The organism is Mycolicibacterium diernhoferi (assembly GCF_019456655.1).
GTDB classification, from domain to species: Bacteria; Actinomycetota; Actinomycetes; order Mycobacteriales; family Mycobacteriaceae; genus Mycobacterium; species Mycobacterium diernhoferi.
Window position 1 is genome coordinate 342,661 of sequence record NZ_CP080332.1, and the last position, 56,529, is coordinate 399,189.

A 56,529-nucleotide genomic window follows, 5' to 3' on the forward strand; every position below is an offset into this window, starting at 1 on the left:
CCGATGCGTGCCGACGCGCGGCGCAACCGCGCGGCGATCCTGCGGGCCGCCCGCGCGGCGTTCGAGGCCGACGGGATCTTTGCCCCGCTCGACGGGATCGCGACCGCGGCCGAAGTGGGCAACGCGACGCTCTACCGCAACTTCCCGACCCGGGAGGATCTGCTCTCCGCCGTCATCGAGGACAGCGTGCGCGACCTGCTCGAGCAGTCGCAGACCTACGCGCGTGAACTCACCGCACCGGAGGCGTTGCGGGAGTGGCTCTTTCGGGTCACCTGGGGGCTGCGGATCTGGCACGACCTGCCGACCTGCATCGCCACCGCGCACGCGCACGAGAACCCCGAATCGCCGGTGCAGACCGTGCTGACCCGGCTGATCGAGCGTACCGAGCACTTCCTGGCACCGGTTCGGGCGGGAGGTGCGGCCGAGGTGGGAGCGGAGGAAGTCTTCCAACTCGTCACGGCGATGTCCTGGGCAGTGGACCGCTATGGCGACGACCCACCCCGCGCCCGGGCGCGGGTCCGGTTGGCGACCGCGGGTGTCTTCCTCCCGGCGCACGCCCGGTAGGACGGTTGGGTCCCGGCGCGCCGGTTCATACCGGCCCGCTCCGGGTATCCCGCGCCGATGTGGAAGGTGCACCGGGACATCGACGCGGACCCGGAGACGGTGTGGCAGATCCTCACTGATCTGGACGCGTGGCCGCGCTGGGGTCCGACCGTGTCCCGGGCCCAACTCGACGGCACCGCGATCCTGCTGGGCGCGACCGGGCGGGTCTGGACGCCGGTCGCGGTGCCGCTGCCGTTCGTGATCACCGAGCTCGATCCCGGCCGGACCTGGGGCTGGGATGTCGCCGGGATACCGGCCACCCGGCACGGGGTGGCGCCCCGCGGGAACGGCTGCCGGGTGTGGATGAGTGCCCCGGTGTGGGCGCCGGCGTACCTGCCGATACTCGCGGTGGCGCTGCGGCGCATCGAATCGATGGCCCGTGCCGCCGCGAATGCCGGACCTGGCCGTCCCTGACCGGCCCCCGGCTCGCCCGGGGTCGGCGGACGTGCGCGGTCGGGCCGACGCGCTGCTGTCGGGCACCCTCGCCTTCGTCATCAGTGTCCTCGGCGCGGGCCGCCCGTCGCTCTGGGTCGACGAGGCCGCCACGGTGTCGGCAACCGACCGTCCGCTCGCGGAGCTGTGGAGGCTGCTGCACAGCGTCGATGCCGTGCACGGGTTGTACTACCTGTTGCTGCATGGCTGGTCGGCGCTGACGCCGCCCGGGGAACTGTGGCTGCGGCTGCCCAGCGCGGTGCTGGTGGGGGTGGCGGCGGCCGGGGTGGTCGTCCTGGGACGGCAGCTGTCGACGCGGTCGGTGAGCCTCGCCGCGGCGGTGGTGTTCGCGCTGTTGCCGCGCACCACCTGGGCGGGCATCGAGGCCCGGCCGTATGCGCTGACCATGGCCTGTGCCGTGTGGTTGACGGTGCTGCTGATCGTCGCCGTCCGGCGCGGGTCCGTCGGACTGTGGGCCGCATACGGATTGGGGCTCATCGCATCGGTCGGCGTGAACGTGATGGTGCTGCTGATCCTGGTGCCGCACGCCGTCGTGGTGATCGGTGCGGCGCCGACCCGCCGGGCCCGGACGGCGTGGATGGCGACCGTCGCGGCGGCGGCGCCCGCCGTGGTGGCGCTGGTGGTGGTGCTCACCAGCCAGCAGGGGCAGGTCAGCTGGATCTGGCCGGTCGGCCCGGCGACCGCCGGGCAGATCTTCGCCGAGCAGTACTTCCCGTCGGTGTACTCGGACAGCGTGCGCGCCGTCGGGCCCGGCCGGCAGCAGTTCACCGCCGAGCAACTGGCGGTGGCCATGCGGGCATGGATGCGCGTTGTGCCGCTGATCAGCCTGGTCATCGTGCTGGCGGTGGTCGCCGGGTGGAAGCGGCATCGCGGGACCGCGGTAATCCCCACCGGTGCACGACTGTTGGTTGCGGTGTCGGCGACCTGGATCCTGGCACCGACCGTGCTGCTGGTCGGGTTCTCGGCGTTCGTCCGGCCGCTCTACCAACCGCACTACCTCGCGTTCAGTACGCCCGCGCTGGCCCTGCTGATCGGTCTCGGTGTCGTGGTGGTGGGGCGCGACCACCGCCGGATCGGCGTCATCCTGGCACTGCTGGCCGTGGCGGCGGCACCGAACTACCTCGCCCAGCGAGGCCCGTACGCCAAGTACGGGTCCGATTACAGCCAGGTCGCCGGGGTACTCGCCGCGCACTCCGCCCCCGGGGAGTGTCTGTCCGTCGTCGGTGCGGACAGCGGGTCGACGGCCGACGGCCTGGCGGGCGCCCGCCTGATCCACCGCGACCGGCTGGTCGACATCGGAACGGATGAATCGGCCCGGCAACGGGATTCGCTGTTCGGTTCCCGGCTTCCAGACCACGAGCGACCGATCGGCGACTGTGCGGTGGTGTGGGTCGTCACCGTCACCGCCACCGCCGACGGCCGACCGGCAACGCCCGGATTCCGGGTGCAGCAGCAATGGCAGGTCAACCAGAGCACGGTGGCCAAGGAGGTCCGCGTCCGATGATGCTGGACAGGATCGCGGGCTGGGCGCTACGGGCGCCCAAACGGGTGGCCGGCATCGCCGCACTCGTGGCGGTGGCCGCGGCGATCGTCGGGGTGCCCGTCGCCGCGCATCTGACCGCCGGGGGATTTCAGGACCCGGCCGCCGAATCGGCGCGGGCCAACCGGACCCTGACCGAGGTCTTCGGCAAGAGCGAGGTCCAGCTGGTGCTGGTGGTGGGCCGCGCCGACGGGCGGACCACCGCGCCCGTGGAAGCCGCCGGGCGCCAGATGGTGGGCCTGCTTGAGCGCAGCCCCGAAGTCATCGGCGTGATCTCGCCGTGGACATCACCGCCGCAGATCGCCCGGGCGCTCGACGGGCCGGACGGGTCCGGTCTGGTCATCGCCGACCTGCGTGGCGGGGAGAGCCGAGCGCCCGGATACGGCAAGGAACTCGTCGCGGCCATCGACACCGAGATCCTTCCGCAGTTCCCCGGGGTGCGAGTGCAGGCGGGCGGATCGGCGATGGTCTTCGCGCAGATCACCGACCAGACGTTGCGTGACGTGCTGATCATGGAGTCCATCGCGGTGCCGCTCAGCCTGCTGGTCCTGGTGTGGGTGTTCGGCGGGCTGCTGGCCTCCACCCTGCCCTTGATCGTCGCGGCCGCCGCCATCGCCGGGACACTGGCGGTGCTGCGCGGCATCACGCTGTGGACCGATGTGTCGATCTTCGCGTTGAGTCTCGCGACAGCACTGGGATTCGCGCTCGCCGTCGACTACACGCTGCTGATCCTGAGCCGGTACCGCGACGAACGTGCCGACGGCGTCGACCGCGATCAGGCGGTCCGTGCCACGATGCGCACGGCGGGCCGCACCATCGTGTTCTCGGCGTTCATCGTCACCCTGTCGATGGCCACCATGGTGCTGTTTCCCATCCCGTTCCTGCGGTCGTTCGCCTACGCGGGGGTGGCGACGGTGTCGCTGTGTGCGCTGACGGCACTGATCCTCACACCGGCGGGCATCATCCTGTTCGGCGAGCGCCTGGCGATCCGACCCGGTCGGAATGGCAAACCCGAAGTGCAACAGGGATTCTGGTATCGAAGTACCGCGTTCGTCATCCGCCACGCGCTGGTCCTCGGGCTGGGCGGATTCGCGGTCCTGGTACTGGTGGGCGCGCCCTTCCTGGACGCCCGGTGGGGTAACCCCGACGACCGGGCCCTGCCCCGCTCGGCGTCGGCCCACCAGGTCGGCGACATCCTGCGCGCGCAGTTCCCGGGCCGCTCCGGGACCGAGAGCATCGTGGTGGTACCCGACGCGCAGGGCCTCACTCCGGCGGACTGGAATCGATACTCCGCGGCGGCGTCCCGGGTCGGCGGTGTGCTGGGGGTGTCCGGTCCGACCGGGACATTCGCCCAGGGCCGCATGATCGGGCCACCGGCCGGCGGCACCGAGACCCGTTCCGGCAGCGCCTACCTGACCGTCACCGGTGCGGCGGCCCTCTTCTCGGAAGCGTCCGAGACCCAGCTGCAGAGTCTGCGGGCACTGCCCGGGCCGGGCGGGCGTGCGGTGGACATCACCGGCGCCGCCGCGGTGAACAGCGACGGTGTGCAGGCGATCGGCGCCCGGTTGCCGGTGGTGCTCGGCCTCATGGCGGTGGTCATCTTCGTGGTGCTGTTCGCCCTGACCGGCAGTGTCGTGTTGCCGCTGAAGGCGTTGGTGCTCAACACCCTGTCGCTGTCCGCGGCGTTCGGCGCGCTGGTGTGGATCTTCCAGGACGGCCATCTCGGGGCGTTCGGGACCACACCGACCGGCACCCTGGTGGCCACCATCCCGGTGCTGTTGTTCTGTATCGCCTTCGGGCTGTCGATGGACTACGAGGTGTTCCTGCTGGCCCGCATCCGGGAGTTCTGGCTGGAGCAACGCGATCAGGACCGCAGCATCACCTTGGGGCTCGCGCACACCGGGCGGGTGGTCACCGCGGCGGCGTTGATCATGTCCATCTCCTTCGCCGGACTGATCGCCGCGCAGGTGTCCTTCATGCGGATGTTCGGCGTCGGACTCGTCCTGGCCGTGCTGGTCGACGCCACTCTGGTGCGCATGGTGATGCTGCCCGCATTCATGCACCTGCTGGGGCGGTGGAACTGGTGGGCGCCGCAGTTCCTGCGACGACCGGAGAAATCTCTGCGTCCCTGAACCCATCCGGCCCGCAGCCGGTTCCGAATCCCCTCATACATCGACGACGCAGGAGGAGGGCTACGCCGTGGCGGTGATCCTGGCCTACACATCACCGGCCCTGGGGCACCTGTACCCGTTCTGCGCACTGCTGCGGGAGCTGGCGGGCCGCGGGCATCAGGTGCATGTCCGCACCCTGGCCGACGGCGTGCAACTCTGCCGCGACCTCGGCTTCGAGGCCGGCGCGGTGGACGCCCGGATCGAGTCGCTGCACAACGAAGACAGCGTCGGCGGCGTGCTCCGGGCGGCGGGTGAGACCGTCCGGGCGCTGGCCGCATGTGCCGCGGTCGAGGTCGGCGACATCGAGCGGGCGGTGCGTCAGGTTGGTCCCGACCTGGTCATCGTGGATTCCAACTGCTGGGGAGCGATCTCCTTCGCCGAGGCGGAAAACCTTGCCTTCGTGGTGTTCTCGGCATTCACCCCGTATCTGCGGTCACCGGGCTCCCCGCCGTTCGGCCCCGGCGCCCGGCCGTGGCCCGGACCGCTGGGGCGCGTCCGGGACTGGGGCGTCGGGCTGGTCACCGGTGCGGTCTTCGACCGTCCGTTCCGGCGCGGTATGCGAGCGGTGCGGGCCGGTCTCGGACTGCCGGACGTGCGGTCGGCCGACGACCTGCTGCGGCGGGCCCCGGCCGTGCTGGTCGCCACCGGTAAACCGTTCGAATACCCGCACACCGACTGGGGTCCGTCGGTCGCGATGATCGGCCCGGCCCCGTTCGACCCGCGGCCCGCGCAGATTCCGGCCTGGCTGCACGACATCGAGGATCCGGTCGTGCTGGTGACCACCTCCTCGGTGCCGCAGGCCGATGACCGACTGATCCGCACCGCGGTCGAAGCGCTGGCGGGGCAGGGCCTGCATCTGGTGGCGACGTCGCCGGCGCGGACCGTGCCGGCCGCCGGCCACGGCCCGGGGGTGACGCTGACCGAATTCGTACCGCATTCGCTGGTGCTCGAACGCGCGGTCTGCGTCGTCACCCACGGTGGGATGGGCGTCACCCAGAAGGCGTTGAGCCGGGGCATCCCGGTGTGTGCCGTGCCGTTCGGCCGCGATCAGTTCGAGGTGGCGCGGCGGGTGGAGATGGCCCGCTGCGGGGTTCGTCTGCCCGCCAAACAGTTGTCGCCGACGACATTGCGGGCCGCGGTCGCCGACGCCATGTCCATGGTCGACGGGGCCGCGACCGTCGCCCGCGGGTTTGCGGCGACCGGGGGTGTGCGGCGGGGCGCAGACATCGTGGAAAGCATGCTGGGGCAGCGTGGTTCAGGGGAACGTGTAGCCGCCGCCGGGGAACCGGGCTGCCCCGGTCCAGATCGCGGATCGGATCAGCCGAGATCGAACGTCGTCGTCTCGGCGACCGACCGGCGTTGCCCGGGCGGCAGCGGGGCGCCGACCGTGGACGGGCCGATCCGCACCAACACCTGCGGATAGGCCTCCCCGTCGAAAACCTCACACGCCAGCGCCAACCGGTTGCGCGCGTCACGCAGCGGCTCGGTCAGGGGACAGGTGGCAAGGCCCAGCGCGGCCGCCGACAAGGTCAGACCGCTGAGCGCCTCGCCGGCCCGCAGCCGGGTCAGGTCGGTGTCGGTATCGGTCGCCAGTACGAGCATGACGGCGTCGTCCCCCGGATGCCCGGAGGGGCTGTCCCCGTAACCGAGCCCGAATTCGGTGTCACCGGCCCGCGCCCACCGGCCGGCCGGCACCACGGCGAGCTGCACACCGAGCCGCTGCGCCCGGATCACGAACAGCTCGATGGTTCCCGCCGGCAGCGCGCCGCGGTACGGCCGCCGGTCGGCCCGGCGCCGGGAGATCGCGCCGGCCAGCTCCACGCTGCCCGCCCCGGGCGGATGCTTCTCCAGCTCGAACGCCGCCAGCACGCCGTCGTCCGGGAAACGGACGATGCGGCTCGACCACCCGGCCGCCGCGAAGGCGACCGCGCAGTGGTGCAGGACCGCCCCGCAGCTCAGCAGTACGTCGCGCCGGTCGGAGTCGGTGTCACCGCGGCTGCGGGTCCAGTCGGCGAACAGTTGCACACCGCGATCGTCGACCAACCACCGCCACGGCTGGATGTTGCCCGCCGACGGTGCGCGCGCAGCGAGGTCCAGCACGCTCTCCAGCTCGGCGGCGTCGGGGAACGCGGTGGGCATGTCTCGCACCTCCTGTGCTGCTGGTGACGGTCTTCCGCAGAGCTAGTGTGCGTCAGCGTGATTGATCGCGGCCACCTTCGCCGAGATCCAGTCCACATAGGCCAGCCCGATGGCCGACGCGATGAACGCCATATGGATGATGGTCTGCCACTTCAGCGTTTCGGGCTCGAGATTGTCGGCATTGATGAACGACTTGAGCAGGTGGATCGACGAGATGCCGATGATCGACATCGCCAACTTGACCTTCAGCACGTTCGGGTTGACGTGGCTGAGCCATTCCGGCTTGTCCGGGTGGCTGTCCATCCGGATCCGCGATACGAAGGTCTCGTAACCGCCGATGATCACCATGATCAGCAGGTTCGCGATCATCACCACGTCGACGAGGCCGAGCACGATGAGCATCACCGCGGCCTCGTTCAGGTGGTTGAAATCCTTGACGAGATGGATCAGTTCCTTCCAGAACACGATCACGTACACCACCTGGGCGACGATGAGCCCCAGGTACAGCGGAGCCTGCAGCCAGCGGCTGATGAAGATCGCCGAGCCGATGAAGCCGGTGAAGGACTGGAATGGCGGCTGAGCCGGTGGGGCCGCGGCGTTGTTTTCGGTTGTGGTCATCTTCCGCGTCTCAGCTGCACACCGCGCCGACAGCGGCCGACCCCACCAGCTTGGTGTACTTGGCCAGCACACCGGTCTTGTAGACCGGGGGCAGCGGCTCGAAACCCGCCTTGCGGGATTCGAATTCGGCCTCGTCCACCAACAGGTCCAGTGTCCCGTTGGCGACGTCGAGGCGAATCCGGTCGCCGTCGCGGACGAACGCGATCGGGCCGCCGTCCACCGCCTCGGGGGCGATGTGCCCGACGCACAGGCCGGTGGTGCCGCCGGAGAACCGGCCGTCGGTCATCAACAGCACGTCCTTGCCCAGCCCGGCGCCCTTGATGGCGCCGGTGATGGCCAGCATCTCGCGCATGCCCGGGCCGCCCTTGGGGCCCTCGTAGCGGATGACGACGACGTCGCCGTGGGTGATGGTGCCGTCCTCCAGCGCATCCAGCGCCGCCCGCTCACGCTCGAAAACCCGTGCGGTGCCCTCGAAGACATCCGAGTCGAAGCCGGCGGACTTGACCACCGCACCCTCCGGGGCGAGCGAACCGTGCAGGATGGTGATCCCGCCGGTCGGGTGGATCGGGTTGTTCATCGCCCGCAGCACCTTGCCGTCCGGGTCCGGCGGCTCGATGTGGGCCAGGTTCTCGGCCATCGTCTCACCGGTGACGGTCAGGCAATCGCCGTGCAGCAGACCGGCATCCAGCAGCGCACGCATGACCACCGGCACGCCACCGATCTCGTCGACATGCTTCATGACGTAGGCGCCGAACGGCTTCACATCGGCGAGGTGGGGGACCTTCTTGCCGACCCGGGTGAAATCGGCCAGCGTCAGCTCCACGCCGGCCTCCCAGGCGATGGCCAGCAGGTGCAGCACCGCGTTGGTGGAGCCACCGAACGCCATCACCACCGCGATGGCGTTCTCGAAGGCCTCCTTGGTCAGGATGTCGCGGGCGGTGATCCCGCGGCGCAGCATCTCGACCACGGCCGCACCGGAGCGACGGGCGTACTCATCGCGGCGCTTGTCGATCGCGACCGGAGACGCGCTGCCCGGCAACGACATCCCCAACGCCTCGGCCGCCGAGGCCATGGTGTTGGCGGTGTACATGCCGCCGCAGGCGCCCTCGCCGGGGCAGATGGCCCGTTCGATGATGTCGACATCCTCGCGGGACATCAACCCGCGGGCGCACGCGCCGACCGCCTCGAAGGCGTCGATGATGGTGACTTCCTTCTCGGTCCCGTCGGTGAGCTTGGCGGTGCCCGGCATGATCGAGCCGTTGTAGAGGAAGACGCTTGCCAGGTTCAGCCGCGCGGCGGCCATCAGCATGCCCGGGATGGACTTGTCGCAGCCGGCCAGCAGGACCGACCCGTCCATGCGCTCGGCCTGCATGACGGTCTCCACGCTGTCGGCGATGACCTCACGGGAGACCAGGGAGAAGTGCATACCCTCGTGTCCCATCGAGATGCCGTCGGACACCGAGATGGTGCCGAACTCCAGCGGGTAACCCCCGGCCTCGTGCACGCCGGCCTTGACGGCCTGAGCCAGGCGCTGCAGCGACATGTTGCAGGGGGTGATCTCGTTCCAGGACGAGCCGACACCGATCTGCGGTTTGGCCCAGTCGTCATCGCCCATTCCGACCGCGCGCAGCATGCCGCGGGCCGCGGTCTTCTCCAGGCCGTCGGTGACGTCGCGACTGCGGGGTTTGATGTCCACCCCGGGGCGAGTTTCAGATGGTGAGGGCATGTGAGAAGTATGCCTCCCGGGCCTGGTCCCGACCCAAACCATTCCTGGATACCCCCTTGGGGTACCGGTAACGTGTGGGGCATGACTCGGACCGGACAGATGGCCCTGATCGCCGTTGTGGCGGTGGCCGCACTGATCGCGGGGTGCGGTGGCCGGGACGGCGGGCCGGCTTCCACCTCGGCCGGGGAATCCGGCGCATCGGCCGCGGCCGACCTCCCGCCGGGGGTCAACGCCACCGACCGTGCCTTCGCCTACGGGTTGCTCGCGCAGCGTCCCCAGGTCGACCACCTGGTCGAACTGGCCCGCACCAACTCCGGCAACCCGGCGGTGGTCGCGGCGGCCGAGGCGCTGGCCCGCAGCGAGCGGCAGCAGAGTGACACCGTGAACGCGCTACTGGTGCAGTGGAGCGATGGTGAGGAGGGCGGGCAGGGCCCGCCTCCGGAGGGCCCGACGTTGTTCGACCGCGGCGCCGTCGAGCGTCTCGGGTCGCTGACCGGCCCGGAGTTCGACACACTGTGGCTGCAGGCCATGCTCAACCACCACCAGGCGGTGATGATCATGGCCTCCTCCGAGATCAAGGATGGCGAGGACGTCAACGCCAAGACCCTGGCCCGGGCGGTCCTGGAGACCCGGCAGGCCGAGGTGGAGCAGATGCAGCAGTTGTTGGGAGGCGGACAGCGATGAGTGACGACACGCACGCGGCCGAGCACGGCTATTCGCCGCAGAAGGAGAACTACGCCAAACGCCTGCGGCGCATCGAGGGGCAGGTCCGCGGGATCGCCAAGATGATCGATGACGACAAGTACTGCATCGACATCCTGACCCAGATCAGCGCGGTGAACAGTGCTCTGCAGTCCGTCGCGCTGGGCCTGCTCGACGAGCACCTGGGCCATTGCGTCACCCAGGCCGTCGCCGAGGGCGGTGACCGGGCGGACGCCAAACTCGCCGAGGCCTCGGCCGCCATCGCCCGGCTGGTGCGGTCCTGAGAGTTGTCACAGGTGTAACGATTGCCACCCTCGTGGCGATCAAACACCCAGGTCAGTGACGCAGGTCGGACGGTCGCGAGGGGTCCTTCCGGCCTCGTCACGGGTTAGCTGGTGACAGCCCTGTGACACACTGGTCAGCAGATATGCCAGTGGAGGTGACATATGTCGCAGCGGACGAGGAACAGACTCGCCAGCGCGATCATGGCGGCCGGATTGGTCGTCGGATTCGGATTCGGCAGCCCGGCTGCCCAGGCAGAACCGCCGGTGCCGCCACCGGCGCCGGCGAACCCGCTCGGATCATCCTCGGAGACCGAACGTGATCCGTTCGCCCCGGTCGGTGGTTACGGCGCCCAACCGCTACCGATCCCCGAGGGGACCCCGGCCGGGCAGAACCCCAACCCGTTCATCGGGTTGCCGCCGTTCGTCCCGCCCACCTTCAACCCGGTGAACGGTTCGATCGCGGGGGCCGCCAAGCCGATCTACATCAACTTCGCCCGGCCCATCGCCAACCGGCAGATGGCGCAGGACGCGGTGCACATCACGTCGAACCCGCCGGTCCCCGGCCGGTTCTACTGGGTCACCGACACCCAGCTGCGCTGGCGGCCCCAGGACTTCTGGCCGGCCGGCACGGTGGTGAACATCGACGCCGCGGGCACCAAGTCGAGCTTCACCGTGCCCGAGCAGTTGGTCGCGACGATCGACGATGCCACCAAGACGATGACGGTGGTGCGTGACGGCGAAGTCGAGAAGGAATTCCCGGTCTCGATGGGCAAAGCCGGCAACGACACCAAGAACGGCACCTACTACGTGCTGGAGAAGTTCGCCGACATGGTGATGGACTCGTCGACCTACGGTGTCCCGGTGGAGTCGGAGGACGGGTACAAGACGCAGGTGAAGGATGCCGTCCGCATCGACAACAGTGGCATCTTCGTGCACGGTGCGCCCTGGTCGGTCGGTGCGCAGGGTAGTTCGAATGTCAGCCACGGCTGCATCAACCTCGCACCCGCGGACGCGAAGTGGTTCTTCGACAACTTCGGCAGCGGCGACGCGGTCGTCATCAAGAACACCGACGGTGGCTGGTACGACCAGCCCGACGGTGCGTCGGACTGGCAGATGTTCTAGTTCCCAACAACGATTTCGGCGCGCTCACCTTCGCTTAGCGAACGTGAGCGCGCCGAAATCGTTTACGGGTCTAGTTCCAGATGCGCACGCGCTGCGCCGGTTCCAGGTACAGCGCGTCGTCGTCATCGACCTCGAACGCCTCGTAGAACGCGTCCAGGTTACGGATGACGCCGTTGCAGCGGAACTCCGGCGGCGAGTGCGGGTCGGTGGCGAGGCGCCGGATCGCCTCGGCGTCACGGGATTTGGTGCGCCACACCTGAGCCCAGCCGAACAGCACCCGCTGCACACCGGTCAGACCGTCGATGACGGGTGCTTCTTTTCCGTTCAGGGAGAGTTCGTAGGCCAGCAGGGCGATGGACAGCCCGCCGAGGTCGCCGATGTTCTCCCCGACGGTGAACGCCCCGTTCACGTGGTGCGAGGAGTCCAGATTGCGCGGGGTGAAGGACTCGTACTGCTCGATCAAGGCCGCGGTGCGATGGCCGAACTCGGTGCGGTCGGCATCGGTCCACCAGTTCACCAGGTTTCCGTCGCCGTCGTACTTGGCGCCCTGATCGTCGAATCCGTGCCCGATCTCGTGCCCGATCACCGCCCCGATGCCCCCGTAGTTGGCGGCGTCGTCGGCGCCGGCATCGAAGAACGGCGGCTGCAGAATGGCGGCCGGGAAGACGATCTCGTTCATGCCCGGGTTGTAGTAGGCGTTGACGGTCTGCGGGGTCATGAACCATTCGTCATGGTCCACCGGCCCGCCGAGCTTGGCCAGATCGCGGTCGTACTCCAGCGCGTACCCACGCTGGTAGTTGCCGTACAGGTCGGTGCGGTCGATGGTCAGCGCCGAGTAGTCGCGCCAGCGGGCCGGATAGCCGATCTTGGGGGTGAACTTGTCCAGCTTCTCCAGTGCGCGCTCGCGGGTTTCCGGCGTCATCCACGGCAGGTTGGTGATGCTGACGCGATAGGCCTTTCGCAGATTGGCCACCAGCTCGTCCATCCGGGACTTGGCCTCCGGCGGGAAATGGCGCTCCACATAGAGCTTTCCGACCGCATCACCCATCAGGCTCTCGACCAGTCCGACGCCGCGCTTCCAGCGGTCGCGGATCGCCTCGGTGCCGCTGAGCGTCTTTCCGTAGAACGCGAAGTTCTCGGCGATCAGGTCGTCGGTGAGCAGCGAGGCGCGTGAACTGATGACGCGCCAGCTCAGCCACTGCTTCCAGTCCTCCAGCGGCTCGGAGGCCCACAGCGCGGCGAACGCGGTCAGATAGTCGGGCTGGCGCACCACGACCTCGTCCGGTGCGGCCCCGAGTGCGCCCACCCAACCCGACCAGTCGAATCCTGGTGCCTCGGTGGCCAACTCGGTGAAGGCGCGCAGGTTGTAGGTGAGGTCGGCGTCGCGGCGCTTCACCACATCCCAGTGCGCGGCCGCCAGCTTGGTCTCCAGCGCCACGATGCGCTCGGCTGTCGCGGTGTGGTCACCTTCGCCCCCGTATACCAGGCCCAGCATCCGCGCGATGTGGCCCGGATAGGCCGCCAGGATCTCGGCGTGCGAGGCCTCGCGGTAGTAGGACTCGTCGGGCAGGCCGAGCCCGGACTGCGACATGTGCAGCAGGTAGCGGGTGGAGTCCTTGGAGTCGGTGTCGACGTACACCCCGGTGCCGCCGCCGATCCCGGTGCGCTGCAGCCGGCCCAGCACGACGGCCAGGGCCTCGCGGTCGGGCGCCTCGGCGATGGTGGCCAGTTCGGCCAGCAGCGGCGCCACCCCCACGCGGGCGACGGTGTCGGTGTCCATGAAGCTGGCGTACAGGTCTCCGATGCGGGCCGCATCAGTTGAGCCTGAGCTGCGCTGTTCATCGGTGCCGGCCGGGGCGTTCTTCGCGGCGGCCTCGGTGATGATGTCGCGGACCTGTTCCTCGGCACGGTCGGCCAGGGTGCGGAACGCACCGTCGGTGGCCCGGTCGGCCGGGATCTCGTATTCGTCCAGCCAGCGGCCGTTGACGTGGCCGAACAGATCGTCCTGGGGACGCACCGAGGAGTCCACGTAGCTCAGGTCGATGCCGGATCGGATGTCTTCACTCAAAGAGATATCTGACGTCACTCTCACATCCTGCCAGAGGCTCGCGGTGCGGCACCGGTAGCCTCACGGCCATGCCTGATGAGCAAACCCGGGGGCTGTCGGTCTACGGCGTCGCCGCGATGGTGTTCGGCGTGGTCGGGGTGGCCGCCGCGGTGCTGGCGACGATGATCTGGTCGGGGCACCGCAGTGCGGTGGCCGAGCGGGTGCACCAGACCGAGGTGTTGCAGGCGGCGGCGGACTGGACCGGTCTGCTGATCAATCTGAACTCCGACACCGCGGCGCAGAACCTGCAGCAACTGCGCGACGGCACCATCGGTCAGCTCAACGTCGAATTCGACAACACGGTCGAACCGTTCACCGATCTGGTGGCCAAACTGGACTCCAAGACCGTCGGTCAGGTCGAATCGGTGTCCATCGAGACGCTGCAGCACCGGCCCGGTGACCCGCCGGGTGCCGCCGAGCCCGAGCAGCCCGAACTGGCGACCGTCGCCTCGCGCACCGACACCGTGCTGGTGGTCGCCACCTCGGTGAGCCAGAACGCCGGTGCCGAGCCGACCACGGTGCGCTGGAACCTGCGCCTGGACATCTCGGATGTCGACGGCAAACTCCTGATCTCGCAGCTGGAGGCGATCCGATGAGGAACCGGTTGCGCGTCCTCGGGGTGGACATCCTGGCGCCGCTGGCGGCGATCGGGGGCCTGCTGCTGATCGGCGCGGTGCTGGACTGGCCGCGCTGGTGGGTGGCGGTCTGCACGGCGCTGTGCCTGCTGATCGTGCAGGGCGTCATCGTCAACGTGGTGCTGTTCCGCCGCGACGGGGTGACCGTCGGGACCGACGACGACGGGCCGCTGCTGCGCTTCGGGGTGGTCGCCCTGGCCGTGGTGGCGCTGGTGGGTGCGGTGTTCGTCGGTTACACCCGGTGGACCATCCCGGACCGGGAGCTGATCGCCGACAGTGCCGAGGTGGTCGGCATCGCCAGCAGCGTCTCCGAGGCGTCCGCGACGTTCTCGCCGAGCAGCCCCGATGCGGCGATCGACCGCGCCACCGCCCTGATGTCCCCGCGCCGCGCCGAGGCCTACCGCAACGAATTCGCCGCGGTGGCAAAGGATTTGACCAGCCGCAAGATCTCCGGCCAGGCGCAGACGCTGTCGGCCGGGGTGGAGGCCATCGGTCCGTCGGTGGCCAGCGTCGCCGTGGTGATGCGCGGCACCCAGCACGCACCGGGTAAGCCGGCCGATGTGGCGGTGCTGGCGTTGCGGGTGACGCTGGAGAAAGAGGGCGGCAAGTGGCTGGTGGCCGACGTGACACCGATCAACGCGCGCTGAGCATCCGCGGCGGTTGCGTGGAAGACGGCGAGCGCGGCTAGCCGGAGTTGGCGGCGCGCTGGGCGCGGATGCGGGCGAACCGGTCCGACAGCCGCCGCATCCGGATCATCATCGAGGCCGACGGGGTGGCGGCGCCGTCCAGGAAGTCGGTGAACTCCTCGACCGACACCCCGATCCGGGATGCGAATTCGGGGGTGCCCAGTCCCGAGCGCTCCAGCAGCTGGCGCACATGGCGGGCCACCTCGGCACGCTCATTGGCCTCCAGGTGCTGACGCGCCTTCTCCAGGACCTCGGTCAGTGCCGCCGAGACGCCGTAGGGCTGCTCGGTGGCGAGCACCTCCTCGACCTGGCGGGCGGTCCGGCCGAACGGATCGCGCTTGATGGCGGCCACGATGCGCTGCCACACCTCGAGATCGTCGTTGTCCAACGCGGCGCGGATCGCCGACGTGGGCCAGAACTCGACCGGACGGTCGTCGGTGCCTCCCTCGCCTCCGGGAATCTTCCCGTCGCTTCGCTCGCCCTGGCTGGCCGACGAGGGCTTGGCCGACAACGTCACCTCGTCTCCTCCAACATCGCTACGGCCACCGACAGACACCGCTGACGGACGGTGGCCCAGTCGGCATCGGTCTGATCCGACTCTTCCGGTTCGTCCGACGGACGCGGATCGGCCAGGCGTCGAACCAGCTGCGTGGCCACCCAGTGCGCCCGCGGGCCGTGTCCACAGTAGTACCGGTCCATCTTGGTCAGGACCTCAGCGGCGGTTTGAGTTTCCATGGAATCCACCAGCCGGGCGAACTCGGTGTAGTCCCGCGTGCTGTTGCGGCACATCAGCAGATAGCTCTTCAACCGCAGCGTTTCGGCACCGGTCGGGACGAGCAGCCGGTCCCCGGTCGGCAACTGGACGGTGGTGGCCTCCATCGGGCCGCGGCGTTGCACCGGCAGCCGTTCCGAATCGGAGGCGGTGGCCAGCGCGTCGAGAGCGACGTCGAGCCGGCCGCGCCACATGGTGATGGGATGCACCGGCCGGGCCAGGGTCGGGATCCGGCCGCTGAACCGGCGCCCGCCCACCACCTCGGGGTCGGGGGCACATCCACTGAACGCCAGCGGGTCGGGCACCACCACGGTCTGCGGGGCAAGGCTTTTCAGCCTGGCGGCGGTCTTGACCACCATCCGCAGGTCCCCGCTCGGTGCGGCGGCCGCCGTCTCGGGGACCATCACCAGGTCGGTGATGTCGACCTTGGGCAGCGGCTTCTCGAAGTCCACCGACGGCAGGATCCGGTCCAGCCACCGCGGCAGCCACCAGTTCCACTCGTCGAACATCGCCATCAGCGCGGGCACCAGGACCAGCCGCACGATGGTCGCGTCGACGGCGATGGCCGTGGCACAGGCCACCCCGATCTGGGCGACCAGTGGCATGCCGGCGAAGGCGAAGCCGATGAACACCGCGATCATGATCAGCGCCGCGCTGGTGATGGTGCGGGCGCTGGTGGACACCCCGTAGGTGACGGCGTCACGGGTGTTGTTGGTGATCAGATACCGTTCCCGGATTCTGGTCAGCAGGAAGATCTCGTAGTCCATCGAGAGGCCGAACGTCATCGCCAGCACCAGCGGGGGCACCGTGCTGTCCAGCGATTCCAGCGGCGCGAAGCCCAGATCCTCCAGCCAGCCCCACTGGAACACCACCACCAGGCTGCCGTAGGCGGCCGCCACCGACAGCACCGTCATCAGCACGCCCTTGAGGGCGAGGAACACCGACCGGATGGCGATCAGCAGCATCACGAACGCGATGACCGAGACGAAGAGGAACACCAGCGGCTGGACATCGGAGACCTGATCGTCGAAATCCTTGATCAGCGCGGTCGGGCCGCCGACGTCGATGCGTACATCGCTGTCCACACCGGGTAGCTCGGCGCGCAGCCAGTCGACGGCCTCGCGAGCCCGGAAATCCTCGGGGTCCACCGAGAGCACCGCCGACATCAGCGCGCTGTCGTTGTCCTTGGCGAATGCCGGCGGGGTCACCGTCGCGACATTGGGGGCCTGCGACATCCGCATCGAGATGCGGTCCAGCGTGGCGCGCGACGTCGGGCTGTCGGCGTCGCCGTCGGGGAAGGTCACCAGCACCCGGACCGGCCCGAGCACGCCCGGCCCGAGCGCCTCGGCGGCCGCGTTCACCCCGCCCCGGATCTCATGGGTGGGATCGAACTGGCGCAGCATGCTGTTGCCGAGCGTCATCGCGAACGCCGGCGCGGCCATGGTGAGCAGGACGGCGGCGGCCAGCGACGCCGACAGCCACGGCCGCCGCATGACGCCGCCGATCCAGCGGGTCCAGAACCGGGACTGGGTGGTGTCGGGGCGGCGCGACCAGTGCAGCAACCGGGAGCGCTTGGCCGCCGAACGGCCGAAGGTGGCCAGCACCGCCGGGGTCAGCGTCGTCGAGGTGAGCACCGCGATGGCCACCGCCAGGATGGCGCCGGTGGCCATGGACTGCAGGATCGGGGTGTTGATGAGGTAGATGCCGGTCACCGAGGCGATCACGGTCATGCCGGACAGCACCACGGCCAGCCCGGAGGTCGCCATCGCCGCGTCGATGGCCTGGGCGGAGTCCCGCCCGGCCCGGAGTTCCTCGCGGTAGCGCATCAGGATGAACAGCGAGTAGTCCACGGCCAGCGCGATCCCGAACATCGACACCGTGGAGGTGGCGAACACGCTCATGGTGGTGACCGAGGACAACAGGAAGACCACGCCCATCGTCACCACCACGGTGCACAACCCGAGCAGCAGCGGCATCGCCGCCGCGGCCAGCGAACCGAACACCGCGAGCAGGATGATCAGCACAACCGGCAGGTTCCACTTCTCGGCCTGCGCGATGTCGTGTTTGGTGGCGTATTGCGCGGCGGCCCCGAGCGCGCCCTGCCCGATGACGTGCAGGCGGACCTTGCCGTCCTCGGTGGCGCCGGCGGTGTCCCCGTCGATACCCACCTTCTCGCGCAACTGGTTGGCGATGTCCACGGCGCCGCTGTTGTTGAAGTCCATCTGCAGCTGGACCACATAGGGGCGGTCCGGGGCGGGCGGGGGCTGCTGCGGATTGGGGATCTCTTTGACGCTGGGCACCTCGGAGGCGATGAGTTTCAGCTGCGCGACGGCGGCGTTCATATCCTCGAACGACGCGTCCGCGCGGGGCACCGCCACCAACGCCAGCGGCGAGGCTCCCTGGTCGGGGAACTGCTCCTCGAGCTGCTGCTGCACCCGCAGCGACTGCGACCCCTCGACCTCGAACCCACCGCCGGTGAGCTGGTCGGACTGGTGCATCGCCAGATAAACGGAGGGCACCAGAAGCAGAACCCAGGCCACAAACACCGCCCAGCGATATCTGCGCAGGTTGCTGCTCAAGCGCATCATGAACTGCTGGATGGCGCCCCTCGCATTTCTCCCCGCTGGCCGGTAAGCGAGAGCGTACCGCAGCAGCCTGTGAGCTGTCGGGCGCCGATTTCAGTTGTGACCAGCCCGAAATGTTGGCCGTGGCCGCGGCGGCCCCGGCCCGCACCCCGGACCACCTGCAAGTTTGCTACGAAGGTGGCTACCCGGTGGGTCAGATGGCATGATGGCGCTGGTTCAGTACTGGGTCGGGGATTCGAGCACTGACGATCGCGACTGTTCGCGAGCCGGTTGAACGTGCATTGCCCGAAGGAGCACCCATGACCGTCATCACTGCCAGCGCGCGTCGCGGACTTCTCGCCGCATTCGCTGGAGCTGCCGTCGGCGGGGCCGCACTTCTCGGCGCCGCCGGTGTACACGCGCCCGCCGCCGACGCGGCGCCGGACCCGTGCGCCGCCAGCCAGATCGCCAAGACGGTCGGATCGGTGTCCACCTCGATCGGCGCCTACCTCGACGCGCACCCGGAGACCAACCAGGCGCTGACCGATATCGCCGGCCAGCCGGCCGGGCCGCAGTCGCTGGTCGCGACGAAGACCTACCTGGACACCAATCCCGAGGCGGCCGACGATCTGCAGCGCCTGCAGGCGCCGCTGGTCCGGTTGTCCACCCAGTGCAAGCTGCCGGTGAGCCTGCCCCAGCTGCTCGGCGTCATGCAGGGCGCCCAGACGCCGGGCGGGCTGGACGCCCTGGTGACCGCCGGGGCCGAGGGTGCCGCCGAGGCGGTGTCCTCGGCCGGGACGCCGAATCCGGCCGGCGCCGGTGGCACCGGGCCGCTGCCCGGTCCCGCCGCCACCCGATAGGGGTGCGAACCGCCGCTGAAGTCATAACTCAGCGCGCGGCGCGGAAACAGCCATAATCCAGGGGTGCGCACCACAATCGAGCATTCCTCGCCGGAGAGCACCGGCCGGACGGTCCTGATGGTCGACGACGACCCGGACGTGCGGACCTCGGTGGCGCGCGGGCTGCGGCATTCCGGTTTCGACGTCCGGGTCGCCTCCAACGGCAAAGAGGCGCTGCGGCTGCTCTCGAACGAGGCACACGATGCGCTGGTGCTCGACGTGCAGATGCCCGAACTGGACGGCGTCGCCGTGGTGACCGCGCTGCGGGCGCTGGGCAACGAGATCCCGATCTGTGTGCTCTCGGCCCGCGACACCGTCAACGACCGGATCGCCGGGCTGGAGGCCGGCGCCGACGACTACCTGACCAAACCGTTCGACCTCGGTGAACTCGTGGCCCGGTTACATGCCCTGCTACGCCGGTCCAGCCACTCCGAGCAGACCTCCGACGTCATGATCGTGGGCCCGCTGACCATCGACACCGCGCGCCGGCTGGTCTACGTCGATGGGGAGCGCGCCGAGCTGACCAAGCGCGAATTCGATCTGCTGGCGGTGCTTGCCGAGAACGCCGGTGTGGTGCTGACCCGGCAGCGCCTGCTCGAGCTCGTCTGGGGCTACGACTTCGACGTGGACACCAACGTCGCCGACGTCTTCATCTCCTACCTGCGGCGCAAACTGGAGCGCCAAGACCGGCCGCGCGTCATCCACACCGTCCGCGGTATCGGGTACGTGTTGCGGGAGGAGGCGTAGTGCGGAGGGTGAGCCGGTGCGGCTGTCCCAACTGATCGGCCGGTCGGCCTCGCTGCGCACCCGGGTCGCCGTCGCCTCGGCGATCGCGGCGGCCGCGGTGGTGGCCGCCTTCACCGTGCTGACCACGGTCGTGCTGGTCAACAACGATGCCGCCCAACTGGACCGGCGCCTGGACGCGATCGTCGAGGCCAGCATGTTTCCCGAGCAGCTGTCCGATCCGCGCCGCGGCGTGCTGACCACCGGGCGGTCCCGGTCCACCGGCCAGGTGATGTTCCAGCGCGGTTTCCAGCTGCCCGCGCTGCCGCCTGGCACCGAGACCGTCGAGGTCAACGGCGTGGAGTACCGGGTGCGCACCATCCCGATGGATCAGCAGGGCGGCGGGGTGCTGCTGTCTATCGGTATCCGGGCGGACAGCATCCTGCTGAGCCAGGCCAGGATTCCGATCTATCTGGCGGTCGGTGTGCTGACGGTGCTGGTGGCCGGCGGGTTGGGCTGGCTGCTGGCCGGCCCGGCGGTGCGCCCGCTGCGCCGGCTCACCGAGCAGACCAAACTGCTGGGCAAGGGCGCCAAACCGGGTGCGCAGGTGCCCGCGGTGACCGGTGCCCGGGAAGCCGAGGAACTGTCGGATGCGATGGCCGGGATGCTCAGCCGGCTGGTGACCGCGCAGCAGGCGACCACCCGGTCCCTGCAGGCCGCCCAGGATTTCGCCGCCAACGCCGCGCACGAACTGCGGACCCCGCTGACCGCCATGCGCGCCGATCTGGACACCTTGCGCATTCACGACCTGCCGACCGAGGAACGCGACGAGGTGGTGGCCGACCTGCTGCGCGCCCAGCGCCGGGTGGAGGCCATCATCACCGCGCTGGGCCAGCTCGCCTCCGGTCAGCTGGCCCAGGCCGAGGACCGCGAACTGATCGACATCACCGATCTCCTGGACCGGGTGGCCCGGGAGAACGCGCGCACCGACCCGCCGCTGGACATCACCGTGGAGGCCGACGACGACCTCGGCATGGTGTGGGGTTGGCCCGGCGGGCTGCGGCTGGCGGTGGACAACCTGGTGCGCAACGCCGTCGCGCACGGTGCGGCCGGGCGGATCGTGTTGTCGGGCACCCGAAGCGCGGACGGGCGTCTGCTCATCGTGGTCGACGACGACGGGCGCGGGCTGCCCGCCGAGGAGCGCACCGTGGTGCTCGGCCGGTTCGCCCGGGGCAGCACGGCCGCACCGGGTGGTTCCGGGCTGGGTCTGGCGCTGGTCACCCAGCAGGCGGCCCTGCACGGTGGCCGCCTGCAACTGTCGGACAGTCCGCTGGGCGGCCTGCGGGCCACCCTCACCATCTCCGACCGCGCCCCGGATCAGGCCGATCCGGGCCAGGAACCGGATGAGGTCAGCGTCGCGCCAGAACCATCGCGATGGCGCGCCAGCCGAGCAGCAAGACGGCGGTCGTGATCGAGGCCACCACGATGAAACTGGGCGCGGTGCCCGCAGAAGTGGCCTTGCGCAACAACATTCCGACGGCCACGGTGACCACCCAGACGATCAGTCCGGTCGGGTAGAGGCTGGTGGGCCGCTGCCAGGCGCGGGCCGCCAGCCAGCCGGCCAGGGTCCCGGTGAGGAACGGCCAGGCCGTCTCGGCGATACCGGCCACGGTGAGGCCCTCGGCGTGACTGCGCCGGCCGATGGTGCAGAACACGATGACGCAGACCAGGTCGGCGGCCAGGGCTGCCGCCGTCCGGCGAGTCGGATTACTCTGCGGCATAACTCATCACATCCATCACCAGTGGGCTCAGGTCGGTCTCGGTACGCGGGGTGGTCCCGGGTGCCACGTGTACCGTACCGCCGGTCAGCAGCGTGACCAGATCCGCCGGCGAGGACAGTCGGCCGTCCACCGTGAACGAGTCGAACAGGAACGGCAGACCGTCGGCGGCCAGCGGGTCGGGTGTGCTCATCACGTGGAAGTGCAGGTGCGGAGCATCGGTGTTCCCGGTGTTGCCGAGGTGGCCGATCACCTGGCCGGTGCTCAGCTGATCACCCGGCTTCACCTGTGCCGAGCCGGTCTTGAGATGCGCGTAGAACGCGTAGTTGCCGTCACCGATGTCCTGCACGACATGGTTGCCGCCGTACTCCGGCAGGGTCAGTCCGGTGGCGTCTGTGGTCGGGGTCTGCTCGGGCAGGCCGTCGAGCACCGAGACCACCGGCCCGTCCGCCACCGCCAGGACGTCCGCGCCGTAGAACGGGTAACTGGCCAGCTGGGTGGCGTCGCCCTTGTACAGCGCGCCGTCGGCATCGATCTGCAGGTAGTCGATGGCGAAGCGTTCCGCGGCCCACAACTCGCCGCTGATCGGGTTGAGTGCCATCCGGTGCGAGGTCATCTCGTTGCAGCAACTGTTGGCCGCCAACCAGTTCGGTCCGCGCAGCGGGGGAGAGATGACCACCGGCTTGCGGGTGGACACGGCGACCGGGGCGACCTCCTCGGCCATCTCGGCAGGCAGCAGCGGAGGCATCGGCCGGCTCAGCTTGACCGCGACGGTGTGCGAAAGACGCTGGGGCACATCCGGTTGGTCCAGAGCGAGATCGATCCAGACGACTCCGCTCTGGGCCGGGCCGAACGAGGCGGACGGTTCGCCCATGGCGCCGAGCAGTCGGGTGCGGTTGCGCAGGTCCTCGCCGCTCAACGTCAGCAACTCCCGGTCGCCGGCGTTGACGGTGACCGACTCCAGATCGATGACCTGGCCCATGGCGTTGGTCAGGTACAGCTCATAGGCCAGGTGGGTTCGGCCGTCGGTGGCCGGCACCGGCACCGGCCGGCTGAGCGCTCTTGCGAGAATCGGTGTGGGCTCGATCGGCAGGGCGTCGGTGGTCGCGCTGGGAACCGCTGTCGCTGACGGGCTGGAATCGGTTGGCGGCGAAGATGGTTCGGTGTTGTTCGAACATCCCGTCAGCAGAGCCCATGCGCCGAGCAGGGCGGTGGCGCGGCGCATCGTGAGTTTCACTCGGGCTCCTCGGATTTCGGTTCGGTGGCGTCGGGGTCGACGTCCATCTCGGTGCGGAACATGAAGAAGAACACCACCCAGCCGATCGCCGAGATGAAGATCCAGCTGACCATCCGGTAGATGAGCATGGCGGAGATCGCCGAGGCGAGCGTCATCCCGCTGGACACCAGGCCGGGCACCAGCACCGCCTCGACCACCAGCAGTCCGCCCGGCATCAGCGGGATGGACCCGACCGCGCGGGCGGCGGCATAGGCCACCGTCAGCGCGGCCAGCGACGGGTGACCCCCGGCCGCGTACGCGGCGAATGCCAGGCAGGCGACGTCGGCGACCCAATTGAACAGCGACCAGCTGAACGCGTTGCCCAGGGCGCGGCGGCTCAGTTTCACCGACTCCAGCTGATGCAGCATCTCCCGCCACTTGTCCAGCCAGGTATCGGCGGGCTTGTTGCGCAGCGAGTTGAACCAGGACAGCAGCCGCACGCCGATACCGTCGAGCTGCTGCGGGTTGGAGGCCACCGACTGGGCCAGCACCAGCAACAGGAAGAAACCCCCGAGCGTGAAGATCAGCGACAGCGGGTTCTTACTGGCGCCCAGCAGGAAAGCTCCGCCCAGCCCGAGCAGCGCCAGCCCGACGGCCTGCAGCACGCCCGACATCACCAGCTGCCAGGACGCCACCACCGGGGAGGCACCCCAGATGCGCTGTTGGCGGTAGACGAACGTGGCCGACAGCACCGGGCCACCGGGCAGCGTGGTGGACAGCGCGTTGCCGGCGTAGAACGCGGCCTCCGAGCGCCACTGCCGCACGGTGACCCCGGCCGAGCGCAGCAGGGTGCGCTGGATCTGCGCGAAACTGTGCATCGAGGCCATCGCGGCCACCACGGCGGCCAGCACCCACCACCAGTTCGCCGACAGCAGGCTGGTCCACGCCTTGGCCAGTTGGTCCCAGACCAGCGCGAGCTCGACGGTCAGCACCACCACCGCGACCACGATGACCGCCCACCGCACCCACCAGTACTTGCCCCGCGGGCGCGCATCCTGGCCAGGGGCGTCGCTCATCGGCGCGTCGTGCGACACGCTGTAAGAGTAGCGGCGTGCCCTTCGGGTATCCGCCGGTTCCCGCGGCGCGCCGCGTGCCGGTCGTACGGTAGGCCCATGTCGATAGATTCGGTCGCCGACCAGTCGGTGCATCCGCTCGTCCGCAAGGGCGCGGCCTGGGCCTGGCGGCTGTTGGTCCTGGGCGTGGCGGTGGTGTTCCTGCTGTGGGTGATCAGCCACTTCCTGCTGATCGTGGTGCCGGTGGCGCTGGCGGCCATGTTCGCGGCGCTGTTGCTGCCCGCGGTGGATGCGCTGGCCGCACGACGGGTGCCGCGCGGAGGTGCGGTGGCGATCGTGCTGCTCGGCGCCATCGCCGGGGTCGGCGGCATCCTGAGCTTCGTCGTCAGCCAATTCATCACGGGCGCACCGGCTCTCGTCGAACAGGTCACGGCGAGCGTGGACGGGGTGCGGAACTGGTTGATCCAGGGTCCGTTACACCTGAGCAAGGAGCAGATCGACCACGCCGGTGACGCGTTGATCACCACCCTGCAGGAGAACCAGGCCAAGGTCACCAGTGGCGCGCTGTCCACGGCCGCCACCGTCACCGAGATCCTCACCGGTGCACTGCTGGTGCTGTTCACGCTGATCTTCCTGCTGCAGGGCGGGCGGGCCATCTTCCGCTACGTCACGAAGATCTTCCCCTCCTCGGTGCGCGACCGCGTGCGCGACGCCGGGCGGGCCGGCTTCCACTCGCTGACCGGCTACGTGCGGGCCACCTGCCTGGTGGCGCTGGTCGACGCGGTCGGCATCGGAACCGGCCTGGCCATCATGGGTGTGCCGTTGGCGCTGCCGTTGGCCTCCCTGGTGTTCCTGGGCGCCTTCATCCCACTGATCGGTGCGGTGCTCACCGGAGGAGTGGCCGTCATCGTGGCGCTGATCGCCAAGGGCTGGGTCTACGCGCTGATCACCCTCGGCCTGATCCTGGCCGTGCAGCAGCTGGAATCCCATGTGCTGCAACCGCTGGTGATGGGCCGGGCGGTGGCCGTGCACCCGCTGGCGGTGGTGCTCGCCATCGCCAGCGGCGGCTTGCTCGCGGGGATCGTCGGCGCCCTGCTCGCGGTGCCGGTCCTGGCCGTACTCAACAGCGCGATGCGGGTGCTGCTGGCACCTGACCCGCAGGCGGAGCAGGAACAGGTGGCAGCAGAACTGGAGCCCGAAGGCCTTACAGGCGACCCTCCCGGCGCAGCAGATCCGCCGCGCTGACACCGGTGCCGCGGCGGGGCGGCGCATCGCCGGTGTCGCGGGTATCGATCTTCTCGGTCGACTCCGGGTCACCCGGAGCGCGCTGCGCCGGAATGGCGGTCGTGGGCTCGCTGCCCGGCTCCGGGATGGCCCGGGTGGGTTCGGCCGACGGCCGCACCGGCGGCGCCGGATTGGCGGACGGGATCGCGGTGGTGGGGGTGTTGCCGCGCAGTTCACCCAGCCACGACTCGATTTCGCGACGTTCCCGGCCGGGTGCCGGGTCGACCCGCGGGGCACGCTCGGTCGGGGCCGCGTTGACGGCGTTGATCGCCGTCGTCTTCGCCGAATCCGGTTGTGCCGCAAAGCGCGTGGTGGGTGCCTCCGGTGCCGGGCTGGGCGGTGCGGTGGGGAGGCGGGTGGTACCGGCAGCCGACGGGCCCGACGGGCGGACCGGTGGCAGCGGGCCCCGTGCACCCGGGGCCGGGTGGCCCGGATCGTGCTGGGCGGGCGGGTGAGCGGGGCCGCCGGCGCCGACCAGGGCCGCCTGATCGGCGACCTCGTGCTCGGGTTCACGCTGCGCGGGCCACTTGCGCTCGTCGGGTAGATCGGTCTCGCCCAGGCCGATGCGTTCCTGTATCCGCCGCATCCACCGCGGCGCCCACCAACAGTCGTCGCCGAGCAGCTTCATGATGGCCGGCACCAGGAACATGCGGACCACGGTCGCATCCAGCAGCAGCGCGATGAGCAGACCGAAGGCCAGGTACTTCATCATCACCAGGTCGGAGAACACGAACGCACCCGCCACGACGGCCAGCACCAGGGCGGCGCCGGTGATGAGGCGGCCGGTGGTCGCGGTGCCGATGCGGATCGCCTCCGTGGTGGACATGCCGCGTTCTCGCGCCTCCACCATGCGGGACACCAGGAACACCTCGTAGTCGGTGGACAGACCCCAGATCACCGCGATGATCAGGCCGATCATCGGTGCCATCAGCGGCTGTGGGGTGTAGTTCATCAGCCCGGACCCGTGACCGTCGACGAACATCCAGGTGAGGATGCCCATCGTGGATCCGAGCGTCAGCGCGCTCATCAGCGTCGCCTTGATGGGCAGCACGATCGAGCCGAACGCCAGGAACATCAGGATCGTCGTGGTGACCACCAGCACCACCGCCATCAGCGGCAGCTTGGCGAACAGGCTGTGGATACTGTCCTGCTCCAGCGCCGGGGTGCCGCCGACCGCGATCTCCAGACCGCGCGGGGGCTGGATGGAGCGCAGCTCGTCCATCTTCTGGGACGCGTCGTTGCGGTTGACCAGGCCGTTCTGCAGGACCCGCACCGACGGGTCCTTGGTCCCGGTGTCCTGAGCGGAGCGCTCCTGCCACATCTTGCTCGGATCGTTGTCCGGGTCGATGAAGCCCGAGACGGTCATCGCCTTCGCGCGGACCTCGGCCAACTGCTGGTCGGTGATCGGCTCACCGTCGGTGCGTTCGATCACCAGCGTCAGCGGCTCGGTGCGGAATCCGGGGAAGCTCCGGTCGAAGTCCTCCTGTGCCGAACGGACGCTGTTGTCCGGGGGCAGGTACTTCTCGCTGATGCCGCCGAGGGACAGCTGTCCGAGGGGGATGACCAGCAGGATCATCACGATCAGGATCGGCGCGGTGAACGCGATCGGCCGCTTCATCACGACGTTGACCAGCTTGCCCCAGAAGCCCTTCTCGACCTCGGCGCGGGTCTTGGTCTTCTGGGTCTTCTCCGCCAGCCACTCCACCCACCAGACGATGGGGCCACGAGCGAGCGGGACGTAGCGGGCCAGGGCCAGCCCACCGGAGACCACGGCCACGAAGATCACCACGCCGAGCAGCACCCAGTACAGGCCGCCGCCCAGAGAATCCTTGTTGGCGATGGTGAGGTAGGCCATCCAGCCGAGCAGACCGACGTAGCCCAGGACCAAGCCGATGACCGTCAGGGGTAGCCCCTGCTCGCCGGTCTGCTTGATCTGTTTGCGGGCGCGGTGGCCGAGGAAGATACCCACCGGCGGCACCAGCACACCGGCCGGGATCGAGGCGATGGCCAGCGTGTTGGTGCGCGGATTCGCGGGATCGGAGGCGACCTGGTTCTGCACGAATTTCAGCAGCCAGCTGACGCCGAGGGCGTCCACCCGGGGTCCGAGGATGGCCAGTGCGGCCGGCAGCACGGTGACCGACAGGATCGCCGCGAGCATGACCGACGCGATGATCGCGTAGGTGATCGACTTCAGGAAGCCCTGCGGGAACAGCAGCAGCGGAACCGAGGACGCCACCAGGATCACCGCGGAGAACATCACGGTGCGGCCCGAGGTCATCACGGTGCGGCGCACGGCCGCCTCGGTGTCGTAGCCCTCGGCCAACTCCTCGCGGAACCGGCTCACCATGAACAGGCCGTAGTCGATGGCGATGCCGAGGCCCATCAGCGTCACGACGGGCTGGGCGAAGAAGTGCACCGGCATGATCTCGGCGAGCAGCCGCATGATGCCGAGCGCGCCGGCGATGGTCAGGCCGCCGATGATGCCGGGCAGGGCGGCGGCCACGACGCCACCGAAGACGAAGAACAGCACGACGCAGACCAGCGGGATGGCGGCCACCTCGGCGCGCTTCTGGTCCTCGCCGATGGTGCCGGTCAGCTCGCTGGCCAGCGGCTGCAGCCCGGCCAGCTGGATCGCGCCGCCGTTGATCTGCGACAGCTGGGGTTCGACGGCCTGGTAGTTCTTCAGGATCTCGTCGTCGTTCTCGCCCTTGAGCGGGATGCTGACGAAGGTCTTGGACAGGTCGTCGGTCTTCATCTGCTGCACGGTCTCGGCCGCGGCGTCGGGCGCGCGGAGCCAGCCGACCCAGCTGACGATCTGATCCTCGTTGTCGGCGACCAGATCGTTGAGTTCCCCGGTGACCTTCTTCATCCACTCCGGGTCGTCGACCTTCTTGCCGTCCGGCGGCGTGAGGATCGCGACCACGTGACTGGTGCGGTCACGGCCGTACACCTCGTCGCCGAGCAGCGACGCGCGTACCGATTCACTGGTTTCGTCATAGAAACCGCTCTGGGTGACGTGGGAACCCAAACTGGCCCCGTATACGCCGCCACCAAGGCACAGTGCGACCATGACCCCGATCACTATGTATCGGAATTGGTACACCGTTCGACCCCACCAGGCGAACACGTCAGCTCCTTATTTGTTCTTGATGATCTGATTCACGCTGCGCGCGCATGTCACTTCAGTTGTCAGACGCGCGAGGTCAGCAGCGCGGACAACGGCCGGAACGGCTGCAGCCAAGCGCCCTGCTCGGGCAGCGAATCAAGGCCGATTCGCGGTAGCGGCTCCCGGAAGACACCAGGGATGTCCTCCAGGTCGACGAACTCCAAGCTATCCGACGCTAACGCCCAACTGGCATGTTCGCGAAATCCGAGCACCTGCACCGGAACACCCTCGTGGGCGATCTCTTCCAGCGGTGCCCGGAACGCCTGACCGTCCGCGGACGCCACCACCACACCGGCCAGGCCCTCACTGCGGCGCAGCGCGATGTGGTCGAGCATGTCGCTGTCGACATCGCTGTCCTCGTCCACCTTCGGCTTGGCGAAGACCGCAAAGCCCACGTTACGCAACGCTTCCACCCAGGGCCGGACGACATCCGCGCTACCTGGGGCGATGTTGGTGAAAACGGTGGCTTCGGGCTCGAGCGAGACCGCCGCGGACGGTGACGAGTCGCGTTGGCTGGACAGTTCGGCGGTCCGGTTGAGCAGCCAGCGGCCCAGCGCGTCGAAACGGGGGCGGTGTGCGGCGGTGGGCCGGCCGCCCAGGATGGACCCCAGCCCCATGTCGAGGTTGGGTGCGTCCCAGACCAGCAGCACCCGTTGGGTGGCGGGCGCCGCGGAGACCGTCGGATCAGGGACGTCTATGGTTTCGGGTTCGATCTCGACACTCAACAGGGCCCTCTTCTCTTCGCGCGGGCGCTCATCGACGCTCCCAGAGGAGTTCGGTGACGATGGGACCGGCCAGCGCCTTGCGTTCGTACTTCGTCTCGGGTCTGGCCACCGATATCGGAAGCTGCTGGTCGGTGTCGACGCGACGCAACCGCGGTTCGGCGTCGCCGACCTCGGCGATGTGCTCGGCGTATCCCTGGTGGTCGGTCGCCGCGTGCAGGATGCCGCCGGGCTTGAGCCGGTCGGCGATCAGGGCCATCGTCTCGGTCTGGAACAGCCGGCGCTTGTGGTGGCGGGCCTTGGGCCACGGGTCCGGGAAGAACACCCGCACCCCGGTCAGCGACGCCGACGGCAGCGAATGTTCCAGGACGTCGACACCGTCCCCGCGGACCAGCCGGATGTTCGGGATGCCGTCGCGGTCGATCACACCGAGCAACTGGCCGAGCCCCTTCTTGTAGACCTCGACGGCGATCACGTCGAGATCGGGCTCGGACTGCGCCATCGCCGAGGTGGAGACCCCGGTGCCGCAGCCGATCTCCAGGATCAGCGGGGCCTGCCGGCCGAACCACCGCTCAGGGTCCAGCACGACCGGATGGCCCTCGGCGTTGCGGGCCTCGGTGCCGATCTGCGGCCACAGCCGCTCCCAGGTCTGCTGTTGACCACCGGACAAGGTGGAGCGCCGCGACCGGAAGCTGGTGATCCTCCGCGCATGGTGGGTCGGCGGGGTCTCCGCACCGGTTGCTGCGCCCTGTTCCGGGGTGCCGGCCTCCCCGGCTTCCTCGCGCTGGGCATACATCGGTCCATCGTCGCTCATCCAGTCAGATGTACCCGCATCGCGGCCCAGATTGATACCCAACAGTTGTCTTGGCGGCCTTATGTCCCAAAACACTGTTCGTCGGGGTGTCCGGGCGGTGTCACGATTTGATGTGAGCAGTGGTGACAGTGCAACGGGTGTGAGGGGGCTCCGAGATGAGTGTGGACGACTTCCTCACCGAATTGTCCGGGTACGCCGAGAGTGCTCGGCAACCCGCGCTGAGCCCGATCATCGAGGGTCTGCGTCGCCCGATCGCCGTCCGCATCGTGGGCCGCCCCGGGGTGGGCGGCCGCACCGTGGCGGCCGCGCTGCGGGCGGCGGGTGTCCCGGTGGTGGTCACCCGGCCGGACGTGGATGTGCTCGTCATCGCCGAAACCGCGAAACCCGAGGACTGCCGAACGGTCGCCGAGACGACCCGGCCGCTGCTCACCGTCCTGAACAAGGCCGACCTGCTCGGCGCCGCGGCGGCCGACCGGGCCGCCCGGGTGCGCCGGCTGACCGGGGCGCCGACGGTCCCGATGTCGGCGCTGCACGCCGTCGCCGACCTGGATGCGGCGCAGACCGCGTCGCTGCGGGTGCTGGCCGCCGACCCCGCGGACCTGAGCAGTGTCGAGGCGTTCTGCGCGGGCCCGCACGTGCTGGGCGCCGGCACCCGGGCCGGGCTGCTGGCCGCGCTGGACCTGTCCGGGATCGCGGAGCTGACCTCGGCGATCCTGTCGGGCGAGGACGAGCCGGCCTTGACCACCCGGCTGCGCCGGTGCAGCAACGTCGAGGAGGTGTGCAGCGGCCTGCGTGCGGTGTCGGCGGCCCTGCGATACCGGCGGCTGCGGCACGCGCTGTCCGGCGTGCGGGCGTTGGCCGCCCGGACCGGGGATCAACGGCTGGCCGCCGTGGCGACCGGAGACACCGCGGTGCTCGCCGCGATGGCCGCGGCGACCGAGGTGCTGGAGGCGGACGGTCTGGATGTGCGTTCGGGGGAGCCGCTGCAACGCGCCGTGCGGTGGCAGCGCTACAGCCGGGGGCCGGTCAACGCCCTGCATCGCCGGTGCGGGGCCGATGTTTCGCGGGGCGCGCTGCGATCGATGTCCCCCGGCCGGGACCGGGGGTGACCTCCGGCGCGGGGCGGCCGATCCTCGAGACCACCGACCCCGCGGCGCTGGACGCGCAACTGTCCTCGCTGGCGGCTGGTCTGGGGCCGCCGCCCGCGGAGCCGGGGGAGGTGGTGCTGGTCGTCGGGCCCTGGCTGGCCGGGGTGTCCACCCTGACCGCGGCGCTGCGCGAACGGATGCCGGAACGACGGTTCCTGGAGGCCGCCGGACTCGCCCCCGGGATCGCGCCGGTGGCGGTGATCTTCGCGGTGTCGGCGGTGGCCCCGCTCGCCGAGTCGGACTGCACCCTGCTCGACGATGCCGCACGGTGCACCGACCTGGTGATCGGCGTGCTCACCAAGATCGACGTGCACCGCGACTGGCGCGCGGTGCTGGCCGCCGACGCCGAGCTTGTCGGGTCACGCACCGCACGGTTGCGGGACATGCCATGGGTGGGGGTGGCCGCCGGTCCGGCCGGAGCCGCGGCACAGCTGGGCAATCTGGTGGCGGTGCTGCGGCAGGGGCTCGACGGGGACACGCTGAGGTATCGAAATCGGTTGCGGGCGTGGGAATCCCATCTCGTCGAGCAGGTCGGCGCGGCTGCCGCGGCGGCCGTCGACCACACGTCGGTGGCGTTACACCGCCGACGTGACGACCTGCTCGGTGCGGCGCGGCTGTCGCGTGCCGAGCGCGGCATCGCACTGCGCAGCCGAATCCAGCAGGCCCGGGTGCAGCTGGGCTACTTCGCCCGCAACCGCTGCTCCTCGGTGCGCACCGAACTGGCCGAGGACGTCGCCGAATGGGGTGGCCTGTTGCCGTGGGACCGCGGCCGGCTGCGGGCCGAGGCCTTCCGGTCCTCCGTGTACGGCCGGGCCGCCGAGGTCGTCGAGGAGGTCGACACCGGCATCAGCGAGCACCTCCGCGACATCGCCACCGAGTTGGGGCTGGTCGCAGCGGCGGTGCCGCCGCCGGCGTCGCTACCCGATCTGGGCGCCCCGGGGTCGACCGCGCGGCGGCTGGAGACCCAGCTGATGATGCTGCTGGGCGCGGGCTTCGGGCTCGGGGTCGCGCTGGCCGCCGGCCGGTTGCTGGCGGGACTGGCGCCGGGGTCGGCGGCGGTCGGGGCGATCGGCGGTGCGCTGCTGGGGGTGTTGCTCACCGTGTGGGTGGTGGGGATCCGGGACCTGCTGCAGGACCGGGCGCTGCTCGATCGATGGGTCGGCGGCGCCGCCGCCACGCTGCGCGAACACACCGAGGCGCTGGTCGCGACCCGGGTGCTGGCCGCCGAGCTGGACCTCACCGGCCAGGTCGCCGTGGCCGATGAGCGGCTGGCCGGGCGGACGGCGCATCAGGTGGACGCGATCGACGCGGAACTGCGGGACCGCGCGTTCGCGGCGGCGCGGGCACACAAATCCGCGGAGAACCGACTGGCGGCGCTGCGGGCGGCGTTGAACGCCGTCCGCGCCGCATTTAATAATCAGACGAATCCAGTTACCAATCAGTAGGCTTTTTCTGAACGGCTTTCTGAATCGTTCCTGTGAGTGATCGGACATTATCCCGATTCCCCAACCCAATGTGACCCGCGTTAACCTCTTATTAGGGACGATCGTGACCAGCCGGTTATCGGCGCGCTCACGGAAACTACGCAGGAGACTTTGATGACCTCAGCGACCATTCCCGGTCTGGAAACCGCACCGACGACGCATCAGGGGCTGCTTGCCTGGGTCCGCGAGGTCGCGGAGCTGACACAGCCCGACCGGGTCGCGTGGGCCGATGGTTCCGAGGAGGAGTACGAGCGCCTCGCCGCGCAACTGGTCGAGGCCGGTACGTTCCAGAAACTGAATGACGAGAAGCAGCCGAACTCCTATTTGGCGCTGTCCGATCCGTCCGACGTGGCGCGCGTCGAGTCCCGGACCTACATCTGCTCCGAGCGTGAGGTCGACGCCGGCCCCACCAACAACTGGATGGACCCCGCCGAGATGCGCGGGATCATGACCGACCTGTACCGCGGCAGCATGCGCGGCCGCACCCTGTGGGTGGTGCCGTTCTGCATGGGCCCGCTGGACGCCGAGGACCCGAAACTGGGCGTCGAGCTCACCGACTCGGAGTACGTCGTCGTCTCCATGCGCACCATGACCCGGATGGGCCAGGCCGCGCTGGACAAGATCGGCGAGGACGGCTTCTTCGTCAAGGCGCTGCACTCGATCGGTGCGCCGCTGGAGCCCGGACAAAAAGATGTGCCGTGGCCGTGCAACGACACCAAGTACATCACCCACTTCCCGGAGACCCGCGAAATCTGGAGCTACGGCTCGGGTTACGGCGGCAACGCGCTGCTGGGCAAGAAGTGCTACTCGCTGCGCATCGCCTCGGCCATGGCCCACGACGAGGGCTGGCTCGCCGAGCACATGCTGATCGTCAAGCTGATCTCCCCGGAGAACAAGGCCTACTTCATCGCCGCGGCCTTCCCGTCGGCCTGCGGTAAGACCAACCTCGCCATGCTGCAGCCCACCATCCCCGGCTGGCGCGCCGAGACCGTCGGCGACGACATCGCCTGGATGCGGTTCGGCAAGGACGGCCAGCTCTACGCGGTGAACCCGGAGTTCGGTTTCTTCGGCGTCGCGCCGGGCACCAACTGGGATTCCAACCCCAACGCCATGAAGACCATCGCCGGTGGCAACACCGTGTTCACCAACGTCGCCAAGACCGACGACGGCGACGTGTGGTGGGAAGGCCTGGAGGGCGAGCCCGACCACCTGATCGACTGGAAGGGTCAGGACTGGGTCCTGCGCGAGACGGAAACCAAGGCCGCGCACCCGAACTCGCGTTACTGCACCCCGATCTCGCAGTGCCCGACGCTGGCGCCGGAATGGGACGACCCGCAGGGTGTGCCGATCTCGGCGATCCTGTTCGGCGGCCGCCGCAAGACCACCGTCCCGCTGATCACCGAGGCTCGCGACTGGCAGCACGGCGTGTTCATCGGCGCCACCCTGGGCTCCGAGCAGACCGCCGCCGCCGAAGGCAAGGTCGGCACCGTGCGCCGCGACCCGATGGCCATGCTGCCGTTCCTCGGCTACAACGTCGGTGACTACTTCCAGCACTGGATCAACATCGGCAAGCAGGCCGACGAGTCCAAGCTGCCGAAGGTGTTCTTCGTCAACTGGTTCCGCCGCGGCGACGACGGCCGGTTCCTGTGGCCCGGATTCGGCGAGAACAGCCGCGTGCTGAAGTGGGCCATCGAGCGCATCGAGCACAAGGCCGACGGCCGCAGCACCCCGATCGGCATCGTCCCGACCGCCGCCGATCTGGACCTGCAGGGCCTGAACGTGGACCCGGCCGACGTCGACGAGGCGCTGGCCGTGAACGCCGATGAGTGGCGTGCCGAGCTCCCGCTGATCGAGGAGTGGTTCGAGTTCGTCGGCGAGAAGCTGCCGACCGGCATCAAGGACGAGTTCGACGCCCTCAAGACGCGCCTGGCCGAAGAGGCCTGACCCTCGCGACAGACACCGATGGCCCCGAAATCCCCGGATTTCGGGGCCATCGGTGTTCTCCCGCCAACGGGCGGTACCCCGGCTCGGCAACCAAACCGGTGGAGCCTTCGCTCCGAATAACCGGTAAACGGCCGACGGGAGTTGCTGGCAATGTTTCCTACCGTGCTCGACGAGGTGCTGGACCGCACGATCGTCGGCGGATACACCCGACTGGGTTCTGCGGTGCGCCGGCGATTCTGGTCGCCACCTGCCCCCGATGCCCTGACCGGGTCCACCATCCTGGTGACCGGCGCCAACTCGGGAATCGGTAAGGCCATCGCCGCCGGTGTCGCGGGCCTGGGCGCCACCGTGTTGATGGCGGTGCGGGACCGGGCCCGCGGGGAAGCGGCGCGGGCGGACATCCTCGACGCGGTGCCGGGTGCATGTGTGCAGATCGAACGCTCCGACGTGTCGGATCTGGCCGACGTGCGCGCGTTCGCCGCCGACCTGTTGCCCCGGGTGCCCGCGTTGGACGCGGTCATCCACAACGCCGGGGTCATGCCGCCGCAGCGCACCACAACCGAAGAGGGACACGAACTTTCGCTGGCCACCCACGTGCTGGGGCCGGTGCTGCTGACCGAACTGCTGCTGCCGGCGCTGGATGCGGCAACAGATCCCCGGGTGGTGCTGATGTCCTCGGGCGGCATGTACACCCAGGGGTTGCCCGTCGGCGACATCGAGTACCGGACCGGGGAGTACCGCGGCGCGATCGCCTACGCCCGCAGTAAACGGATCCAGGTCGCGCTGACACCGCTGCTGGCGCACCGTTGGGCCGTGCAGTCGGTGACGGTCGCCGCGATGCACCCGGGATGGGCCGATACGCCCGGAGTCGCGACCTCGCTGCCGGGGTTCCGGCGACTGACCGGACCGCTGCTGCGCACCGCAGCGGACGCCGCCGACACCGCCGTGTGGCTGACGGCGGTCTCGCCGACGCCGCCGTCGGGCAGGTTCTGGCATGACCGGGCCGTCCGGCCGGTGCACTACCTGCCGAGCACCCGATACAGCGAGGCCGAACTGCAGACGGTGTGGCAGTACTGCCTGGCCGCCGTCGGGTTGGTGTGAACTCAGATCTTCGCGAGTTCGCGCTGCAGGCCTTCCACACCCTTGTCCATCAGACTGTTGACCGGGATGCGCAGCAGCGGTTCGCCCAGTCGCAGCCAGCCCTGGAACGCGAATTCGATGCGGTAGGTGACCAGCGAGCCGCCCTCGTGCGGGCGGACGGTGATGGTGTCATGCGCGACAAGCGAATCATTCTCTCCGCGAAGCTGAATGGATCGCCCGGGCGTCACCCCGATCACCTCGTACTCGAGGTCGCTGGTGCGTCCGGCGAAGCGTGAGGTGTTCGCGTAACGGGTGCCGACACCGCCGTCCCCGGTGATGCGCGTGGTGCGTACCGTGCCGGGTTCCCACTGCTCGGTGGTGGTGAAGTCGGCGAGATAGGCGAACACGTCCGCCGGTGTCGCCGGCGTGACGACCTCGCGCTCCATCTCGATCATCTGCTCTCCTCCTTGATGAGCTGACGGGTCTCGTCTCCGGGACCGTCGAAGGCCTTGGCCCGTTGTTCGCCCGCTTCGCTGCCGGAGAACAGACCGGGTTCGTCGGCCCCGAGTTCGAGCTCCTCAGGCATAAGTGCTTCCGGGTCGGGGTCGGATGGGTGCGTCATGGCACGCCGGGATGGCTACCCGGCGTGCCCGCGCATCAATCCCGTCCCGCGGAAAAGTTCGTCACAACCCCGGGTGCGCTACCGCCCGGGCAGCGCCCTGACCGCCTTGGCGAACCGCAGAAACCGGCTGCCGGCGTGCACGTCCTTGTAATGCAGGACGACGGTCACCCGTCGCGTCCCGGGCGCGCACGGCAGGGTGGCGTGATAGGAGCGGTAACCCCAGAACAGGTAGGCGTTCCCCGGCGTCATCGCCACGACCTCGGTGTCCACGCCCCAGCGCGCCCGCCGCTGGAACCGGCGCCGGTAGCCATCGCTCTGCCGGATGAACTTCTCCAGCACGTTGGTCAGCACCCACCTGCGGTAAGGGCGGTGATTCGGGAAGAGCACCAGTTCGCCGGACCGGCCGGGAGCGGCGTCGGGCACGTCGACCGGAAGGACGACGGTCAGCACGCTGGCGTCGTAGTGCAGCCACAGGGGACGCCGGTGGGGGGCTGGGCCGCTGACGGCCCGCAGCGCGCAGTCGAACTGCCGGTCGGCCGGATCGGCGTCCGGGCAGGCCAACCGGGCGATCGATTCGGCCAGTTCCCCGAGCGCGGGGTCGGATGTGAGTTCGCGGATGAATCCCAGCTGTGCGGCGCCGGCGCCTTCGATCATGATGTCGTGCCGGTCGGCCGGCAGAGTGGCGGCGTAACTGCGCACCCGGTCGATCCACCCCTCGTCCACCGCATCGGGTAGGCACGCACATCCGGCGACGTCGATCTCGGCGACAAGATCGGGCACCGATCCGGCGAACCCGGTGGAGGGGCGGGCGCTGATGCGGGGTGCGGCGTCGATGTCCATGCACATTCCTGGTCGAAGAGTCGTCCGTCGGTTGAGGCAAGTTAACACCATGATTAGCCAAGATCGCTACAGCAATGTCCATAACCCTGGTAGATACGACGTTGAACTGTACAAAACATGCGCTACATCAATTGGTGGCGACGACTATGCCCATAGCCAGCGACGGGCGCTGCGGTGAAATGTTCAACCGGGCGCGAGGTCCGTCCGGGCAAACAGTTGACGGATGTCAAGTTTTTCGCGGCTTGGCTGCCGGGACAGCGGTGCGGCATCGTAAAGTCGCATTCATGCAGATCCGTGAAACGGCCATTGCCACCCCTGACAAGCCCGCCGTCGTCGTCCACCCCAGCGGCGCGGTGGTGACCTTCGGTGAGATGGAGGCGCGGGCCAATCAGCTGGCGCACTACTTCCGCAACAACGGCTTGGTCGAGGGCGACGTCGTCGCGATCCTGATCGAGAACAACGAGCACTTCCACACCGTGTCCTACGCGGCGCGACGGTCCGGCCTGTACTACGTGCCGATCAACACCCACCTCACCGCCGCCGAGGCCGCCTACATCGTCGACAACAGCGAGGCCAAGGCCATCGTCGGCACCGCGGCGCTCAAGGATCTCTGCGCCGGGCTGGCCGAGCATCTGCCCAACGGGCTGCCGCAGATCCTGCTGTACATCACCGGCGGGCAGGAGCGCAGCGACTCGGGGGATGACGCTGAGCTGGAGGGCTGGGCCAAGTACCCGGACGTCGTCGCGGACCTGCCGACCACCCCGATTGCCGACGAACTCGACGGCGACCTGCTGCAGTACTCCTCGGGTACCACCGGACGCCCCAAGGGCATCAAGCGCGAGCTGCCGCACCTGCCGCCCTCGGAGGTGCCCGGCATGATGGCCATGCTCGTCGAGTACTGGATGGGCCCGGACGCCGTCTACCTCAGCCCCGCCCCGCTGTACCACACCGCGCCGTCGGTGTGGTCGATGCAGGCGCTGGCCGGCGGACTCACCGTCGTGGTGCTGGAGAAGTTCGATCCCGAGGTCGCCCTGGAGGCCATCCAGAAGCACCGGGTCACCCATGGCCAGTTCGTCCCGGTGATGTTCACCCGGATGCTGAAACTCCCCGAGGCCGCGCGCACCGCGTACGACGTGTCCAGCCTCAAGCGGGTCATGCACGCGGCCGCGCCGTGTCCGGTGGAAATCAAGATGCAGATGATCGACTGGTGGGGCCCGATCGTCGACGAGTACTACGCCTCCTCCGAGGCCATCGGTGCGACGCTGATCAGCGCCGAGGAGTGGCTGACCCATCCGGGCTCGGTGGGCAAGGCAATGACCGGCGTGGTGCACATCCTGGACGAGGACGGCAACGAGCTGCCGCCGAACCAGGCCGGTGAGGTGTTCTTCGAGGGCGGCCAGGACTTCGAGTACCTCAACGACGACGAGAAGACCGCCAAGTCGCGAAATACCAAGGGCTGGAAGACCGTCGGCGACATCGGGTATGTGGACGAGGAAGGCTACCTGTACCTGACCGACCGTCGGCACCACATGATCATCTCCGGCGGGGTCAACATCTACCCGCAGGAGGCCGAGAACATTCTGGTAACCCATCCGAAGGTGATGGACGCCGCGGTGTTCGGCATCCCCGACGAGGAGATGGGGCAGAAGGTCAAGGGCGTGGTGCAGACCGTAGATCCGGCCGATGCCACCGACGAGTTCGCCGATGAGCTGCTGACCTGGCTGCGCGACAAGCTGTCGCACTACAAGTGCCCGCGCTCGATCTCCTTCGAGGCGCAGCTACCTCGCACCGACACCGGCAAGCTCTTCAAGCAGGAGCTGATCAAGAAGTACTCGTGACACTCCTCGACCTGCCCGGCGGGATCATCGTCGGCATCGGAACCCCGGTCGAGCGTGCGACGTTCACGCTGACCGAAACCGCATGCGGCGACCGCCGGGCGGTCACCGTCACCTCGGTCGAGGAAACCGTGGCGCGGCTGGAACAGCGCTGCGCGATCTGGCCGCAGTCCGCCGCGGTGTGCGATGACGTGCTGCGCGCATTCGAGCCTGCGGCAACGACATTCAGTGGGGTGATCACCGAGTCGCTGGCCTATTCGACGCTGCAGTCCGGCCCCGAGTTCGCCCGATGGCTGGCCGAACGCGGTCCGGCCACCGTGCCGCCTCTGCCGGATCCGGTGCAGGTCCACCGCGACGGGGACACCCTGCATGTGAGATTCAACCGCGTCCAGCGGCACAACGCGTTCTCGACGGATGCCCGGGCGGCGCTGTTGGAGGCCCTCGAGATCGCCCGGCTGGACCCGTCGGTGGACGAGGTTGTCCTCGGTGGGAACGGCCGATCCTTCTGCAGCGGAGGAGATCTCGCCGAATTCGGATCATTCGTCGACCCGTCCGGCGCTCATCTGGCGCGTACCCGGCACAGTCCCGCGCTGGTGCTCGACGAGCTGACCGCCCGGTTGGGGCCGCGTTGTCGGGCCCACGTGCACGGCCAGGTGCTGGGCAGCGGTCTGGAGATGGCCGCGTACTGCGGCCGGGTGAGTTGTGATCCGGCCGCGGTTCTGGGGCTGCCCGAACTCGCGCTGGGGCTGATCCCCGGCGCCGGCGGCACGGTGAGCATCACCCGGCGGATCGGCCGTTGGCGCACCGCATATCTCGTGCTGTCCGGCCAGACCATCGATGCCACGACGGCGCTGTCCTGGGGGCTGGTGGACGAAATCGTCAGCGCTGGCGGGCCGGTCTGACGATCACCTCGTTGACGTCGACCTCGGGTGATTCGTCGAGGGCGTAGCTGACGGCCCGGGCGATGGCGTCCGGCGGGATCGAGTCGGCGCGGTAGGTGCGCATCGCCTCGGCGGCGGCCGGATCGGTGATCGATTCGGCCAGTTCGGATTCCACGACGCCGGGGGAGATGGTCGTCACCCGGATCCCGGGATCCAGCTCCTGGCGCAACCCCTCGGTGATGGCCCAGGCGGCGTATTTGGTCGCGCAGTACACCGCGCCCGTCGGTACCACCTGGTGCGCGCCGATCGAGGCGACGGTGACGAAATGTCCGGTGCCCTGTCGCTGGAAGTGCGGCAGGGCCGCCGCGATCCCGTGCAGCAACCCGCGGACGTTGACGTCGATCATGGCGTCCCATTCGTCGACCAGGAGCGCGTCCATCCGGGACAGCGGCATCACCCCGGCGTTGTTGACGATCGCATCGATGCGGCCGTGCGTCGATACCGCCCAGTCGGCGAACGAGGCGAACTCGGCACGGTCGGTCACGTCGAGGGTGCGGACGTCGATGAAGGCGTCGGCCAGTGCGGCGAGCCGGTCTGCCCGGCGGGCCCCGGCGACGACCTGGTGGCCGTGCGCGGCCAACCGGGTGGCGACTGCCGCACCGATCCCGCTGGTGGCGCCGGTGACGAGGACGATCTTCTGTTCGGTCATGACACCAGCGTGGGGGCCCGCCCGGGCGGGCTGCCAGGGTGCGCTGCACCCAGGCGGCCGGCCACGGCTGCACCTACTGTGGCGGTATGGCCGGCGAATTGGGGCAGTATCTGCGCAGCAGGCGACCGGGCCCTGGTCAGTCCCGGGGACGCGGGTCTGATCAGCATCGGGCAGCGCCGGGTCCCCGGTCTGCGGCGCGAGGAAGTGGCTCAGCTGGCAGGGGTCAGCGTGGACTACTACGTCCGGCTGGAACAGGGCCGGGAACGCTCCCCGTCTGCGCAGGTGTGCGACGCACTCGCGGCGGCCCTGTGCATCGACGAGGAGGGGCGTGCGCACCTGTTCCGGATGGCGGGGCTGGCGCCGCGTGCGCGCCGGACCGGAGCCACCGACCGGGTGGATCCGGCACTGCTGCAGTTGATGGCCGCGTGGCCGGACAACCCGGCGGTGGTCTACAACCGGGCCTACGACGTGCTGGCCGCCAATCCCATCGCCGAGGCGCTGTTCGGTGATTTCGGCGCCCGCGGAAACCTGCTGGCGCTGGTGTTCTCCGAGCCGCGGGCTCGCCAGTTCTATGTCGACTGGCCGTCGATCGCCGCGAACTCGGTCGCCGGATTGCGCCGCAACCACGGCGAAGCGCCGGGTGACCCACGGGTCACGGCGATCCTCACCGAACTGCTGAACACCAGCGCGGAGTTCGCCGAGCTCTGGGGACAGCACGACGTGCGCGGAAAGTCATTGGCCGTCAAGACCTTCCGGCATCCGGATGTCGGTGAGCTGACGCTGAGCATGCAAACCTTCGCGGTCCGGTCCACGCCCGGTCAGGAGCTCGTGGTGTATCAGGCCGAGCCGGGATCGCCGAGCGCGGATGCGGTGCGACTGCTGGGCAGCCTGGCAGCCACCCGCTGACACTACATGTGCGCAACTGCGCACATGTAGTGCATACTGGCCGGGTGTCCGGAACCGTCGCTGTCGCCGCGTTGCGTCAGCCGGTGTTCCGCCGCCTGTTCGCGGCGCAGGTGGTGGCACTGGCCGGGACCGGGTTGCTCACGGTCGCACTGGGTCTGCTGGCCTTCGACCTCGCCGGCAGCGCGGCCGGCGCGGTGCTGGGCACCGTCCTGGCGATCAAGATGCTGGCCTACGTCTTCATCGCGCCGTTGATGTCGACCCTCACGGATCGCCTACCGCGCAGGACCGTTCTGATCGGGGCCGACCTGACCCGAGCCGGGGTCGCGGTCCTGCTTCCGTTCATCGGCGAAATCTGGCAGATCCTGGTGCTGGTGTTCATCCTGCAGGCGGCATCGGCGACGTTCACCCCGGCCTTTCAGTCGGTGATACCCGCCGTGCTGCCCGATGAACGGACCTACACCCGGGGTCTGGCGTTGTCCCGGCTGGCCTATGACCTCGAGGCGATGGCCAGCCCGGTGCTGGCGGCCGCCCTGCTGACGGTCATGTCCTACAACAGTCTGTTCGTCGGGACCGTCGCCGGGTTCATCGCCTCGGCGCTGCTGGTCCGCGGCACGCAGATACCTTCCGTCGGCACCGACCGCTCGCCCTGGCGCCGGCGGCTGTGGTCGGGGATGCGGGTGATGCTGACCGACAACGACTTACGGGCCCTGACTGCGATGAACCTGACGGTCGCCGCGGCGACCGGGCTGGTGATGGTGAACACCGTCGTCTATGTCCGGGGCATGCTGGGCGGGGGCGATGTCGCGGTCGCGATGGTCCTGGCCTGCTACGGCGCCGGGTCGATGGCGGCGGCCCTGACGGTGCCGAGGCTGCTCGAGCGATTCGCAGACCGCGTGATCATGCTGGCCGGGGCGAGCGCCGCAGCGGCCGGCCTGCTCGTGGTCGTGGCCGCCCTCGTGGTGTTCCCGCTGAGTTGGAGCACGCTGGTGGGGACCTGGGTGCTGCTGGGTGCGGCGACCTCCCTGGTCAACACCCCGGCCGGACGGCTGCTGCGCACGGCCAGCACCGACGCCAACCGGACCGCGGTGTTCACCGCCCAGTTCTCGCTCTCCCACGCCGGGTTCCTGCTGACCTATCCGGTCGCCGGTTGGGTCGGTGCGACCGTCAACCAGGGGCTTGCCGCGGCGATTCTCGCTATCCTCTCTTCATTCGCGGCGATCGCTGCGGCATGGATCGTGGTGCGGGGGGCCGGTGACAAGGCAAGACGACCGACCCCAGCCCGCACCCAGCCTCGTTCACGACAGCTCACCCGACCGTGACCGGCTGGACGCGGCCAGCGAGACGTTCCGCATGCTGGCCGACCCGATCCGGCTGCACCTGCTCTGGCTGCTGACCCAGGGGGAAGCCGATGTCAGCACGCTGGCCGAAGCGACCGGCGGCTCCCGCACCTCGGTCAGCCAGCACCTGGCGAAATTGCGGTTCGCCCGACTGGTGGACACCCGCAGAGACGGCCGCCGGGTCGTCTACCGACTGCGCGACGGCCACCTGGGCCGACTCGTCCAGGAGGGGCTCAACCACGCCGATCATCGGGTGACCGGCGAGCCACCGCACGCGTGAAACTAAAGTCTGGCGATGTGACCAGACCCGGCGGGCCCTTCTTCGACGACCTGCAGGTGGGCGACGTGTTCGACACCGCTCCCGCGATGACCCTGACCTCCGGCGCCGCCGCGACGCACCAGAGCATCATCGGTGACCGGCTGCGGTTGGCGCTCGACACCGAACTGTCCCGGGCCGTCACCGGTACCGACGGCCCGCTCGCACACCCCGCCCTGGTGTGCGATGTGGCGATCGGCCAGTCGACGCTGGTCACCCAGCGGGTCAAGGCCAACCTGTTCTACCGGGGACTGAGCTTTCACCGCTTCCCGGTCATCGGGGACACCCTGGCCACCCGCACCGAGGTGGTCGGGCTGCGACAGAACTCGGCCAAACCGGGTCGGGCCGCCACCGGTCTTGCGGCGCTGCGGATGACCACGGTCGACCAGGCCGGCCGGGCGGTGCTGGACTTCTACCGGTGTGCCATGCTGCCGCTGTCCGGCGACGATGTGCAGACCGGGCACGCCGACGATCTGGCCGCGATCGGCGCCGACCAGCAGCCCCCCGCGGACCCGACCGCCGGCTGGGACGCGGCGGCATACACCGGGGCGCGATTCGATCCCGCGCTGGTCGGGACCGTACTGCACAGCACCGCCGATGTGGTGTCCAACGCCCCCGAATTGGCCCGGCTGTCGCTGAACATCGCCGCCACCCACCACGACCGGCGGGTCGGCGGACAACGGCTGGTCTACGGCGGGCACACCATCGGCCTGGCGTTGGCGCAGGCCGGCCGACTGCTGCCGAACCTGGCCACGGTGCTGGGCTGGCAGTCCTGCGACCACACCGGTCCGGTGCACGAGGACGACACGCTCTACAGCGAGTTGCACATCGAGGCCGCCGAACCCGCGGCCGCCGGCACCCGGCTGCGGCTGCGGTCGCTGGTGTACGCCGCCCAACCGGATCAGGCCGCGGACCAGGATCGCCCGGTGCTGGATTGGCGCTTCACCGCGCTGCATTTCTGATCCCGGGCAAGATGGCCCTGTGAGCAGTCCTGCGAGCGCGGTCGGTGTCCCGGACGCCGTGAGCGTGCGCGCCCAGGCGGTGGCCGACGGCTTCACCGCGCGCACCGGGGTGCCCGTCGACGCGTCCACGCTGCTCACCGGCCGGTCGGCGATGCTGGGGCTGAGCCCTCGGGGCCGGATCTCGGCCGGGGGAGCGACCCGGTTGATGCGGGCCGCCGACACCTGGTGCGCCGTCACCCTCTCGCGACCCGACGATATCGCCGCGGTGCCGGCGGTGATCGAGGCCGACACGATCACCGACGATCCGTGGCCGCACCTGCAGCGTTGGGTGGGCGCGCGACCGGCCGCCGCGGTGGTGGAAAGGGCAGGGCTGCTGGGCATTCCGGCCGCCGCGCTCGCCGAGACGAGCGCGAGCCCGCCGGTGACCCGGGTGCTGGGGCCGCGGGCACAGCACGCCGGCCGCCTGCTGGTGGCCGATATGTCCTCGATGTGGGCGGGCCCGCTGTGCGGGCAGCTGTTGCACCGCGCGGGCGCCACGGTGATCAAGGTGGAGAGCGGCCGGCGCCCGGATGGCACCCGCCGGGGGCCGGCGGCCTTCTACGACTGGATGAATCGCGGAAAGCTCTCGTATGCCGTGGAATTCGACGATCACGAAGCGATGCTCCGGCTGCTTTCGGTGGCCGACGTGGTGATCGAAGGGTCGCGGCCGGCCGCGCTGACCCGGCGCGGACTCGGGCCTGCGGATATCCCCCCGCGCGCAGGCCGGGTCTGGGTGCGCATCACCGGCTACGGCACCCACGGCGACGCGGGGACCCGGGTGGCCTTCGGTGATGACGCCGCCGTGGCCGGCGGACTGGTCGAATACCACTCCGATGGGCCGGTTTTCGTCGGCGATGCGATCGCCGATCCACTGACCGGTTTACACGCCGCGGCGGCGGTGGCCGACGCGCTGGCGCGCGGCGGCGGGGAGCTCATCGAGCTGTCGATGGCGGCCACGGCCGCCGGCTATGCGGGGTTTTCCGGCGGCGCAGTGCCCGAACCCAGCGAGCCGGAACCGGGACCACCGGCGTCGCCACTCGGTGCCGACGCCGCCGCGGTACAGGCATTGCTCGACGAAAGGCACACGTTCTCATGTTGATCCGACGGGCGATGCTGCTCGACGGCCGGTCGGTGGATATCCGGACCGGCGCCCAGATCACCGAGGTGGCATCCGATCTGGAACCCCAACCAGAGGAGTCGGTGCTGGACGCGGCGGGCGGCACTGTCATCCCGGGCCTGCACGATCACCACGTGCACGTGCACTCCGCCGCGGCGGCCGCGGACTCGCTGCGGGTCGGTGTCGCGGAGGTCGGTGACCGTGACGATCTCGCGCGGGCGCTGGCCGGGGCACAGGTCGGTGCGGACGGCTGGATCCGTGCGGTGGGCTATCACGAGTCGGTGGCCGGACCGCTGGATCGGCACCGGCTGGACACGCTGGCGCCGTCGGTGCCGGTACGGATCCAGCATCGCAGCGGAATCCTGTGGACCCTGAACTCGGCGGGCCTGGCAGCTGTCGGGCTGGCCGACCACCCGGACGGCAGGCTGCGCAGCGCCGACCGGACCTGGTCGGATGCGCTGGCGCGCCGTGCCACCGCGCTCGACGAGCTCAGTAACCGGCTGTCGGGCTACGGTGTCACCGGATTGACCGATGCCACACCGAATCTCGACATCGCTGACATCGTGAAGCTGGAAGAGGCGCACCGGCAAGGTGGTCTGCAGCAGCGGGTGCACCACCTGGCACCCGGTAAGCGCATCCTGCACGACGAGAGCCTCGATCTCGACGAGCTCATCGACTGGACGGTGCGCCGGCACCGCGACAACGCGCCGGTGGCGGTGCACTGTGTGACCGCGGCTCAGCTGGTGATCACGATTGCCGCGCTGCGCGCGGCGGGCACTCATCCCGACGATCGGATCGAGCACGCCGCGGTGGTCCCCGACGATTGCGTCGCCGAGATCGCCGCCCTCGGCGTCACGGTGGTGACCCAGCCGAACTTCGTCGCCGAGCGCGGCGACCAGTACCTGACCGACGTCCCGGCCGACGAACACCCTCAGTTGTGGCGGCTGGCGTCGCTGCTCGACGCCGGCATACCGGTGGCTCTGTCGACCGACATGCCGTTCGGCGAGGGGGACCCGTGGGCCGCGATGCGCGCGGCGGTCCATCGCCGCACACCGGGCGGCGCCGTGCTGGGGGCGGCCGAGCGTGTGGATGCACGGACCGCGCTCGACCTGTTCCTGGGCACCGCGACACAGCCCGCGGTCCCACGCACCGTGGCCGAGGGACAGCCCGGTGACCTGTGTGTACTCGAGGTGACGCCGGAACGGTTGCTGCGCGACCTGGACGGCCGCGCCGTCGTGGCCACCGTCATCGACGGGCAGGTCGCCTACCGCAGGACCGCTTAGTCCGGGGGTTCGGACCCGGGCTCCGGCTTGTCCACATCCGGCGTCCTGGCATCGACGTCGGATTCGTCGGCGACCCTGCTACGGGAGTCATCGCCCGAGTCGTCATCATCGACATACACGCCCTTACCGCGAGGCATCGGCTCCCCTTTCTGAAGTTGTGACCGACTACCGCGCCGTCTACCCGCAGTGCTGACGTGCGAAACATGAGGCTTGTGGTCGCTGAGCCGATAACAATCAGGTCACAGTGCAGATCACGATCATCTAAGGATTTGCCGACCGGCTTAAGAATCGGGCGCGAATCTTCAGAGGATCGGCATGCCGGCCGCCCGAATCGGACCCGAATGCGACACACCTCACCCGTCAGGGCTGTAACGCTGCCATCGTGTTCCGATGCCTCGCCGCCGGCGGTCCGCGGCACGAACGAGGCACGCGTACCGTGAATTTCGGGTCTGGGAAGTAAGCCGGTGATGTCTAGGACAAGGCTCACAACAGTACGAAATCGAAGGACACCATTCTCATCATGAAAACCAACATCAAGAACATTCGTCGGGCTTCGGCAGGTGTGTTGCTCGGTGCGGCCTCGGCCGCGCTGATCGCGGCGCCGAGCGCGTCGGCCACCCCGAACTGCAACCCCGATGCGGTCGCGGGCACCGTCAGTTCGGTGACCGGCGCGGCCGGCGCGTACCTCAACGCCCACCCGGGTGCCAACCAGGTGCTGCAGGCCGCCCGCACGCAGCCGCGCGCCGAGGCCGCGGCCGACATCCGGGCGTACTTCACCGCCAACTCGCAGGAGTACTACGAGCTGCGCGGCATTCTGGCGCCCATCGGGGAAACCCAGCAGCAGTGCAACGTCAGCCTGCTGTCACCCGAATTGGCTTCCGCCTACTCGGAGTTCATGGCCGGCTAGCAGTATCCGGGCGCCCGTCGTCCGCGTGCCCATCGCGCGCGGGCGACGGGACCGGCCCGGCGGTGAACACCCGCCGCAGCATGGCGCACTGACTATCGAAAAACGACCGCGCCACAGCGGATTTGGGCAGTGTCCGGTCGAAGCCATGGAACGCGCCCGCTATCACCTCCACCTCGCACGGCACGCCGGCGGCGCGTAGCCGTTCGGCATAGGCGAGGTCCTCGTCGTGGAACAGATCCAGGTCGCCCACCCCGATCCAGGCGGTGGGCAGGCCGCTAAGGTCCTCGCGGCGGGCCGGCACCGCCTCCTGCCGATCCGCATCACCCAGGTACGCAGACCAGCCGAAGCCGTTGCTGTCCTGCGTCCACAACCGGTGCCCCGGATGATCCAGATCCGGGCCCACGGTGCGGTCGTCGAGCATCGGATAGACCAACAGTTGTGCCGCGACGGGAATCTCCGCGCGATCGCGGGCCAGCAGTGCGAGCGCGGCGGCCAGTCCGCCACCGGCACTCGCCCCGCCGATCGCCACCCGCGCCGGATCCACCGACGGCAGGCCGGCCAGCCAGCCCAACGCCGCGTAACAGTCCTCCAGTCCGGACGGATAGGGGTGCTGCGGCGCGAGCCGGTAGTCGACCGAGGCCACCGTCACCCCGAGCGTGGCGGCGAACCGCCGGCACAGCGCATCGTCCTGAGCGGCGCTGCCGAGGACGTAACCGCCGCCGTGGATCCACAACAGGGCCGGTGCCGGGGTGTCCACGCCGGTCGGCCGGTAGAGCCGCACACCCACACCGGAACCCAGGGTGAGGACCTCGATGCCCGGCGGGGCCTTCCGGCGATCCATCACGGTGGTCATCCGCTGCATCAGAACGAGATTGACCGGGGAGACGATCTTGCGGGGAAGGAACCGGGCGATGCGGGAGAGGTCGGGGTGGAACGCGGTGGCGTTGTTCGGCACGGCTGCAGTATCGCCCAACCGGCAGGGTTACCGGATGCTTTTCGGGGGCGCAGCGCCCCGCCCGTCAGGAGTGACGCAGGTCACAATCTGGAGACGGTGAACAGATCCTTGAGAATGTCTGCTTAGGAATTGTGCTCCGCGGGTAGGCTCGCGCCATGACGGCACGACCGGACACCCGGTACCCCGGACCGACGCTGATGAGTCGCGCACGCTGGCTGCTGGAGGCAAACCACGCCGACCGGATGCTGGCGCTCTCGGTGGCCTCCGCCTCGCTGCCGGTGATCGGCAAGCAGCTCGAACCTCTCGGTGGGCTCGCCGCGATGGGAGTCTGGGGTTTTCGGCAGTTTCCCGAACTGTTCGCCTCGACGGCGAAGTCCTGGTTCGCGCCCGGTAACGGGGCTGTCCGGAAGGCCGAGCGCGCGCAGACCACGGATGTGGCAAAGGACGGGCTGCGTGGTGTGGTGCCCGCGGCCGAACTCGCCGGAGAGTGGCCGGCACCGGAACAGGTGCCGCCGTTGTGGAACACCATGGATTACCGCCGCAACGTGCACCGGACGTCGGTGCGCTACGGCGACCATCCGTTGCAGTTGCTGGACGTGTGGCGGCCGGCCGAGCTCCCGCGCGAGCCCGCCCCCGTGCTGCTGTTCGTGCCCGGCGGCGCATGGGTGCACGGCAGCCGGATCCTGCAGGGTTACGCGATGCTGTCCCATCTGGCCGAGCAGGGCTGGGTATGTCTGTCCATCGACTACCGCGTCGCGCCGCATCACCGGTGGCCGCGGCACATGACCGATGTGAAGGCGGCGATCGCCTGGGCGCGGGCCAATGTCGACAAGTTCGGCGGCGACCGCAATTTCGTGGCCCTGGCCGGCTGCTCGGCGGGTGGGCACCTGGCGGCCCTGGCCGGCCTGACCCCGAATGACCCGGAGTTGCAGGGCGATCTGCCCGAGGACGCGGACACCTCGGTGGACGCGGTGGTCGGCATCTACGGCCGTTACGACTGGGAAGACCGTTCGACCGTCGAGCGGGACCGGTTCGTCGACTTCCTGGAGCGCGTCGTCGTGGGCCGAAAGATCGACCGTCACCCGGAGATCTTCCGGCAGGCTTCCCCGATCGCCCGGGTGCACCGGGACGCGCCGCCGTTCCTGGTCATCCACGGCAGCGGGGACACTGTCATCCCGGTCGCACAGGCCCGTAGTTTCGTGGAGCGCCTGGAATCCGGTTCGGCCGGCCCGGTCAGCTATATCGAGTTCCCCGGGGCGGGACACGGCTTCGACATGACCGATGGTGCGCGTACCGGCGCGATGGCGAAGGCAATCGGATTGTTCCTCAACCAGATCCATCGAAACTCCTCGGTGGGCAAAGCCAAAGCGGTTATATAGACTCCTCCAACCACGGGAGGATTGGCCGGTGAAGAGGCTCAGCGGTTGGGATGCGTTTCTGCTGTACACGGAAGCGCCCAACGTGCACATGCACACCTTGAAGATTGCAGTCATCGACCTGCACGGGCTCGGCGACCGCACCTTCGGAATCGAGGAATTCCGAAATGTCCTGCACGGCAGGCTCCACAACCTAGATCCGTTCCGCTACCAACTGGTGGACATCCCATTCAAGTTCCACCACCCGATGTGGCGGGAGAACTGCGATGTCGACCTGGAGTACCACATCCGGCCGTGGCGGGTCGCCGCACCGGGCGGTCGCCGCGAACTCGACGAGGCCGTCGGCGAGATCGCCGGCACCCCGCTGGACCGCAGTCGCCCGCTGTGGGAGATGTACCTCGTCGAGGGTTTGGCCGACGACAAGATCGCCGTCGTCGGCAAGATCCACCACGCTCTGGCCGACGGGGTCGCCTCGGCGAATCTGCTGGCGCGCGGGATGGATCTGCAGGACGGACCGCAGCGCGACCGGGATTCCTATGCCACCGATCCCGCCCCCTCGCGCCCGGAGTTGGTGCGCACGGCATTCTGGGACCATCTACGCCAGATCGGCCGGGTTCCCGGACTGATGAAATACACGGCCGACGGCATGGGACGGGTGCGCCGCAGCACCCGTAAGTTCGGCCCCGAACTGACCCGCCCGTTCACTCCGCCGCCGAGCTTCATGAACCATGTGCTCACCCCGGAACGCCGGTTCGCGACGGCCTCACTCGCGCTGGCCGATGTGAAGACCACCGGGAAACAGTTGGGCGCCACCATCAATGACATGGTGCTGGCCATGTCCTCGGGTGCCCTGCGCAAGCTGCAGCTGCAGTACGAGGGGACGGCGGATCATCCGCTGCTCGCCTCGGTGCCGATGAGCTTCGACTTCTCCCCGGACCGGATTTCCGGCAACCGGTTCACCGGTGTGCTGATGGCGCTGCCGGTGGACGTGGACGATCCGCTGGAGCGGGTGAAGCGGGCCAGCGCCGCGGCATCGCTGGCCAAGGAGAGCAATCAGCTGATCGGGCCGGAACTGGTGGCCCGGTGGGCGTCTTACATACCGCCGGCCGCCGTCGAGGCGTTGTTCCGCCGGCTGTCGGACAAGGACGGCCAGAACAAGGTGCTCAATCTGAACATCTCCAATGTGCCCGGGCCGCGTGAGCAGGGCAGGGTCGGCGGCGCCACGGTGACCGAGATCTACTCGGTGGGGCCGCTGACCGCGGCCAGCGGCCTGAACATCACGGTCTGGAGCTACGTGGACCAACTCAACATCTCGGTGCTGTCCGACACCCATACGGTCGAGGACCCGCACGAGGTGACCGATGCGATGGTTTCCGAGCTGTGTGAGATCCGCCGTGCGGCAGGAATTTCGGAGGACCTCACGGTTCTGGAAACCGCCCGGGCGTGACAGGGTCCCCCCTGGTCGACCGGCATGCGTCAGAATGTCGTCCATGAGACTCGTGGGCGCGGTGGCAGCGGCGGTCGTGGTGGCCGGCTGCTCGTACGGCCCTGCTCCGAAGAACCCGTCCTCGACGAGTGCGGCGGCGACGGCCACCAGCGTGGCCGAGCAGAGTCCCGATACCGACTCGGCGGTGTCCATCTTTCCGAGCACCGGGCTGCTGGGGGCGCCGTTGACCGCCAAGGGTGCCACCATCACTCCGCGCGCCGAGAACCTGGCCGTGATGAAACAGAGCAACGGCGACGGTCTGGAACTGGGCATCGAGGTGTCCTTCACCGGTGTGACGACGATGATCGACGCGACCGGCCCGACCGGTGGCTTCCGGCTGCTCATCAGCGGTGGGGAGCAGATTCCCACAACGCGGCCCACGGTGATCGAGTCGCCGCCGCTGACGCCGCGGGTGCGCACCGACACCACCGGATGGGTGTTCTTCCACATCCAGCCCGGCATGCTGCCGACCCAGTTGCAGCTCACCGCCGCTCCCGCGGGCTACGGCCTGGAGCCCGCCCCGATCGCGATCTGGATCATGCCGGCGAAGCTGCCCGCGGTCGCCACGCCGGCACCGCCTCCACCCCCGCCGGGCGCCGAATCGGCCCCCGCCGCGCCGGCCGCCCCCGGTAACACCGGTGGGGGCAACGCTCCGCGCGGACCCCGCCTGCCGAAACTCCCGCCGCCGCCGAAGCTGCCGCCACCGCCCAAACTGCCGCAGCCGAGACTGCCGGCGGCTGTCTGTCAGCACACGACGTTCTGCTGACGGTCAGGAGCCCGTCGACCGGGTGCCATCGCGCACCCAGTTGAGAAACCGCTCGACCGCGGCCGCGGTGTTGTGCCCGTGCGCCGAGCCGAAGAAGTCGAATGCGTGCTGGGCGTGCGGGATCTCGGCGTAGATGACCGGGGCCTTGGACACCGCTTCGAGTGCCTTCACGAACTCGCGGCCCTCGCGCACCGGGATCACCGAGTCATCGGTGCCGTGCAGGATGAAGAACGGTGGCGCATCGGGGTGCACCAGCGTCAGCGGTGACGCGTCCAGATAGACCTGCCGGTGGGTGGCGAACGGCTTCTTGACGATGAAGCGTTCCAGTACCTTGATGAACTCCGGGCGGCCGTTACCGGTGTCGGTGTACCAGTCGTAGCGCCCGTAGATCGGGACTGCCGCGGCCACCGAGGTATCGGCGTCCTCGAACCCCGGCTGCCACTTCGGGTCGTTGGAGGTCAGCGCGGCCAACGCGGTCAGGTGCCCGCCGGCCGAACCGCCGGTGATGTAAACGGATTCCGGATCCCCGCCGTAGTCGGCGATGTTGGCCTTCACCCAGGCGATCGCCTGCTTGACGTCGACGATGTGGTCGGGCCAGGTGTACTTGGGGCTGATGCGGTAGCCGATCGACACGCAGATCCAGCCGCGTTCGGCGAGCCTGCTCAGCATCGGGTAGGCCTGCGGACGCCGCATGCCGATCATCCACGCCCCGCCGGGAATCTGTAGCAGCACCGGGGCTTTCCCGTCGCGGGGCAGATCTGGGCGCATCCAGATGTCGGCCATGTTGGGTCCGTGCGGCCCGTACCGCGCGGTCTGGTGCACGTAACGCCGACGGGTCCACGAGGTGCCGACCACCCCGCGGGGGCGACGTTCGGGTTCTTCGGCGTCCAGATAATCCGCGCCGAGCGCGGACCGCAGCGGATCCTCGAAATAGCTCTTCGATTCCGCTTCGCGGCGCTGCAGCAGTCCCAGCAGGCCCCAGGTGATCGCCTTGAGCAACAGCGAGATTCGACCAGTGCGGGTGCGGTAGTGCCCGAGCAGTGCTCGGCGGAGCACATCGAGCACCGACCCGGTGAACAGCAGTGGGGCGTTCTCCGATGTGGGCCAGCCGAACGCGAACGTCGGCAGCGTGCTGTAGCCCTTGCGCCCCAGCGGGCGCACCGCGTTGGCGGCGTTGACCAGTTCGGCCGTCGCCCCCAGCAGTGGCCGGGGTTTACCCCTGAATGCGGTCCTGAAGGTCACGGCGCAGGATCTTTCCGGTGCTGTTGCGCGGCAACTCATCCAGGAGGGTGATTTCGCGCGGCACCTTGTAGTTGGCCAGATTGTCTCGGACATATTGCTTGAGATCGTCGACGGTGACCGGTTTTCCCCCGTCATTGCGGAGCACCACGAAGGCCGCCAGGCGCTGGCCGTACTGCTCGTCGTCCACCCCGATGACCGCGGCCTCGGCGACCTCGGCGTGGTTCACCAACGTCTTCTCCACCTCGATGGGGTAGACGTTCTCGCCTCCGGAGACGATCATCTCGTCGTCGCGGCCCACCACGAACAGTCGTCCGGCGGCGTCGAGATAGCCGACATCCCCGGAGTTCATGAACCCGTCGTGGAAGTCCTTGGTCTTCCCTGAGGTGTACCCGTCGAACTGGGTGGAGTTACGCACGTAGATGGTGCCGGTTTCGCCCGTGGGCAGCTCACGCAGATCCGCGTCCAGGATCCGGATCTCGGTGCCCTCGGCGGGTTTTCCGGCGGTATCGGGCGCGGCGCGCAGGTCGGCGGGGGTCGCGGTCGCGATCATGCCGGCCTCGGTGGCGTTGTAGTTGTTGTAGATGACGTCACCGAACTGGTCCATGAACTCGATGACCACGTCTGGCCGCATCCGCGAACCCGACGCCGCGGCGAACCGCAGGGTGCGCCCGCTGTAGCGGTTGCGGACCTCGTCGGGCAGTTCGACGATGCGGTCGAACATCACCGGCACCACGCACAACCCGGTGGCGCGGTGGGTGTCGATCAGCGCCAGGGTGGCCTCCGGATCGAACTTGCGGCGGGTGATGATGGTGCAGGCCATCGACGCGGCGAAGGCCAACTGGGAGAACCCCCAGGCGTGGAACATCGGCGCGGCGACCACCACCGGTTCCTCGGCGTGCCAGGGTGTGCGGTCCAGGATCGATTTGAGGATCTGCGGACCGCCGCCGGAATGCTTGGCGCCCTTCGGGGTTCCCGTCGTGCCCGACGTCAGCAGGATGACCTTGGACTTCTCCTTGGCCCGGATCGGCTGCTGCCCGGCGTACTCGGAGATCAGCCGTGCCACGGTGGGTCCGGTCGGCGCGGTGTCGGTCCAGGCCACGATGCGCACGGCATTCGGCGCGTCGGCCAGCGCACGGTCCACGGTGTCGGTGAACTCCTCGTCGTAGACGACGGCACCGGGACGGCCGGCGGATTCGCGTTCCCACACCTCGGCCAGCGCCGGACCGGCGAACGAGGTGTTCAGCAGCAGCACGTCGGCGCCGATCCGGTTGGCCGCGATCAGGCTTTCGATGAACCCGCGGTGGTTGCGAGCCATGATGCCGATCACCGGAGGCGTCCCGGTGTCGCCGGTGACCTGTTGGAGGCCGGCGGCCAAAGCGTCTGCGCGCTGGTCGATCTCACGCCAGGTCAGTGCCCCGAGCTCGTCGATCAGCCCGACCCGGTCCCCGCAGCGCTGCGCGGCGCTGGCGAAACCCGACGTGATGCCCATGTTCTCGCGGGCCATGGCGGCGCCGATGCGCAGGTACTTGTCGGGTCGCAGCGGGGCGATCACGCCGGCGCGGGCCATGGTGGTGATCAGACCCACCGTGTCGGTGAGCCTGTCCATGACCGCCATCAGCCGATCACCGGCAGCCGGCGCTCGTCGGCCAGATCGTCGAGGGCGCGTTGCATGACGTGGCGGACATGCGCGTCGACCTCGTCGATGTCGGGTTCGGCGCCGAACTGGGCCTCGATGTCCACCGGGGGCAGCACCTGCATCACGATCTTGGCGGGCAGCGGCACGTTCAGCGGCACCACCGCCGACAGCCCGAACGGGAAACCGAACGACAGCGGGACGATCTTGGCCCGGGCCAGCCGGGTGATCGGGCCGAGTCGCTTGGCCAGCCAGGTTCCGCGGGACAGGTAGAACTGGGTCTCCTGCCCGCCGATCCCGACCATCGGCACGATCGGCACCCCGGCGTTGATGGCGGCCCGGACATAGCCCTGGCGGCCGTCGAAGTCGATCTTGTTGGCCTCCAGGGTGGGCCGGTAGACGTCGTAGTCGCCGCCGGGGAACACGACCACCACCCCGCCGGAGCGCAGGGCCTCGTCGGCGTTCTCGTGGCTGGCCAGGATGAAGCCGGTCTTCTTGAAGAAGTCCCCGGTCGGCCCGACCATCAGCATGGCGTGGCTCAGCGTGTAGACCGGGCGTCCGTAACCGAACCGCTCGTAGAAGTCGGCGGCGAAGATGGGCACATCCATCGGGAACAGTCCGCCGGAGTGGTTGCACACCACCAGCGCGCCGCCGTTGGGGAAGTTCTCCAGACCGCGGACCTCGGAGCGGTGGTAGGTCTTGAGGAACGGCCGCAGCCAGCCCATCACCTTCTCGGTCAGGCTGGGGTCGAACTTGGTGATCTCGGTGGGATCGATATCCGTCGAGCTCATGGGGGGACCCTCCGCGGGGAAGCCGGATCTGACACTGGACAAATAATTAGAACGTGTTCTAGTTTTGCACGGAAAACCGATATCGGTCAAAGAAACGTGACCTGAACTGCGGTTGAGGCACTTGGATGGGCCCATGAATCCCGACACCGCCGGGTACCTCGCCCGCATCGGATATCCAGAGTCCGCGCAGGTCAAACCGACACTGGATACCTTGCACGCACTGCACGCCGCACACAACAGGTCCATCCCGTTCGAGAATCTGGACCCGGTCCTGGGCACGCCGGTGGCCGACCTCGGGGCGCCGGCGCTCACCGACAAGCTGGTCGGTCGCCGCCGTGGTGGGTACTGCTACGAACAGAACGGGCTGTTCGGCTACGTGCTGGAGGACCTGGGTTACCGGGTGGATCGGCTGGCCGGGCGGGTGATCTGGATGAGCGGGCTCGACGCGCTGCCGCCGGAATGGGATGCGCCCATCCCGGCACTGACGCACAACGTGCTGGCCGTGACCGTGCCCGGCGAACGGGACCGGTTCCTGGCCGACGTCGGCTTCGGCGGGCAGACCCTGTCCTCACCGATCCGGCTGCAGGCGGGGCCCGTACAGCAGACCCGCCACGAGCCCTACCGGCTCGTCGACGCCGGACCCGGGGCGCTGCGGCTGGAGGCGAAGATCCGCGGGGCCTGGCAGCCGCTGTACGTCTTCGGCACCGCACCGCAGCGGTGTACCGACCTGGAGGTGGGCAGCTGGTACGTCTCCACCCACCCGGAGTCCATCTTCGTCGTCGGGCTGTCGGTCGCCCTGGTCACCGATGAGGCCCGCTGGAATCTGCGGGGCCGCGACCTGGCCGTGCACGCCGACGGCGGCACCGAGCGGATCCGGTTGGCGTCCGCGGCCGAGGTACTCGATCAGCTCACCGGCCGGTTCGGGATCGACCTGACCGGGCTGGGCGATGTCGAGGCAGCGGTCAGCCGGGTGCTCGACGCGTGACCCGACCGATCACGGGCAGCTGATCAGCACATCCCACGGGTCGGACGCGTCCAGCGCCCACCGGCCCAGCCGGCGCGCGTAGGACGCG

At 69.2% G+C, this 56,529-nt stretch carries 52 protein-coding genes and 1 pseudogene (2 of these 53 cut by a window edge); 31 read left to right on the forward strand and 22 right to left on the reverse strand.

What is annotated here, in order from left to right; all coding sequences use genetic code 11:
- From K0O62_RS01630 to K0O62_RS01650, 5 genes are all read left to right on the forward strand, one after another.
- Positions 1-564: the 3' portion of a TetR/AcrR family transcriptional regulator gene (locus K0O62_RS01630; RefSeq protein WP_234800015.1), read on the forward strand. The gene continues 21 nt to the left of window position 1, outside the view; the window shows 564 of its 585 coding nt (coding positions 22-585); its start codon lies beyond the left edge, outside the window; its stop codon occupies positions 562-564.
- A gap of 57 nt (positions 565-621) precedes the next feature.
- Positions 622-1,017, forward strand: coding sequence for an SRPBCC family protein (locus K0O62_RS01635; protein WP_073855390.1), 396 nt, complete (start codon positions 622-624; stop codon positions 1,015-1,017).
- A 31-nt stretch (positions 1,018-1,048) separates the two neighbouring features.
- Positions 1,049-2,560, forward strand: coding sequence for a glycosyltransferase family 39 protein (locus tag K0O62_RS01640; RefSeq protein ID WP_073855737.1), 1,512 nt, complete (start codon positions 1,049-1,051; stop codon positions 2,558-2,560).
- A complete protein-coding gene (locus K0O62_RS01645; RefSeq protein WP_073855391.1) occupies positions 2,560-4,728 on the forward strand; it encodes an MMPL family transporter in 2,169 nt (722 codons plus the stop codon). The genes K0O62_RS01640 and K0O62_RS01645 overlap by 1 nt, the downstream gene beginning before the upstream one ends.
- 67 nt (positions 4,729-4,795) lie before the next feature.
- Entirely contained in the window at positions 4,796-6,190 is a 1,395-nt protein-coding gene (locus tag K0O62_RS01650; protein WP_073855392.1) for a glycosyltransferase, read from the forward strand.
- Here the strand turns inward: K0O62_RS01650 and K0O62_RS01655 are convergent.
- Genes K0O62_RS01655 through ilvD form a run of 3 tightly spaced genes read right to left on the reverse strand, consistent with a single transcriptional unit; the run spans position 6,085 to position 9,250 of the window.
- Positions 6,085-6,906 (reverse strand): nitroreductase family protein, encoded by an 822-nt coding sequence (locus tag K0O62_RS01655; RefSeq protein WP_073855393.1) that lies wholly within the window; start codon positions 6,904-6,906, stop codon positions 6,085-6,087. The genes K0O62_RS01650 and K0O62_RS01655 overlap by 106 nt on opposite strands.
- Before the next feature lie 42 nt (positions 6,907-6,948).
- Complete coding sequence (locus K0O62_RS01660; protein ID WP_079244328.1) at positions 6,949-7,524, reverse strand: TIGR00645 family protein; 576 nt, start codon at positions 7,522-7,524, stop codon at positions 6,949-6,951.
- A 10-nt stretch (positions 7,525-7,534) separates the two neighbouring features.
- Positions 7,535-9,250 (reverse strand): dihydroxy-acid dehydratase, encoded by a 1,716-nt coding sequence (ilvD, locus tag K0O62_RS01665; RefSeq protein ID WP_073855394.1) that lies wholly within the window; start codon positions 9,248-9,250, stop codon positions 7,535-7,537.
- 81 nt (positions 9,251-9,331) lie between these two features.
- Here ilvD and K0O62_RS01670 point away from each other — a divergent pair, with 81 nt between their 5' ends.
- The 3 genes from K0O62_RS01670 to K0O62_RS01680 all read left to right on the forward strand — a co-directional run bounded on the left by K0O62_RS01670 (position 9,332) and on the right by K0O62_RS01680 (position 11,358).
- A complete protein-coding gene (locus K0O62_RS01670) occupies positions 9,332-9,934 on the forward strand; it encodes a DUF305 domain-containing protein (protein ID WP_165636953.1) in 603 nt (200 codons plus the stop codon).
- Entirely contained in the window at positions 9,931-10,236 is a 306-nt protein-coding gene (ricR, locus tag K0O62_RS01675; protein WP_073855396.1) for a copper-sensing transcriptional repressor RicR, read from the forward strand. The genes K0O62_RS01670 and ricR overlap by 4 nt, the downstream gene beginning before the upstream one ends.
- Before the next feature lie 162 nt (positions 10,237-10,398).
- A complete protein-coding gene (locus tag K0O62_RS01680) occupies positions 10,399-11,358 on the forward strand; it encodes a L,D-transpeptidase (protein WP_073855397.1) in 960 nt (319 codons plus the stop codon).
- 70 nt (positions 11,359-11,428) lie between these two features.
- Here the strand turns inward: K0O62_RS01680 and K0O62_RS01685 are convergent, their stop codons facing one another.
- Positions 11,429-13,426 (reverse strand): M13 family metallopeptidase, encoded by a 1,998-nt coding sequence (locus K0O62_RS01685; RefSeq protein ID WP_165636954.1) that lies wholly within the window; start codon positions 13,424-13,426, stop codon positions 11,429-11,431.
- Between the two features lie 68 nt (positions 13,427-13,494).
- Here K0O62_RS01685 and K0O62_RS01690 point away from each other — a divergent pair, with 68 nt between their 5' ends.
- Entirely contained in the window at positions 13,495-14,061 is a 567-nt protein-coding gene (locus K0O62_RS01690) for a hypothetical protein (RefSeq protein ID WP_073855398.1), read from the forward strand.
- Positions 14,058-14,747: a hypothetical protein gene (locus K0O62_RS01695; protein WP_073855399.1), complete on the forward strand. Its 690-nt coding sequence runs from the start codon at positions 14,058-14,060 to the stop codon at positions 14,745-14,747. Before K0O62_RS01690 ends, K0O62_RS01695 begins: the two co-directional genes overlap by 4 nt.
- A 37-nt stretch (positions 14,748-14,784) precedes the next feature.
- On the opposite strand, the gene K0O62_RS01700 is transcribed toward K0O62_RS01695, so the two are convergent.
- Together K0O62_RS01700 and K0O62_RS01705 are read right to left on the reverse strand one after the other, a co-directional pair.
- Positions 14,785-15,246: a transcriptional regulator gene (locus K0O62_RS01700; protein ID WP_073855740.1), complete on the reverse strand. Its 462-nt coding sequence runs from the start codon at positions 15,244-15,246 to the stop codon at positions 14,785-14,787.
- Between the two features lie 53 nt (positions 15,247-15,299).
- Positions 15,300-18,146 carry an MMPL family transporter gene (locus K0O62_RS01705; protein WP_073855400.1) on the reverse strand — a complete coding sequence of 949 codons (2,847 nt, stop codon included), beginning with the start codon at positions 18,144-18,146 and terminating at the stop codon, positions 15,300-15,302.
- 296 nt (positions 18,147-18,442) lie between these two features.
- On the opposite strand from K0O62_RS01705, the gene K0O62_RS01710 reads away from it, so the two are divergent.
- The 3 genes from K0O62_RS01710 to K0O62_RS01720 all read left to right on the forward strand — a co-directional run bounded on the left by K0O62_RS01710 (position 18,443) and on the right by K0O62_RS01720 (position 21,215).
- The gene (locus tag K0O62_RS01710; RefSeq protein ID WP_073855401.1) at positions 18,443-18,982 is read left to right on the forward strand and encodes a hemophore; all 540 of its coding nucleotides are present in this window, start codon (positions 18,443-18,445) and stop codon (positions 18,980-18,982) included.
- A gap of 117 nt (positions 18,983-19,099) precedes the next feature.
- The gene (locus tag K0O62_RS01715; protein ID WP_165777147.1) at positions 19,100-19,768 is read left to right on the forward strand and encodes a response regulator transcription factor; all 669 of its coding nucleotides are present in this window, start codon (positions 19,100-19,102) and stop codon (positions 19,766-19,768) included.
- A gap of 16 nt (positions 19,769-19,784) precedes the next feature.
- Positions 19,785-21,215, forward strand: a complete 1,431-nt coding sequence (locus tag K0O62_RS01720; protein ID WP_079244194.1) for a HAMP domain-containing sensor histidine kinase — start codon at positions 19,785-19,787, stop codon at positions 21,213-21,215.
- Here the strand turns inward: K0O62_RS01720 and K0O62_RS01725 are convergent.
- The 3 genes from K0O62_RS01725 to K0O62_RS01735 are packed head-to-tail and all read right to left on the reverse strand — an operon-like array spanning position 21,154 to position 23,832.
- The gene (locus K0O62_RS01725; protein ID WP_073855403.1) at positions 21,154-21,525 is read right to left on the reverse strand and encodes a DUF3054 domain-containing protein; all 372 of its coding nucleotides are present in this window, start codon (positions 21,523-21,525) and stop codon (positions 21,154-21,156) included. The genes K0O62_RS01720 and K0O62_RS01725 overlap by 62 nt on opposite strands.
- On the reverse strand, positions 21,512-22,747 hold the full coding sequence (locus K0O62_RS01730) for a M23 family metallopeptidase (RefSeq protein ID WP_097934102.1): 1,236 nt from the start codon (positions 22,745-22,747) through the stop codon (positions 21,512-21,514). Before K0O62_RS01730 ends, K0O62_RS01725 begins: the two co-directional genes overlap by 14 nt.
- An 8-nt stretch (positions 22,748-22,755) precedes the next feature.
- Positions 22,756-23,832, reverse strand: a complete 1,077-nt coding sequence (locus K0O62_RS01735; RefSeq protein ID WP_073855404.1) for a lysylphosphatidylglycerol synthase transmembrane domain-containing protein — start codon at positions 23,830-23,832, stop codon at positions 22,756-22,758.
- Positions 23,833-23,910: 78 nt separating this feature from the next.
- Between K0O62_RS01735 and K0O62_RS01740 the strand changes: the two genes are divergently transcribed.
- Positions 23,911-25,056 carry an AI-2E family transporter gene (locus tag K0O62_RS01740; protein ID WP_073855405.1) on the forward strand — a complete coding sequence of 382 codons (1,146 nt, stop codon included), beginning with the start codon at positions 23,911-23,913 and terminating at the stop codon, positions 25,054-25,056.
- On the opposite strand, the gene K0O62_RS01745 is transcribed toward K0O62_RS01740, so the two are convergent.
- From K0O62_RS01745 to trmB, 3 genes are all read right to left on the reverse strand, one after another.
- On the reverse strand, positions 25,016-28,222 hold the full coding sequence (locus tag K0O62_RS01745) for an MMPL family transporter (RefSeq protein ID WP_073855406.1): 3,207 nt from the start codon (positions 28,220-28,222) through the stop codon (positions 25,016-25,018). The two genes, K0O62_RS01740 and K0O62_RS01745, sit on opposite strands and share 41 nt — an antisense overlap.
- A gap of 62 nt (positions 28,223-28,284) precedes the next feature.
- Complete coding sequence (locus K0O62_RS01750; protein ID WP_234800034.1) at positions 28,285-28,974, reverse strand: NYN domain-containing protein; 690 nt, start codon at positions 28,972-28,974, stop codon at positions 28,285-28,287.
- Positions 28,975-29,014: 40 nt separating this feature from the next.
- The gene (gene trmB, locus K0O62_RS01755) at positions 29,015-29,797 is read right to left on the reverse strand and encodes a tRNA (guanosine(46)-N7)-methyltransferase TrmB (RefSeq protein ID WP_073855408.1); all 783 of its coding nucleotides are present in this window, start codon (positions 29,795-29,797) and stop codon (positions 29,015-29,017) included.
- 155 nt (positions 29,798-29,952) lie between these two features.
- Here trmB and K0O62_RS01760 point away from each other — a divergent pair, with 155 nt between their 5' ends.
- From K0O62_RS01760 to K0O62_RS01775, 4 genes are all read left to right on the forward strand, one after another.
- The gene (locus K0O62_RS01760) at positions 29,953-30,906 is read left to right on the forward strand and encodes a hypothetical protein (RefSeq protein ID WP_234800016.1); all 954 of its coding nucleotides are present in this window, start codon (positions 29,953-29,955) and stop codon (positions 30,904-30,906) included.
- The gene (locus K0O62_RS01765) at positions 30,903-32,390 is read left to right on the forward strand and encodes a hypothetical protein (protein ID WP_234800017.1); all 1,488 of its coding nucleotides are present in this window, start codon (positions 30,903-30,905) and stop codon (positions 32,388-32,390) included. The genes K0O62_RS01760 and K0O62_RS01765 overlap by 4 nt, the downstream gene beginning before the upstream one ends.
- 153 nt (positions 32,391-32,543) lie before the next feature.
- Positions 32,544-34,373, forward strand: a complete 1,830-nt coding sequence (locus K0O62_RS01770) for a phosphoenolpyruvate carboxykinase (GTP) (protein ID WP_073855409.1) — start codon at positions 32,544-32,546, stop codon at positions 34,371-34,373.
- Between the two features lie 150 nt (positions 34,374-34,523).
- Positions 34,524-35,474, forward strand: coding sequence for an SDR family NAD(P)-dependent oxidoreductase (locus K0O62_RS01775; protein ID WP_073855410.1), 951 nt, complete (start codon positions 34,524-34,526; stop codon positions 35,472-35,474).
- A 2-nt stretch (positions 35,475-35,476) separates the two neighbouring features.
- On the opposite strand, the gene K0O62_RS01780 is transcribed toward K0O62_RS01775, so the two are convergent.
- From K0O62_RS01780 to K0O62_RS01785, 3 genes are all read right to left on the reverse strand, one after another.
- On the reverse strand, positions 35,477-35,908 hold the full coding sequence (locus tag K0O62_RS01780) for an SRPBCC family protein (RefSeq protein WP_073855411.1): 432 nt from the start codon (positions 35,906-35,908) through the stop codon (positions 35,477-35,479).
- Complete coding sequence (locus K0O62_RS28845; RefSeq protein WP_264002248.1) at positions 35,905-36,039, reverse strand: hypothetical protein; 135 nt, start codon at positions 36,037-36,039, stop codon at positions 35,905-35,907. Before K0O62_RS28845 ends, K0O62_RS01780 begins: the two co-directional genes overlap by 4 nt.
- Before the next feature lie 114 nt (positions 36,040-36,153).
- Entirely contained in the window at positions 36,154-36,915 is a 762-nt protein-coding gene (locus K0O62_RS01785) for a hypothetical protein (RefSeq protein WP_073855412.1), read from the reverse strand.
- A gap of 284 nt (positions 36,916-37,199) precedes the next feature.
- Here K0O62_RS01785 and fadD4 point away from each other — a divergent pair, with 284 nt between their 5' ends.
- Both fadD4 and K0O62_RS01795 read left to right on the forward strand, forming a co-directional pair.
- Entirely contained in the window at positions 37,200-38,753 is a 1,554-nt protein-coding gene (fadD4, locus tag K0O62_RS01790) for a fatty-acid--CoA ligase FadD4 (protein WP_073855413.1), read from the forward strand.
- Positions 38,750-39,652, forward strand: a complete 903-nt coding sequence (locus K0O62_RS01795) for an enoyl-CoA hydratase/isomerase family protein (RefSeq protein ID WP_073855414.1) — start codon at positions 38,750-38,752, stop codon at positions 39,650-39,652. Before fadD4 ends, K0O62_RS01795 begins: the two co-directional genes overlap by 4 nt.
- Here the strand turns inward: K0O62_RS01795 and K0O62_RS01800 are convergent.
- Entirely contained in the window at positions 39,630-40,340 is a 711-nt protein-coding gene (locus K0O62_RS01800) for an SDR family oxidoreductase (protein ID WP_073855415.1), read from the reverse strand. The two genes, K0O62_RS01795 and K0O62_RS01800, sit on opposite strands and share 23 nt — an antisense overlap.
- An 86-nt stretch (positions 40,341-40,426) precedes the next feature.
- Here K0O62_RS01800 and K0O62_RS01805 point away from each other — a divergent pair.
- The 6 genes and pseudogenes from K0O62_RS01805 (at position 40,427) to K0O62_RS01830 (ending at position 46,300) form a co-directional block, all read left to right on the forward strand.
- Positions 40,427-41,246, forward strand: a pseudogene (locus K0O62_RS01805) (helix-turn-helix transcriptional regulator).
- 44 nt (positions 41,247-41,290) lie between these two features.
- Positions 41,291-42,565, forward strand: coding sequence for an MFS transporter (locus K0O62_RS01810; RefSeq protein WP_073855416.1), 1,275 nt, complete (start codon positions 41,291-41,293; stop codon positions 42,563-42,565).
- On the forward strand, positions 42,498-42,863 hold the full coding sequence (locus tag K0O62_RS01815; RefSeq protein WP_073855417.1) for an ArsR/SmtB family transcription factor: 366 nt from the start codon (positions 42,498-42,500) through the stop codon (positions 42,861-42,863). The genes K0O62_RS01810 and K0O62_RS01815 overlap by 68 nt, the downstream gene beginning before the upstream one ends.
- An 86-nt stretch (positions 42,864-42,949) precedes the next feature.
- Entirely contained in the window at positions 42,950-43,861 is a 912-nt protein-coding gene (locus tag K0O62_RS01820; protein WP_234800035.1) for a hotdog family protein, read from the forward strand.
- 19 nt (positions 43,862-43,880) lie between these two features.
- On the forward strand, positions 43,881-44,999 hold the full coding sequence (locus tag K0O62_RS01825) for a CoA transferase (RefSeq protein ID WP_073855419.1): 1,119 nt from the start codon (positions 43,881-43,883) through the stop codon (positions 44,997-44,999).
- The gene (locus K0O62_RS01830) at positions 44,993-46,300 is read left to right on the forward strand and encodes an amidohydrolase family protein (protein WP_073855420.1); all 1,308 of its coding nucleotides are present in this window, start codon (positions 44,993-44,995) and stop codon (positions 46,298-46,300) included. Before K0O62_RS01825 ends, K0O62_RS01830 begins: the two co-directional genes overlap by 7 nt.
- Here K0O62_RS01830 and K0O62_RS01835 read toward each other — a convergent pair.
- Positions 46,297-46,437, reverse strand: coding sequence for a hypothetical protein (locus K0O62_RS01835; RefSeq protein WP_165636955.1), 141 nt, complete (start codon positions 46,435-46,437; stop codon positions 46,297-46,299). The two genes, K0O62_RS01830 and K0O62_RS01835, sit on opposite strands and share 4 nt — an antisense overlap.
- Positions 46,438-46,820: 383 nt before the next feature.
- Here K0O62_RS01835 and K0O62_RS01840 point away from each other — a divergent pair, with 383 nt between their 5' ends.
- On the forward strand, positions 46,821-47,207 hold the full coding sequence (locus K0O62_RS01840) for a heme-binding protein (protein ID WP_073855421.1): 387 nt from the start codon (positions 46,821-46,823) through the stop codon (positions 47,205-47,207).
- On the opposite strand, the gene K0O62_RS01845 is transcribed toward K0O62_RS01840, so the two are convergent.
- Complete coding sequence (locus tag K0O62_RS01845) at positions 47,194-48,162, reverse strand: alpha/beta hydrolase (RefSeq protein WP_234800018.1); 969 nt, start codon at positions 48,160-48,162, stop codon at positions 47,194-47,196. The genes K0O62_RS01840 and K0O62_RS01845 overlap by 14 nt on opposite strands.
- 155 nt (positions 48,163-48,317) lie before the next feature.
- On the opposite strand from K0O62_RS01845, the gene K0O62_RS01850 reads away from it, so the two are divergent.
- The 3 genes from K0O62_RS01850 (at position 48,318) to K0O62_RS01860 (ending at position 51,790) form a co-directional block, all read left to right on the forward strand.
- Positions 48,318-49,541 (forward strand): alpha/beta hydrolase, encoded by a 1,224-nt coding sequence (locus K0O62_RS01850; RefSeq protein WP_073855422.1) that lies wholly within the window; start codon positions 48,318-48,320, stop codon positions 49,539-49,541.
- 88 nt (positions 49,542-49,629) lie between these two features.
- Positions 49,630-50,985, forward strand: coding sequence for a WS/DGAT/MGAT family O-acyltransferase (locus tag K0O62_RS01855; RefSeq protein WP_276035711.1), 1,356 nt, complete (start codon positions 49,630-49,632; stop codon positions 50,983-50,985).
- Between the two features lie 43 nt (positions 50,986-51,028).
- Positions 51,029-51,790, forward strand: a complete 762-nt coding sequence (locus K0O62_RS01860) for a hypothetical protein (protein WP_131817383.1) — start codon at positions 51,029-51,031, stop codon at positions 51,788-51,790.
- Positions 51,791-51,793: 3 nt separating this feature from the next.
- On the opposite strand, the gene K0O62_RS01865 is transcribed toward K0O62_RS01860, so the two are convergent.
- Genes K0O62_RS01865 through K0O62_RS01875 form a run of 3 tightly spaced genes read right to left on the reverse strand, consistent with a single transcriptional unit; the run spans position 51,794 to position 55,456 of the window.
- Positions 51,794-53,032 carry an alpha/beta hydrolase gene (locus K0O62_RS01865; RefSeq protein WP_073855425.1) on the reverse strand — a complete coding sequence of 413 codons (1,239 nt, stop codon included), beginning with the start codon at positions 53,030-53,032 and terminating at the stop codon, positions 51,794-51,796.
- Entirely contained in the window at positions 53,004-54,647 is a 1,644-nt protein-coding gene (gene fadD12, locus K0O62_RS01870; RefSeq protein ID WP_073855426.1) for an acyl-CoA ligase FadD12, read from the reverse strand. The genes K0O62_RS01865 and fadD12 overlap by 29 nt, the downstream gene beginning before the upstream one ends.
- Positions 54,647-55,456, reverse strand: a complete 810-nt coding sequence (locus tag K0O62_RS01875) for a 1-acyl-sn-glycerol-3-phosphate acyltransferase (RefSeq protein ID WP_073855427.1) — start codon at positions 55,454-55,456, stop codon at positions 54,647-54,649. Before K0O62_RS01875 ends, fadD12 begins: the two co-directional genes overlap by 1 nt.
- Positions 55,457-55,589: 133 nt before the next feature.
- Between K0O62_RS01875 and K0O62_RS01880 the strand changes: the two genes are divergently transcribed.
- Positions 55,590-56,441: an arylamine N-acetyltransferase family protein gene (locus K0O62_RS01880; RefSeq protein WP_073855428.1), complete on the forward strand. Its 852-nt coding sequence runs from the start codon at positions 55,590-55,592 to the stop codon at positions 56,439-56,441.
- Positions 56,442-56,450: 9 nt separating this feature from the next.
- Here the strand turns inward: K0O62_RS01880 and K0O62_RS01885 are convergent, their stop codons facing one another.
- On the reverse strand, positions 56,451-56,529 hold the final stretch of the coding sequence (locus K0O62_RS01885) for an acyl-CoA dehydrogenase family protein (protein ID WP_073855429.1). The gene runs 899 nt beyond the window's last position; the window shows 79 of its 978 coding nt (coding positions 900-978); the start codon falls outside the window, past its right edge; the stop codon is at positions 56,451-56,453.

What these genes read in the sequence shown, in the direction of transcription:
- K0O62_RS01635 (WP_073855390.1), top strand. Translation starts at nt 622, where the DNA reads ATGTGGAAGGTGCACCGGGACATCGACGCGGACCCGGAGACGGTGTGG.
- K0O62_RS01645 (WP_073855391.1), top strand. Translation starts at nt 2,560, where the DNA reads ATGCTGGACAGGATCGCGGGCTGGGCGCTACGGGCGCCCAAACGGGTG.
- K0O62_RS01655 (WP_073855393.1), bottom strand. Translation starts at nt 6,906, where the DNA reads ATGCCCACCGCGTTCCCCGACGCCGCCGAGCTGGAGAGCGTGCTGGAC.
- K0O62_RS01660 (WP_079244328.1), bottom strand. Translation starts at nt 7,524, where the DNA reads ATGACCACAACCGAAAACAACGCCGCGGCCCCACCGGCTCAGCCGCCA.
- ilvD (WP_073855394.1), bottom strand. Translation starts at nt 9,250, where the DNA reads ATGCCCTCACCATCTGAAACTCGCCCCGGGGTGGACATCAAACCCCGC.
- K0O62_RS01670 (WP_165636953.1), top strand. Translation starts at nt 9,332, where the DNA reads ATGACTCGGACCGGACAGATGGCCCTGATCGCCGTTGTGGCGGTGGCC.
- ricR (WP_073855396.1), top strand. Translation starts at nt 9,931, where the DNA reads ATGAGTGACGACACGCACGCGGCCGAGCACGGCTATTCGCCGCAGAAG.
- K0O62_RS01680 (WP_073855397.1), top strand. Translation starts at nt 10,399, where the DNA reads ATGTCGCAGCGGACGAGGAACAGACTCGCCAGCGCGATCATGGCGGCC.
- K0O62_RS01690 (WP_073855398.1), top strand. Translation starts at nt 13,495, where the DNA reads ATGCCTGATGAGCAAACCCGGGGGCTGTCGGTCTACGGCGTCGCCGCG.
- K0O62_RS01695 (WP_073855399.1), top strand. Translation starts at nt 14,058, where the DNA reads ATGAGGAACCGGTTGCGCGTCCTCGGGGTGGACATCCTGGCGCCGCTG.
- K0O62_RS01705 (WP_073855400.1), bottom strand. Translation starts at nt 18,146, where the DNA reads ATGATGCGCTTGAGCAGCAACCTGCGCAGATATCGCTGGGCGGTGTTT.
- K0O62_RS01710 (WP_073855401.1), top strand. Translation starts at nt 18,443, where the DNA reads ATGACCGTCATCACTGCCAGCGCGCGTCGCGGACTTCTCGCCGCATTC.
- K0O62_RS01715 (WP_165777147.1), top strand. Translation starts at nt 19,100, where the DNA reads ATGGTCGACGACGACCCGGACGTGCGGACCTCGGTGGCGCGCGGGCTG.
- K0O62_RS01725 (WP_073855403.1), bottom strand. Translation starts at nt 21,525, where the DNA reads ATGCCGCAGAGTAATCCGACTCGCCGGACGGCGGCAGCCCTGGCCGCC.
- K0O62_RS01730 (WP_097934102.1), bottom strand. Translation starts at nt 22,747, where the DNA reads ATGCGCCGCGCCACCGCCCTGCTCGGCGCATGGGCTCTGCTGACGGGA.
- K0O62_RS01740 (WP_073855405.1), top strand. Translation starts at nt 23,911, where the DNA reads ATGTCGATAGATTCGGTCGCCGACCAGTCGGTGCATCCGCTCGTCCGC.
- trmB (WP_073855408.1), bottom strand. Translation starts at nt 29,797, where the DNA reads ATGAGCGACGATGGACCGATGTATGCCCAGCGCGAGGAAGCCGGGGAG.
- K0O62_RS01760 (WP_234800016.1), top strand. Translation starts at nt 29,953, where the DNA reads ATGAGTGTGGACGACTTCCTCACCGAATTGTCCGGGTACGCCGAGAGT.
- K0O62_RS01770 (WP_073855409.1), top strand. Translation starts at nt 32,544, where the DNA reads ATGACCTCAGCGACCATTCCCGGTCTGGAAACCGCACCGACGACGCAT.
- K0O62_RS01775 (WP_073855410.1), top strand. Translation starts at nt 34,524, where the DNA reads ATGTTTCCTACCGTGCTCGACGAGGTGCTGGACCGCACGATCGTCGGC.
- K0O62_RS01780 (WP_073855411.1), bottom strand. Translation starts at nt 35,908, where the DNA reads ATGATCGAGATGGAGCGCGAGGTCGTCACGCCGGCGACACCGGCGGAC.
- K0O62_RS28845 (WP_264002248.1), bottom strand. Translation starts at nt 36,039, where the DNA reads ATGCCTGAGGAGCTCGAACTCGGGGCCGACGAACCCGGTCTGTTCTCC.
- K0O62_RS01785 (WP_073855412.1), bottom strand. Translation starts at nt 36,915, where the DNA reads ATGGACATCGACGCCGCACCCCGCATCAGCGCCCGCCCCTCCACCGGG.
- fadD4 (WP_073855413.1), top strand. Translation starts at nt 37,200, where the DNA reads ATGCAGATCCGTGAAACGGCCATTGCCACCCCTGACAAGCCCGCCGTC.
- K0O62_RS01800 (WP_073855415.1), bottom strand. Translation starts at nt 40,340, where the DNA reads ATGACCGAACAGAAGATCGTCCTCGTCACCGGCGCCACCAGCGGGATC.
- K0O62_RS01820 (WP_234800035.1), top strand. Translation starts at nt 42,950, where the DNA reads ATGACCCTGACCTCCGGCGCCGCCGCGACGCACCAGAGCATCATCGGT.
- K0O62_RS01830 (WP_073855420.1), top strand. Translation starts at nt 44,993, where the DNA reads ATGTTGATCCGACGGGCGATGCTGCTCGACGGCCGGTCGGTGGATATC.
- K0O62_RS01835 (WP_165636955.1), bottom strand. Translation starts at nt 46,437, where the DNA reads ATGCCTCGCGGTAAGGGCGTGTATGTCGATGATGACGACTCGGGCGAT.
- K0O62_RS01840 (WP_073855421.1), top strand. Translation starts at nt 46,821, where the DNA reads ATGAAAACCAACATCAAGAACATTCGTCGGGCTTCGGCAGGTGTGTTG.
- K0O62_RS01850 (WP_073855422.1), top strand. Translation starts at nt 48,318, where the DNA reads ATGACGGCACGACCGGACACCCGGTACCCCGGACCGACGCTGATGAGT.
- K0O62_RS01855 (WP_276035711.1), top strand. Translation starts at nt 49,630, where the DNA reads ATGCACACCTTGAAGATTGCAGTCATCGACCTGCACGGGCTCGGCGAC.
- K0O62_RS01860 (WP_131817383.1), top strand. Translation starts at nt 51,029, where the DNA reads ATGAGACTCGTGGGCGCGGTGGCAGCGGCGGTCGTGGTGGCCGGCTGC.
- fadD12 (WP_073855426.1), bottom strand. Translation starts at nt 54,647, where the DNA reads ATGGCGGTCATGGACAGGCTCACCGACACGGTGGGTCTGATCACCACC.
- K0O62_RS01875 (WP_073855427.1), bottom strand. Translation starts at nt 55,456, where the DNA reads ATGAGCTCGACGGATATCGATCCCACCGAGATCACCAAGTTCGACCCC.
- K0O62_RS01880 (WP_073855428.1), top strand. Translation starts at nt 55,590, where the DNA reads ATGAATCCCGACACCGCCGGGTACCTCGCCCGCATCGGATATCCAGAG.